Source organism: Marinospirillum sp., from assembly GCF_035271045.1.
Classification (GTDB): domain Bacteria; phylum Pseudomonadota; class Gammaproteobacteria; order Pseudomonadales; family Halomonadaceae; genus Marinospirillum.
Map to the genome: position 1 here is coordinate 1 of NZ_DATESC010000017.1, position 57,671 is coordinate 57,671.

At 41.8% G+C, this 57,671-nt stretch carries 48 protein-coding genes, 2 tRNA genes and 1 pseudogene (1 of these 51 running past the window's edge); 15 read left to right on the forward strand and 36 right to left on the reverse strand.

From position 1 onward, the window contains the following. A partial coding sequence (locus VJY63_RS06870; protein ID WP_324049338.1) for a transposase domain-containing protein occupies window positions 1-97 on the forward strand: 97 nt, incomplete at its 5' end. A gap of 30 nt (window positions 98-127) precedes the next feature. Here VJY63_RS06870 and VJY63_RS06875 read toward each other — a convergent pair. The 15 genes and pseudogenes from VJY63_RS06875 to VJY63_RS06945 form a co-directional block, all read right to left on the reverse strand. After that, window positions 128-379 carry a hypothetical protein gene (locus VJY63_RS06875; protein WP_324049340.1) on the reverse strand — a complete coding sequence of 84 codons (252 nt, stop codon included), beginning with the start codon at window positions 377-379 and terminating at the stop codon, window positions 128-130. A gap of 75 nt (window positions 380-454) precedes the next feature. After that, window positions 455-1,276 (reverse strand): histidinol-phosphatase, encoded by an 822-nt coding sequence (locus VJY63_RS06880; protein WP_324049342.1) that lies wholly within the window; start codon window positions 1,274-1,276, stop codon window positions 455-457. Further along, window positions 1,269-2,300 (reverse strand): radical SAM protein, encoded by a 1,032-nt coding sequence (locus VJY63_RS06885; protein WP_324049344.1) that lies wholly within the window; start codon window positions 2,298-2,300, stop codon window positions 1,269-1,271. Before VJY63_RS06885 ends, VJY63_RS06880 begins: the two co-directional genes overlap by 8 nt. A 319-nt stretch (window positions 2,301-2,619) precedes the next feature. Then, a complete protein-coding gene (locus tag VJY63_RS06890) occupies window positions 2,620-3,285 on the reverse strand; it encodes a hypothetical protein (protein WP_324049346.1) in 666 nt (221 codons plus the stop codon). Beyond that, complete coding sequence (locus tag VJY63_RS06895; protein WP_324049348.1) at window positions 3,285-6,263, reverse strand: ATP-binding protein; 2,979 nt, start codon at window positions 6,261-6,263, stop codon at window positions 3,285-3,287. Before VJY63_RS06895 ends, VJY63_RS06890 begins: the two co-directional genes overlap by 1 nt. 36 nt (window positions 6,264-6,299) lie before the next feature. Beyond that, window positions 6,300-10,037, reverse strand: coding sequence for a DUF2357 domain-containing protein (locus tag VJY63_RS06900; protein WP_324049349.1), 3,738 nt, complete (start codon window positions 10,035-10,037; stop codon window positions 6,300-6,302). Window positions 10,038-10,112: 75 nt separating this feature from the next. Beyond that, window positions 10,113-12,674: a chromosome partitioning protein ParA gene (locus VJY63_RS06905; protein WP_324049351.1), complete on the reverse strand. Its 2,562-nt coding sequence runs from the start codon at window positions 12,672-12,674 to the stop codon at window positions 10,113-10,115. Next, entirely contained in the window at window positions 12,667-14,679 is a 2,013-nt protein-coding gene (locus tag VJY63_RS06910) for a hypothetical protein (protein ID WP_324049353.1), read from the reverse strand. Before VJY63_RS06910 ends, VJY63_RS06905 begins: the two co-directional genes overlap by 8 nt. A 26-nt stretch (window positions 14,680-14,705) precedes the next feature. Continuing rightward, the gene (locus VJY63_RS06915; protein ID WP_324049355.1) at window positions 14,706-18,254 is read right to left on the reverse strand and encodes a DEAD/DEAH box helicase; all 3,549 of its coding nucleotides are present in this window, start codon (window positions 18,252-18,254) and stop codon (window positions 14,706-14,708) included. After that, window positions 18,244-19,557, reverse strand: coding sequence for a protein kinase domain-containing protein (locus VJY63_RS06920; RefSeq protein WP_324049357.1), 1,314 nt, complete (start codon window positions 19,555-19,557; stop codon window positions 18,244-18,246). The genes VJY63_RS06915 and VJY63_RS06920 overlap by 11 nt, the downstream gene beginning before the upstream one ends. A 208-nt stretch (window positions 19,558-19,765) precedes the next feature. Continuing rightward, complete coding sequence (locus VJY63_RS06925) at window positions 19,766-20,500, reverse strand: PP2C family serine/threonine-protein phosphatase (RefSeq protein WP_324049359.1); 735 nt, start codon at window positions 20,498-20,500, stop codon at window positions 19,766-19,768. Beyond that, window positions 20,487-21,017 (reverse strand): hypothetical protein, encoded by a 531-nt coding sequence (locus VJY63_RS06930; protein ID WP_324049361.1) that lies wholly within the window; start codon window positions 21,015-21,017, stop codon window positions 20,487-20,489. The genes VJY63_RS06925 and VJY63_RS06930 overlap by 14 nt, the downstream gene beginning before the upstream one ends. Then, the gene (locus VJY63_RS06935; RefSeq protein ID WP_324049363.1) at window positions 21,004-21,705 is read right to left on the reverse strand and encodes a vWA domain-containing protein; all 702 of its coding nucleotides are present in this window, start codon (window positions 21,703-21,705) and stop codon (window positions 21,004-21,006) included. Before VJY63_RS06935 ends, VJY63_RS06930 begins: the two co-directional genes overlap by 14 nt. A gap of 130 nt (window positions 21,706-21,835) precedes the next feature. Next, window positions 21,836-22,036: a hypothetical protein gene (locus VJY63_RS06940; RefSeq protein WP_324049365.1), complete on the reverse strand. Its 201-nt coding sequence runs from the start codon at window positions 22,034-22,036 to the stop codon at window positions 21,836-21,838. Between the two features lie 109 nt (window positions 22,037-22,145). Then, window positions 22,146-23,307, reverse strand: a pseudogene (locus tag VJY63_RS06945) (IS3 family transposase). An 89-nt stretch (window positions 23,308-23,396) separates the two neighbouring features. Between VJY63_RS06945 and VJY63_RS06950 the strand changes: the two are divergent. The 5 genes from VJY63_RS06950 (at window position 23,397) to VJY63_RS06970 (ending at window position 30,045) form a co-directional block, all read left to right on the forward strand. Then, a complete protein-coding gene (locus VJY63_RS06950) occupies window positions 23,397-24,245 on the forward strand; it encodes a DUF1998 domain-containing protein (RefSeq protein WP_324049367.1) in 849 nt (282 codons plus the stop codon). A gap of 24 nt (window positions 24,246-24,269) precedes the next feature. After that, entirely contained in the window at window positions 24,270-25,448 is a 1,179-nt protein-coding gene (locus VJY63_RS06955) for a hypothetical protein (RefSeq protein WP_324049369.1), read from the forward strand. 3 nt (window positions 25,449-25,451) lie between these two features. Continuing rightward, window positions 25,452-27,647, forward strand: a complete 2,196-nt coding sequence (locus VJY63_RS06960; protein ID WP_324049371.1) for a UvrD-helicase domain-containing protein — start codon at window positions 25,452-25,454, stop codon at window positions 27,645-27,647. Between the two features lie 817 nt (window positions 27,648-28,464). Next, a complete protein-coding gene (locus VJY63_RS06965; RefSeq protein ID WP_324049373.1) occupies window positions 28,465-29,349 on the forward strand; it encodes a hypothetical protein in 885 nt (294 codons plus the stop codon). Window positions 29,350-29,550: 201 nt separating this feature from the next. Then, a complete protein-coding gene (locus VJY63_RS06970; RefSeq protein ID WP_324049375.1) occupies window positions 29,551-30,045 on the forward strand; it encodes a hypothetical protein in 495 nt (164 codons plus the stop codon). A gap of 482 nt (window positions 30,046-30,527) precedes the next feature. Here the strand turns inward: VJY63_RS06970 and VJY63_RS06975 are convergent. The 10 genes from VJY63_RS06975 to purM form a co-directional block, all read right to left on the reverse strand. Next, window positions 30,528-30,604, reverse strand: a tRNA-Pro gene (locus tag VJY63_RS06975). Between the two features lie 127 nt (window positions 30,605-30,731). Continuing rightward, the gene (locus VJY63_RS06980) at window positions 30,732-31,037 is read right to left on the reverse strand and encodes an integration host factor subunit alpha (protein ID WP_324049377.1); all 306 of its coding nucleotides are present in this window, start codon (window positions 31,035-31,037) and stop codon (window positions 30,732-30,734) included. A gap of 125 nt (window positions 31,038-31,162) precedes the next feature. Then, a complete protein-coding gene (pheT, locus tag VJY63_RS06985; RefSeq protein WP_324049379.1) occupies window positions 31,163-33,556 on the reverse strand; it encodes a phenylalanine--tRNA ligase subunit beta in 2,394 nt (797 codons plus the stop codon). A gap of 34 nt (window positions 33,557-33,590) precedes the next feature. Continuing rightward, complete coding sequence (gene pheS / locus VJY63_RS06990) at window positions 33,591-34,604, reverse strand: phenylalanine--tRNA ligase subunit alpha (RefSeq protein ID WP_324049382.1); 1,014 nt, start codon at window positions 34,602-34,604, stop codon at window positions 33,591-33,593. Between the two features lie 102 nt (window positions 34,605-34,706). Then, window positions 34,707-35,063, reverse strand: coding sequence for a 50S ribosomal protein L20 (rplT, locus tag VJY63_RS06995; RefSeq protein WP_324049383.1), 357 nt, complete (start codon window positions 35,061-35,063; stop codon window positions 34,707-34,709). A 30-nt stretch (window positions 35,064-35,093) separates the two neighbouring features. Next, complete coding sequence (gene rpmI, locus VJY63_RS07000; protein ID WP_324049385.1) at window positions 35,094-35,294, reverse strand: 50S ribosomal protein L35; 201 nt, start codon at window positions 35,292-35,294, stop codon at window positions 35,094-35,096. A gap of 127 nt (window positions 35,295-35,421) precedes the next feature. Beyond that, on the reverse strand, window positions 35,422-35,946 hold the full coding sequence (infC, locus tag VJY63_RS07005) for a translation initiation factor IF-3 (RefSeq protein ID WP_324049501.1): 525 nt from the start codon (window positions 35,944-35,946) through the stop codon (window positions 35,422-35,424). Window positions 35,947-36,017: 71 nt separating this feature from the next. Then, window positions 36,018-37,913, reverse strand: a complete 1,896-nt coding sequence (gene thrS / locus VJY63_RS07010; RefSeq protein WP_324049387.1) for a threonine--tRNA ligase — start codon at window positions 37,911-37,913, stop codon at window positions 36,018-36,020. A 247-nt stretch (window positions 37,914-38,160) separates the two neighbouring features. Further along, window positions 38,161-38,868 carry a phosphoribosylglycinamide formyltransferase gene (gene purN / locus VJY63_RS07015; protein ID WP_324049389.1) on the reverse strand — a complete coding sequence of 236 codons (708 nt, stop codon included), beginning with the start codon at window positions 38,866-38,868 and terminating at the stop codon, window positions 38,161-38,163. Next, on the reverse strand, window positions 38,865-39,923 hold the full coding sequence (purM, locus tag VJY63_RS07020) for a phosphoribosylformylglycinamidine cyclo-ligase (protein ID WP_324049391.1): 1,059 nt from the start codon (window positions 39,921-39,923) through the stop codon (window positions 38,865-38,867). The genes purN and purM overlap by 4 nt, the downstream gene beginning before the upstream one ends. Window positions 39,924-40,079: 156 nt before the next feature. On the opposite strand from purM, the gene VJY63_RS07025 reads away from it, so the two are divergent. Both VJY63_RS07025 and VJY63_RS07030 read left to right on the forward strand, forming a co-directional pair. Beyond that, complete coding sequence (locus VJY63_RS07025) at window positions 40,080-41,270, forward strand: DUF2066 domain-containing protein (RefSeq protein WP_324049393.1); 1,191 nt, start codon at window positions 40,080-40,082, stop codon at window positions 41,268-41,270. 164 nt (window positions 41,271-41,434) lie between these two features. Further along, a complete protein-coding gene (locus tag VJY63_RS07030; protein ID WP_324049395.1) occupies window positions 41,435-42,361 on the forward strand; it encodes a diguanylate cyclase in 927 nt (308 codons plus the stop codon). A 3-nt stretch (window positions 42,362-42,364) separates the two neighbouring features. On the opposite strand, the gene VJY63_RS07035 is transcribed toward VJY63_RS07030, so the two are convergent. Continuing rightward, the gene (locus tag VJY63_RS07035; RefSeq protein ID WP_324049397.1) at window positions 42,365-42,778 is read right to left on the reverse strand and encodes a DUF2069 domain-containing protein; all 414 of its coding nucleotides are present in this window, start codon (window positions 42,776-42,778) and stop codon (window positions 42,365-42,367) included. Window positions 42,779-42,819: 41 nt separating this feature from the next. Then, window positions 42,820-43,419: an NAD(P)H:quinone oxidoreductase gene (gene wrbA / locus VJY63_RS07040; protein ID WP_324049398.1), complete on the reverse strand. Its 600-nt coding sequence runs from the start codon at window positions 43,417-43,419 to the stop codon at window positions 42,820-42,822. 121 nt (window positions 43,420-43,540) lie between these two features. Between wrbA and VJY63_RS07045 the strand changes: the two genes are divergently transcribed. The 3 genes from VJY63_RS07045 (at window position 43,541) to VJY63_RS07055 (ending at window position 45,167) form a co-directional block, all read left to right on the forward strand. Next, a complete protein-coding gene (locus VJY63_RS07045) occupies window positions 43,541-44,818 on the forward strand; it encodes a YihY family inner membrane protein (RefSeq protein ID WP_324049400.1) in 1,278 nt (425 codons plus the stop codon). Further along, window positions 44,815-45,012 carry a DUF3185 family protein gene (locus tag VJY63_RS07050; protein WP_324049402.1) on the forward strand — a complete coding sequence of 66 codons (198 nt, stop codon included), beginning with the start codon at window positions 44,815-44,817 and terminating at the stop codon, window positions 45,010-45,012. The genes VJY63_RS07045 and VJY63_RS07050 overlap by 4 nt, the downstream gene beginning before the upstream one ends. 79 nt (window positions 45,013-45,091) lie before the next feature. Then, window positions 45,092-45,167, forward strand: a tRNA-Ala gene (locus VJY63_RS07055). A 74-nt stretch (window positions 45,168-45,241) separates the two neighbouring features. Here the strand turns inward: VJY63_RS07055 and apbC are convergent. Further along, complete coding sequence (gene apbC, locus VJY63_RS07060) at window positions 45,242-46,048, reverse strand: iron-sulfur cluster carrier protein ApbC (protein ID WP_324049403.1); 807 nt, start codon at window positions 46,046-46,048, stop codon at window positions 45,242-45,244. A gap of 84 nt (window positions 46,049-46,132) precedes the next feature. Between apbC and VJY63_RS07065 the strand changes: the two genes are divergently transcribed. Then, entirely contained in the window at window positions 46,133-47,242 is a 1,110-nt protein-coding gene (locus VJY63_RS07065; RefSeq protein WP_324049405.1) for an E22 family MetX-like putative esterase, read from the forward strand. A gap of 12 nt (window positions 47,243-47,254) precedes the next feature. Beyond that, entirely contained in the window at window positions 47,255-48,031 is a 777-nt protein-coding gene (locus VJY63_RS07070) for an ATP-binding protein (RefSeq protein ID WP_324049407.1), read from the forward strand. A gap of 71 nt (window positions 48,032-48,102) precedes the next feature. Here the strand turns inward: VJY63_RS07070 and VJY63_RS07075 are convergent, their stop codons facing one another. From VJY63_RS07075 to VJY63_RS07085, 3 genes are all read right to left on the reverse strand, one after another. Further along, window positions 48,103-49,410, reverse strand: coding sequence for a TRAP transporter large permease (locus VJY63_RS07075; protein ID WP_324049408.1), 1,308 nt, complete (start codon window positions 49,408-49,410; stop codon window positions 48,103-48,105). Then, window positions 49,407-49,892, reverse strand: a complete 486-nt coding sequence (locus tag VJY63_RS07080; protein ID WP_324049410.1) for a TRAP transporter small permease — start codon at window positions 49,890-49,892, stop codon at window positions 49,407-49,409. Before VJY63_RS07080 ends, VJY63_RS07075 begins: the two co-directional genes overlap by 4 nt. 100 nt (window positions 49,893-49,992) lie before the next feature. Next, window positions 49,993-50,997 (reverse strand): DctP family TRAP transporter solute-binding subunit, encoded by a 1,005-nt coding sequence (locus VJY63_RS07085; RefSeq protein WP_324049412.1) that lies wholly within the window; start codon window positions 50,995-50,997, stop codon window positions 49,993-49,995. 154 nt (window positions 50,998-51,151) lie between these two features. Here VJY63_RS07085 and VJY63_RS07090 point away from each other — a divergent pair, with 154 nt between their 5' ends. Next, window positions 51,152-52,141, forward strand: coding sequence for a GGDEF domain-containing phosphodiesterase (locus VJY63_RS07090; protein WP_324049502.1), 990 nt, complete (start codon window positions 51,152-51,154; stop codon window positions 52,139-52,141). A 68-nt stretch (window positions 52,142-52,209) separates the two neighbouring features. On the opposite strand, the gene yghU is transcribed toward VJY63_RS07090, so the two are convergent. Beyond that, the gene (yghU, locus tag VJY63_RS07095; RefSeq protein ID WP_324049413.1) at window positions 52,210-53,058 is read right to left on the reverse strand and encodes a glutathione-dependent disulfide-bond oxidoreductase; all 849 of its coding nucleotides are present in this window, start codon (window positions 53,056-53,058) and stop codon (window positions 52,210-52,212) included. Window positions 53,059-53,072: 14 nt separating this feature from the next. Beyond that, entirely contained in the window at window positions 53,073-54,269 is a 1,197-nt protein-coding gene (locus VJY63_RS07100) for a DUF3095 family protein (protein WP_324049415.1), read from the reverse strand. Window positions 54,270-54,420: 151 nt separating this feature from the next. Here VJY63_RS07100 and VJY63_RS07105 point away from each other — a divergent pair, with 151 nt between their 5' ends. Continuing rightward, the gene (locus tag VJY63_RS07105) at window positions 54,421-54,987 is read left to right on the forward strand and encodes a glutathione peroxidase (RefSeq protein WP_324049417.1); all 567 of its coding nucleotides are present in this window, start codon (window positions 54,421-54,423) and stop codon (window positions 54,985-54,987) included. On the opposite strand, the gene VJY63_RS07110 is transcribed toward VJY63_RS07105, so the two are convergent. The 3 genes in view from VJY63_RS07110 to ggt are tightly spaced (at most 21 nt apart) and all read right to left on the reverse strand, a layout consistent with a single transcriptional unit that may run on beyond the window. Next, window positions 54,970-55,551, reverse strand: coding sequence for a YigZ family protein (locus VJY63_RS07110; protein ID WP_324049419.1), 582 nt, complete (start codon window positions 55,549-55,551; stop codon window positions 54,970-54,972). The genes VJY63_RS07105 and VJY63_RS07110 overlap by 18 nt on opposite strands. 21 nt (window positions 55,552-55,572) lie before the next feature. After that, complete coding sequence (locus VJY63_RS07115) at window positions 55,573-56,181, reverse strand: Maf family protein (protein ID WP_324049421.1); 609 nt, start codon at window positions 56,179-56,181, stop codon at window positions 55,573-55,575. Beyond that, window positions 56,174-57,671: the 3' portion of a gamma-glutamyltransferase gene (gene ggt, locus VJY63_RS07120; RefSeq protein WP_324049423.1), read on the reverse strand. The gene runs 317 nt beyond the window's last position; 1,498 of the gene's 1,815 nt are visible here — the last part of the coding sequence; its start codon lies beyond the right edge, outside the window; the stop codon is at window positions 56,174-56,176. The genes VJY63_RS07115 and ggt overlap by 8 nt, the downstream gene beginning before the upstream one ends.

Consider the following 57,671-nt stretch of genomic DNA (forward strand, 5'->3'; position numbering starts at 1 on the left):
ACAAGCCTACATCAAGCACATTCTTGACCGCATAGCTGTCGCTGACACATTAGAAAAACTCGAAGCCCTGCTGCCATGGAATGTAGAGCTGGATTAAGCTAAGTAGCCGTTCTGCAAGGGTGCTGATTTAGGGGCGCTTACCGTTCTCACCCTCTGTCAAGTGATATATAGCATGACCACCAAAAATAGAAACATATTCGTTTATAGTTATTTCATGACTCTCTAATAGTTTAGCGGCATAAGAGCGTAAATCTTTTTTAGTATCCAATGGCCTCGGACTATCAATTGCTTTATTAAAAAAATAAAGTTGATCTATAATTGGATAAAATTCAATTTCAAACCAGCTATTAAACTCAGGAATAATGCAGTTTTTCTTCATCTTAATATCTTTCCTAGATTCAGTCATGTAATAAAATTATATATAAAACTATAAAACTATAAAACAGCTTGGGTGTTAATTAAAAAAATCTACAGACACACCTATACGTTGTCGTTTTTCAAAATAGCTAATTTCCCTCAAACCTGATTTTTTTAACGTATGCACAACCTCCTGAATCCCTGCTCCAACATCTACGGGGTCATGCGCATCAGAACCAATAGTGAAATTAATATCATGCGCAAGAAGCTTTGGTATAAGTATTTTTGACGGGTAACTCCAACAATTGTATTTTTTTTCATTATTTTTTAAATTAAGCATGCTCTTACGTAGCCCTGAAGTATTCAGTTCATAAGAGATATTATACGTATTAAACAATGGCAAGATCGGAGTTATATATTCTAAAAATATATATTCTGGCACAGCACGCAGTAATGAATCAACATGGCCTACAGCATCAAAAATACCACACTCAATAAGTTCTATTAAAATATTGAAATAAGAGTCTAGAGCATAAATATTTCCAAGCTGTTCTAGGTCCCATACTTTTACGCTATTTTCATTTGGCATCGAAATATAATGTATTGATCCAATCACAAAATCTAAATCATATCTAGAAATTAGATTTTTATTAAAACCATATGAGCCCGGAACATAATCTAGCTCAAGCCCTGCTAGTATTTTAATTTCACCGACATAGTTATTTTTAGCTTGCTCAATATCTAGAAAATATTGATCCATTTCATTATCTAAAAGACGATTGTTGTTATCTATATAAAAAGGGCCATGATCTGTTATAGTTATAATTTTTATTCCTTTAGCAATTGCAGATTGCACAACCTCATCTACACTCCCAACTGCATGCTTTGAATAAAATGTATGTAAGTGCGAATCAATCATAAAAAACCAAATTTTCTAATAAGCCATCGTGATGTGCCATTTCTTTTATTAGCCAATAAGGATTATTAACTTTTTTAATTAATTGTGGAACACGCAGATCACCTGATATTTTGTTTATTAACTCTGTAAAAGGTTTCGTGTAAAGCAATTTAAAAAGCGGTGTTTCTTTCACATAGAGCTCAAGATTTTTCCAGCAAATAGAATCAAAATGAATATTACCTAAACGCTCACACTCAAGGCCATATAAAAAAACATCACCATTAGGTTTTATTGTTAAATCTAAACCATTGCTTTCTGGATGTTTATTTAAACTTCCTAAAGTAAACCTTTTACCAACTTTAATTTCAATAGCTGCTATATAATCCTGAAGATCTAAAAATTCACCTGCAGTTTCTACTGCTGGGTAAACTAAATTTTTATAATCAATACCAAAAGCACTACCATTGACTACTAAAGAATCCTCTAGAATGCTTTCGTACTTAAGATCTCCATCTAAATTCCACTTTTTCAATTCGTCTATTAAGTATTTCCGAGTAAACTCACGGTCAGAATCAATCGAGCGAAATGAAAAAGACAACTTAGCAGGTTGCCGATCAAAAAAATAATTAACAGTAAAACCATGTGGTCTATGCTTTATCTTTTCAATATGGTGATGGTCAGTACTAAGTCTTATATTGCAGGTATCACCATTTAATTCAGTCAGCGCATTAGTTTCATTATAAAAATTTTCAAGTTTATCATGTGGATAGAACCCGCTTGTTATAAACTCAAATGCTTTACCACCCTTAGAAAGCTTAAGAATTTCATGAAAAACATGATAATTATTAAGGGGCTCCCCTTCTCCACTCACAGAAATACGCTTTACACCTGGCGAGTTAATAAGAGCAGCTAAGTTTTTCTTAGCTTTTACAGACAACTCCATATTAATTCCAGAACTATGCTTATCAGAGTACATACAGAAATCACATCCAATTCCGCATATCTGCGTGATATCTATATACAAAAGATGTCCATATAGCTTCATATTTTACAACCCAAAAATACTTATATGAATAAGTGAAATTAATTTAAAATATTTAAAAAGGCTAGAATATTACACCTGCTAGCTCTAACAAAAACGCATAAGGTCTTGATTTTAAATATTAGCTTGTAGCTAGTTTCGGATAGAACATGTTTTACATTACAGTAAACTTTGAAATTTTCCGTACAATCTCTGTCAAGTTGGTTGTATTAATACAGGTCTCGTTATTACGTTTACTTCCTCGAGGATTAGGAATGACTTTTATTTGTTAAGAATTATCCAAAATAATCAGCCTAAACAACCATAAGATAATACAGTGTTTTTAATTAAGGAGCTTTTCAATTGTTTCATTGCCTAACACTTCACCTAGCCTACTATCAATCAAATCATAGATTTTACGCTGCAAGTCTGAAGGTAACTCTCCATTTAAGAAGCCATCTATATCTGGCTTGACCTGCTCTTGTTCAAAAACGTCGAGCATAGGTTTTATTTGTTCAGGCCCTATACCTACATCAGTACTTGCGAGCCAAAAAGTTTCAGGAATATCAATTTCGAACTTTTCTTTAATACCAGCAATAGTTACAGCACTGCCAATGCAAGCATATTTCAACTTATCTTCACCAGAAAGCTTATCTAGCTTATCTAGGTCTTCTTTACCTAGCTCAATTTCCTCACGTAAATGATCAATATAAGCTTGATTACTATCAAACTGTTCTGAATGCACACCTTCATCGACCGCTCGCTCGGCACGCATACCTAGCTCATACATATCACACTCACTCTGTTCTGGAGAGAACAACCCAACCCCCTTACCTACAGCTAAAGCAATATCAAATATTTTCTCGACCATAGGTAAGCCCCGATTAATAGCATCGAGCAAAATACCGCCCGTAGATAATACTGCACCGCCCATTGCCGAGAAAGCCGTAGTTAGCATTCCTCCGATTGCACTTAATCCCCCCAGAATAACGCCACCTAAACCAAGCATTAGTACTTTCTCCTATTAATAGTATCAAGATTTTCTTTACGAACAAATTTAGCACTTTTCTCAAAAAATAGAGGATAGCAAGCTTGCAATCTGTCTCGCCACCTATTCATCGGCTCTTCTTGAGTAGGAATATATAAATAATTAAGAAGGTGCTCAATTACCCTTGATGTAGAGCCTAGATGTTCAGTGGATTGTTCTAATAGTGAGGCTAAATCCTCACGATTTGTCTCATTCCGATCACCTATATATTTCGTATAAACACTTAACAACTTGGTATCAGCACTAAATGAAAGTCGATCACACCATTCATCTACAGACGTTGTTGGCCGTTGGGCTTGTAGTGGTAATAGCTGAAGGTTTCCTGGTAACTGATAAAACTTCCAAGCACGCTTGCGCAGCTCTGGCTCAATAACATTAAGTGGAATATCTGCTTGTGTCGCTGAGCTTGCTTCAATCTGAATAAGCACCGAGCTTTGCCAACCCTGACCAAACACTACTGCTTGGCCAATACCCAACTTGGATAAATGCTGCTGTTCAGACTCTAATGAAATAGTATTACCTACTGCGGCTTTGTCATCTTCAGCAAATAATTTATGAATAATCTTAGTATTTGTATTCTTTAATACTTCAGGGGTTAACTTATTTGGTATCTGATCAACAATTATTATTCCCTCACCATACTTACGTACTTCAGCCAACATATCAGCAAACATTTCAATTGCTTGTCTTTTATTACTACTAGTTGATGGATCAGCCCTAGTTAAAAGGTGATGTGCTTCTTCAATAAGTGTTAGATGACGAAAATCAGGATTCTTACGATGTTCATTCTTTAGTGCTTGAATAACATTGGTCATAATAAAAGCAATCAATAGTGATTTCTCAGCACCATTACGAATTTCTTCAAGCTCTATCACGACATGGCGCTTAATTAATTCACTAAAATCTATTGAGCGTAGCGTATTAAATATTTGGCCTTTGGCCCCGACTAAAAGCCCCTGTAGACGCGCCTTTACTGAACCTATGTAATCTTTTTGTAAACGCTCATCAAATCCCTGCTCTTTTACTATATCTTCAGTGGTTTTAAGTAAATCTTGTAATATTGGAAAGGGGTAACATCCTGCTGCAAATGGATCTTTATACAAAGAATGCTTTGAGGTATTTAAATCCCAGCCCATATTTTTATAACAACGATAAAGTGCCGCTTCAAGTACCTGTGGAATTGCTGCCTCCATATCAAATGAAGCAGAAAAGCTCGCCTTAATAATATCTACCCGACTTGAAATAGTCTCTCCTGGCATCATCTCCAATGGATTCAATCTTAGTGGTGCTAGATCATCACGCCCCGGAGTTAATACCAGCAAGTCATCGTATTCATTAAGCAGCATTCGATATTCGGTTTTTACTGGTTCAATGACCAAAAAAGGAAGCATACTTTCGCGTAAAAGGTGATGGCAGGTTGTTGTTTTTCCACTCCCTGTAACACCGGCGACAAATACGTGCTTGTTAAGATCCAAACGATTAAGACTTACCTTTTTATGCTCTAATATGCGGCCATCTTGTACCAAACTACCGAGTGACAAACTATTAATGACAGGTACGCTTGGTGGATTTAATCCAAATGACACCTGTTCTTTGAGCTCTAAGCCAACCACCTCCTGTTGGGGTAAACCAGCAACTAGGCTTAACTCCTTTGGCGTAACATAAGCCCCCATCATCACCTTACCGTCAAGACTAACCCGTGACTTAAGGCTATCGAATATATTTAATGCTTGATCATTACTAGCTTGTCTTGGGATAACAGGAATCTGCAGGTTTTTAATACTACCTACCCACTCTGGTGATGATGTAATATTTAGCATTTGTAATGGATACTGATTACCCATATTACCGCTAAATATTGAACGGCTTACATCGCCTAGCCTCAATAGCGTGTGTTGGCTATTTGCTAGTAGCGCAATATTACATATAAATCCACCACGGCTTCGTCCATAGTCAACTCGTGGCAACAAGACTTCATCTATGTAACTAAGCCACTGCTGCGCCTGACGATTGTGCCGTTCCGCAGAGATATTTAGGGTTTTACCTCGGTTTATTGATGCCCCCGCGTTCGTTCCTTCACTGGTAGAGTCATTAGTACCCGATGACTCGCCTTCTGTCGTTGAGTCTGCGCTAGCTTTAGAACCTGTTTCTGAGCTGTCGGAGCGAGTAGCTGTCTTGGTTGTACTTTTACTCTCGTCATGAGAAGAGCCAGTATTCTTCGAAAAACTGGTACTCGTGCTTTCACCTTTATTACTGCCCCAAGATGCAGAGCTTCCAGTGGTATGTCCTTGTTGAAAAGAGACACGTGCAAGGGGCGCAAGCAATTCGTAACCTCTATGCAGCCATTGCTCTAGGGTCACAGCATCTTGTGACGCGAGGCAGGATGCTGTGATGGCTAAACAAAACTCACCACCAGCCATTGCATCGACCAACCGATCTACGCCTTGGAAAAATGCATTTTCTCCCTGTGCTTGCTCTCCCACTGTGCCTTGTAATACCGCAACATGGCGGTAGCTTTGTAGTTGCTTAATAAGCTTGGCACCAGTATCTGCTGGCTGACTTACATTGCTACCCCTAAAGTTTCCTTCAAAGCTAGGCTTAAGTATGTTTTTTGATATATCTGCAATAGAAATACCCGGTTTAGGATATAAGTGATTACGCGCTATCCCCAAATATAGACCAACACCATTAGAGTCTCCCATTAACAAGTAAACAATACTAGCACCTGGATAGCGGATACTGCTGTAGACATTTTCTAGTGCTTCGCGGCGTGGCGCATCCGATAAATGGGTTAAGCTAGTAATCTGAAACAAGTGGTAATCTCCAGCCTCTAATACACCAGAAGGCAATAGTCGGTCACCTATGCTTATTTGATCAGCAGGACGATCTAAGGCGTTCATTAATTTATCAAGCGATTTAATCTCTACAAGGTTGCTCATATCTCTCACTTAAAATAATGCCTGTTATGACCCAAATTATGTATTAACCAACTCGGTAATGGTTATTTGATCAGCACCATCTTCTCCTGAAAGGTAAAGCTTTAATGCATACAGTAAATCTGGTGTACGATAGTAAGAATCAGGTTTATTAACGGACAACTTAACTCGCGCATTCACCTTAGGATTTTGAAGCTGATAAGCTAACGCCTCACCTTGTTCACCCGTAATTTTCTCAACAGTACTAAGTAGCTGGTTAGTTAAGCTGCTACCGTAAGCAAACAATGAGCTTATTTCTGATTTTGAGCTTTCTCGTGTACGCAATAACGCAAGCATGAGTTCCAAATGCAGAATAAATGAGTTCCATTTGTAATGCTTATCTTGCTTCTTAAGCTGGCCAATAGCTTCAAGTAGATACTCGTTTAGCCTTTGAGTCAGCGTTGTCACTTGTTCTGCAGTTAATTTATGGATAACTGTTTTATCTCGCCACATAGCAACCGATATAATCTCCAAAGTTGCTGCTCGAGTACCACCACTGTCATCAACTGGCTCAAGTATTTGGGTGAGCAACTGTTGTTGCCATGGCTGGCTTACATCACCCAAAGCGTACTTAAACCAGTTACTCTCATCCCGCAGATTTTTATCGGTTGCCATTTCTAGAAGATTATCTGCTGCAGATGCAGGCATCAGTTTGTGGTTGTAGCTTAGAAACTGCACAAGCTCTCTTTGGAGATTTTTATCGATACCTTCAATTGCTAATAACTCTTCTGTTTGCGCGATTGCCTTTTTTCCGTTTACTGCAAAACTTTCTGGTATATCTTCATCTACAAAGCTGCGAGCTTGATCACTAAAAATAAGCATAGGAAAGCGCCATTTCTTAGATAAGCTTTTAAGCTCGTACTCTGTTAGCTCTCCCATAGGCGCTACATTCGATAATGAAAACCTATTTTCCTCTTTAATAAATATGTCACCTGAAAAGTAATTTTCAGTTTTAATATCTATATTTTTAAACTGACTTTTATGTACAAAAACACTATTGTAATCAGGATGCAATTCATAGAATCCAAAATCTTTATTTTCAATCCACTTAATATCTTGGTAAGAAAAACTAAAACGCTTTTCATTTTTACCATACAACATAAAATCATAAATCTCATTCAGCTGCTTTAGATTACTCTCAATCCATTCAATAACATCAGTAGGGCTTTCATTGCCTACATATTCATAAAGTTTCTCGAATATTAAACGTTCAGGAAAAGCAGGAATTGCAACCACTCGATTAGTAGTATCATCCTGTTTTTTACCCCATTGAGCATCAATATAATTAAACGGTTTATTATCAGTATTTACTGGGATAAAACGTAATTTATATGGTTTTTCATCACCATAGGTATAGGTAAGCTTTAAGTTGCAGCTACAATCCGTATTAAGTGGTTTTCTTAACGATAACAACAGTGAAAATTCCTGCCGATGACTCTCAGTTCCCTGATAGACAGTAAAGCGCAATTCTTCTTTACCACTTGGAAGAGTGAATGGAGTGCTGATTGGAATCTCAACTGCAACACCACGCTCAGGTTTAACTGAGGTACGCTTATCAACAAAGTAGAATTCTTGCTCGATGCCTTCTATTGGTAACCGTGTCATTAACTGGGGTAAGTGGTCTTTCCAAAAAACCTTATGAGGCTGCTCATACTGTTTTTGTAGCAGCTGCTGCGAGCCCAACAGTGGATCGCTAGCTAACCACTGTTGGGGTTTAACACCCTTTTGCTGCTTGATTGCTACAGATACAGAAATAAAGTAAGTTTTTTCAATTTTCTTCTGTAATTTTTGTGCTTCTTTAAATAATACATCACTAATGTCGATGTTCGACACCTTTAAACCTGCAGGAACACGATACCAATGATCACCATCCTGCAGTATCATTTTGGCTTTGTTTGATACGATTTCACGGTAGCTATATAGCTCGATAAAACGCACTGCTATATGACTAGGTAATCCTGACTTAACTAACGCATCCTGCAACAGCTGCCGCTCCCCCTTTTGAGAAAGCTTAATTGATGGATGTCTTTCAAGGTACTCTTCCCCTGCATTCTCTCCCCAGCAATAATAAACCGGTGTAGCATAAATGCCGTCGCAATCAGAGCTAAGAACCATAATTAAGTCATTAAGCTTAAATAGGTTGTTAGCTGTTGCAGCATAAGCGGCTGCAATACTTTTTGGTAGTGGCGCTGCATTATTAAAGTTACGACTCATTTCACGACGCAGATCACTGGTCTCAAACTCACTGTGATGATCACTAACCAGGTAGTGCATCTGCTGGTCTGCTCGAAATTGCTTCGCTAATTGGTCTGAAAAAACACCTAGCTGCTGGGTTTTACTGTCGCCATTTACTTTAGTTAACTCTTTAGCACTAAACACTTTTGCATCAGCTAGTAATGCTTGGCTTTGGCTAGAATCTAATCCAGCTTCATCAAGTAATAGCGGTTCTATCCAATACTCATCAGAATCAGTTCCAAGTTTTAACTTGCAACTAGCACCATCAAACATCAGGGATGCAAAGTTATCAGACACCTTAGTCGCTGGTTTTAACAAGTGCCTAGACTTCCTCTCACCAGGAAGAAGTTCGTCAATAATCCGTGCAGCCAAACTAGAAAAATCTGCAGGCATAGCAGGCACAGGTTGTTTATCATGATTATGGCTTGAAATTGAAGAGCTGACTTTTACATTTATTACACCATTATGATGCTGGAAGTTAAGCTCCCAACAATGCGACTGCCCTGACTGAACTCGCCTTTGGATTTTAATTTGCCCTTCGGCAGATAGTGACAAGAACAACTCAGCCTGCGGGCTAATAACTGGCTCATTATTAGCTTTAACTTCATCCCCACCAAGATCTATAGCCAAAACCTCGACTGGAGCTAGCTTTTCAGTTAGCTCAAGTGAGGAAACCACCGATAAGTAATCTAGCTTAAATTGCCAAGCCTGATCTAACAGTACGCAGCCCTCTGTACTAGCTAGCTGCTTTAATAACTCACTAAAAAGACCAAACCCAGTTGCAAAAAAAGTCTGCTGCTGATTTTCACAGTCTTCTTCTAAACGCTGTAATAGCTGCCATGCACGCCATACCTTTCGGTATTGTTTATCTTGCAGTAACACATTATTGGGCGGCATATGTTGCCAGGGTTTAATTGCAACAAACTCTTCTTGCCTTAAAGTTTTCTGTATTGAGTCTATAAGGTTTTCTTGCTCATCAGTTAATTTTAAACCAGCGTCTTGTCGATCTAAAATAAGACCTTGAGTTCGAATTAAGAAAGCCTTCAATAACCGATTTTCAAGCGTATCAAAACTCATTTTACGAGTAGCAGCCAAGATATGCGGATTAGCAGCTAGCTTTTCACGCATATTATTACCCGGTTTGCGGCTCAGCCACTGCACCGAGCGACTATCCAAGCGTTGCGCTAAATAGACTGGTGTCATCTCATGGACTCGCACCACGGTTTGCCGAGGCGAAAACAAAATATGGCCGATAGCGTCCATGCAATGATTGATCAGGTGCGTAAAGCGATCATATAACCATTCATCTGGCCCCGGAACACTCTGGCTCAGCCAGTGGCTCATTCGCTGTGGTAATGCCTCACCATTGAGCGGGTCAAAAGTGAGGTTACTCAGGTAACGGTGCTGCCCTTGCAATAGCTGCAGCGCAATTGCTTCACCCGCTTGATAGCGAGCATACAGTTGACCAAAATCGTTCAACTGCTCATTTTCATTGTCGGTCATCTAAATTCCCTACTTACTCTTTCCAAGTATATCATTCATACCTTTAGGCATCAGTAATGCCAAGGATTGCGAGTTCTATTTAGTAGGCTGTGATACAGAATCTACAACTTCTTTTTTATTGGCGCGTTTTGACTTCTGGTTAGGAGCTGCAACTGAAGCCTGCTCTGTAACGCTTCCTGTACTTGACTCCAACAATGGTTGATTTAAAGCAAGCTTGAATAATTCTTGATAACGATCGTTGCTCTGCTGATTATTTAAGTAATCTGCACTTGCCCAATTAAATTGTCCATGGCCAATTCGCATCGCTTTATCAAAGTCATCAAGAATATCTAGTTCATTATTGGCGAGAAGCTCACGAATGGGGTCTAAACAATGTTCTTTGGCATAACCGCGTGTCTCAATGCCGCGCAGTTTAGGCATGACCTTTTGTACTAGCTGATCTTCAAAAGCAAAATTGAGTGCTTCTTTGTATTCAACAGGGTATTGTTCTGCATCCAAACCAATAACTAATGGGTGGTTAAGCATGTAGTATTCAATGGATTGCCAAACACGGTGACCAAGTGCCTTACCATCTGCCCCCAAATATTTATTTATTTCTTCTATCAGTTTCTTATATGGCTCTACCACAGTGTCTGACAGCTCACTTTCCTTCTTAATCCAATCCCACCACATTTTCATTGGCAACAAGTCTGCTTGTGCAGGCAATGATTTAAGCTTTTCACGACGATGTAAAGAATTTGGGCGAGGGAAGTAGATAGAGGTACCACGGTCAATTACCTTATCAGACAAAGACTTGGTGGTTTCATCTTGGTTCATAGTGCCAGCAAATAGCAGATTTCTTCCTAATGAAAGCTTATAAGGATCTAGCTTTGCACCAAGGTTAATATCAATGTAGGGCAGTTCACTATTTTTAGTCGCGCGACGCTGCTCCAACTTACTCAGAAAATCTGCAAAGTAGAGTTCCACATGAGCAAGGTTCATCTCATCAAGAAGCACCAAGCTCACAGTGTCATCAAGTCCATTGTAGTTATCTTCTGGATTATCACTGCCTGTTATCAGCTTTTCGCGACTTTGTACAAGAAAATTGAGCATCGGCTGTGTTTCATAGCTGTTACTGATCGAATTAAAGTAACCCAGCATGGACTCCTGTGAATCCCAATTTGGCTGTACAGGTACGTTAATGAAATTAATGCCACCAAAACGGCTGTAAAGCTTTGGTAGCTCAGACTTACCGGTACCACTAACGCCAGCCAAAACAGTTAACGGCGACCACTCAGCAATTTTTAACGCCGTATGAAAAGCACATAGAATACGGTGAGAGAAATGCAGGCCATGGTTACCAATTCCTGAACGAATTGCTTCAAGCCATTCAATCTCATTGATACTCTTGCTTTGACGACGTGGCACATATTGCTCAATGTAAGGACGTTTAATCTCTCGAACCCGTTCTTCTCGATTCTGCGGCTCGTTATAAGCGGGGTTTAATCGGTCTAAACTTTCTTGCAGCTTATTATTATCAGCTAAAACAGCCTTATAATTAACCTCAAGGCTATTGAGCTTAGTTTGTAGTCGTTCTTGGTCATACTCCAACTGTTCTTGGGTATCCAGATCACGTTGAAGCTCACGCTTTTCATCTTGTAAAAGTTGCTTATCTTGTTCCAGTCTGGTGACTTCAGCTCTGTGGTTATCGTAGTATTCTTCTAGTTCCTGGCTCGGCCGCTTAAGCTCTTCACGCAACTCACTCAGTTCTTCATTCTTAGCTGTAAGGTCGCGTAGTACTTCCTCTGGTGACTTATCACCCAGTGCCTTTTTAAGCTCATCGTATGCACTGTGTAATGCATCTTGACGTTCAATACGACTTAAAAGATGTTGTTTATCCTGCTCAAACTGTCGCTCTTTTTGTTCAAATTCTTGCAGGCGAGTCTTAGTACGCTCTTGAATATTCTGTTCAAGTGAATCTTGCAGCTGGTTAACCTCTGCTTGCTTTAACCTTACGCTGGTTTGCTCGTCAGTTAGCTCAACTAGCTTCTGTTCAAGCTTATCTTCTCGATTTTTAAGCTCGTCACGGCGTTTTTGTAACTCCTTTTCCAGCACATCAAAATCATTTTTGCGCTGTTGCTCTATTTCATTATTCAACTTAGTGATAGCAGCAGAACGTACTTGCTGTAGCTCTCGCTGTAACTCTGCTCGCCGCTCAGAAAAGTCACCTTCAGCTTCTTCTTGAGTTTTTGCTAACTTTTCACGCTCTACTTGCAGCTTATGCGCCTCTGCAACCAATTCAGCACGCTGCTTTTTAAGCGTTTGACGTTCTTCTACAAGTTGCTGCTCACGCTCTGCAAAAACCTCATCTCGCAAAGCCGGCAAACCCTGCTCTATTTCTAGCTGCCGACGCTCTTGCTCTTGATGGCGAGTTTCCAATTCGAGGCTACGTGCATTAAGTGACTGTTTATCTTTAGCAAGCGCTTCTTCCCGCTGTTTCAAACCTTGCTCTTGGTTATTAAGGCTCTGCTGTAAATCTTTTAACTCTGACTCTTTTTCAGCCAACGCAACTGCCTGTTTTTCAAGGCTCTGCTGTAAATACTGCATCTCAGAACCTTCAGTCTTAATCTTCTCCTGCCCCTGCTGATTGTTATCCACAATATTGCTCCATTAAATGCTTAATAAGTTCAAATACAGTTTTCTCAATTTCATTCAAGTTTTCATGCTGGCCTAGGATTGGCCCAGAGTGGCCTCTTATCTTATTCAGGCTATCCACTGCTTTAACAAACTTCTCAGCGGGTCGAAACTCTTTTTGCTGCTGGTCGGTTATTTGCGCCCAAAAAGCGATAAAGTTTGCCCCAAGAGTCGCATTACTACCGCTTAATGCTTCTCGTACTTTATATATATTGCTATTAGTGATACTTTTTGCGCCAAGGTCTTCTAATTGACGTTTCACAGACTCAACACTCTTTGCCTCACTTGCATCAAGTGCTCGACAGGCTTGATAAAGCGCATGTTGCAAAGCACCAGCAAGCGCATTCGTTCTGTCTCTAGCATCCTCGAAATTGGCAAACACCAAAGCATCAAATAGCCCCTGATACACACGCTCGCTCATGCGACTGCGCATTAGCCCAAAATACCTGTCTAGTTTGTGGCTCGCTTCACTGCGAATATCCTCTTTAAGCCAGTTGGGCACAGTTTTTTCTGCTACTTGATTGTTATTATCTTTTAACCAAGCTGATAAGATTTCACGAATCTTTTCTACAAGTTGATGAATAAACTTAACCTGATCAAAACCAAGTTCATTACGTACAGCATCAGCATCACCATGTTCAATGGGGTTTCGCCAACGGCGTAACTTAGCAATACTTATTAGTAGTTCAGGATATTCTTTAGCTAACTTAGCCATGGGCTGCTGCTCGTCATTGCGTGCTGCTAGTAAATGGCAGAATAATAATGGCGACATAACAGGTTGCTCTGCCTTAAGGTGAATAATACTACCCTTATTTACCTTGAGTAGATTATTTACAAGCTTGCCATCGCTCAGCTCAAACCCTAGTTTTGATGCTATGTTTTTTGCTAAGTCAGCATTACGCTGCTGGTCGGCACCCAACTCAGAAATGCAGCTATCAAGTTTTGAGAAGGCGTAGCATTCAGCCAATATCTGTTCAACTTTGTAATAGCTTTTGCTTACAAAAGAGGAAAGGTTGTTCTCATATTCGGCTTGTTCAATCGCATTTTTTGCTTTTTTTTCTGTTAATGCTTGGTAAAGCCTGCTCAGTGATTTTGATTTTTGCATCACCTGACGCTGATGAGTTCTTCTGCTTTTTTGAAGCAGCCCTTCATACGCTACCTTTACAGATGAATTGTTCTCTCGGTTTCTATGACTATTAAACCCTCGAGTAAACCGCTCTTGAATAGTCGAGCGAAAACCATCACTAACATAAGCCGAATTTGCGCCACCTACCCTAAACGCATAGCAATGCAGATAAACCAACTCACTCTCTGGGTTGACTGAAATAGTGCCTCTGCTAGTTATGAACCCATCATGATTGCCGCGACCAGAAGAGGCTGTTAGCTTTTTATTCTGCTGGCGGGAGCGCTTAATAATTTCAATCACCTCGTGCTCATCTGGTGATTTTTTAGATACACTTTCACTCAACAAGGGGATTGCTTTTACTTCTTCAGCCTTACCAACACTGCCTTGAGTAAATTTAACCAAGCCACTAGATGTTTGTTCAGCATTAACGGAAGGTAGCTCACCACGACTAATAACTGGTAACCAACATTGATTGATTAAATCAAAGTATACTGTCGCACCTATTACCTTCGTTTGGCTGCTATTGATTTTTATGAGTTCTTGCTCCCCCTCATTGGTTAATCTGAGCCTGTCGGTAATTAAGCCTAGCTGCTGTAGTTTAAGACTTATGAATTCTGTAAGGCTTGAATGCTCGTTTTTTTCATTTATCAGCCCCATTTGATGGCTTAACTGTTTAAGATCGCTGCCCCCCTCACCTAGCAAACGCAATAAGGTACGCTCAAATAGATTCAAGTCCTGATCTTCTTTAGCTTGTAACGAGATCGAAAAACGTAAGCAGGGCCATAAGATGTCTTGCATTGCTTTAGGGTGGTGCTGCGCAATAGAATGCGACTGATGCAACACCTTAAATACTTTAGGTTGATGTAGTCTCATGTCAGCAACACCCCCTGCGAATGGTTTTTACACAACTCATAAAATGCTTGCAGTTCAGGTACTGCCTGTTCGGCTATGGGGGATTGAACCAGCTGACTATCTCCAACTAACACCAGCACCTTTTTTTGGCGTGTCACCGATACACACAAGCGACTCTTAGACATTAAATGGCCAAATACTCTCTGCTGTTCCTTAGCTGAAAAGTTACGCTCTTGTAAAAAACTTGATATATCGGGTTGAGAGCGCACCATCGACAAAAATACTACATCGAACTCCATTCCTTGAAACGAATCAACGGTACCAATGCGTAGGCGCTCCTCTAAAGGTTTACCTTCACCGTCAAAAAGCATTTGATATTGCCTAGCAATTACGTAGCGCCCTGCTTCGTCTTGCTCAGTAATGTGATATTCAGCAAGCGCTTTCATAACTTCATCAACTTGCGCCTTATAAAAAGAAATCACACCAAAACTGAGATTCTTGCCTTGCTCGCTGTCTATCCACTGCTGCAACTGCTTCGCTATTTCCTTAGCTTCGGCCTTTCTAAATCGGCTTTTACTGGCATTACGTGCTTCATCACCCAACCGTGCAGGTACGTCTATCCATACAGCTGCTTTTTCCTCAATCCCTTCAAGCTGGTGAGTAAAATGTTCAGCTGATAAAGGCGATTTATAACCCTCTCCATAAGGCTCATAAAACTGATCGCTAGCAAACTGTCCCAATAATGGATGGCTGCGATATTGTGCATCGAGTGTAATGGTTCGGGGCTTTCCATCTTGTTGTTCTAACTGCTTGGCACGATTAAACAAATATTCAAACATACTTTTTTTAATATGCTGATTAAACTCTTCTTTAGCGCCTTGCCAATCAATATCTTCAAACTCACTTTCCATTTTCTCTAATAATGATTCGTCAATCATGTGCGGTAACTGCCTGTGGTCACCCACCAAAATAATCCGATCTTTTGCTTGCACCATAGGGATCATAAGGTCTCGGGGGCTAGCACGAGCCGCTTCATCAACAATCACTGTGCCATACTGCAAATAGCCTTTACCGTCACCGCTCTTTGATTTAAAGCGGCGAATGACTTCACCCTCTGATTGCCCCGTCGTAGCGCCATACACTAGGTTATATTCTGCCAACGCCTCTTGCACTAAATTAGGGTTGCCTTCTAGATCACTCAGGTATTCTATAAGTGCTCTATTCTTGGACTGCTGGCGGCTGTTGCCTTGCAGCAAGTCGAGTGAACGCTGTATTGCTAACTTAACATCTTCTCTTGCTAGTGCTCTCTTAAGCTGAGGGCGTGGCGTGAACTGCTTTAACAGTTGTTGTTTTGCTTCTTTTAATTGCGGCAAAAAGTTTAGATCATTCTCTGGCCGCCAAATCATCGCTTGTTGTAATGCCTTTGAATAGGCTTCTTCGATGGTGATATCTTGCTCATCAAGCCAAGCCTTCAAAGCTGCTGCTCTATTGGAGCCATCATCCAAAAATGCAGATTTTGTTAGGCGTAATGCGCGCAAAAGTCGCATACCATCACCATCCTGCTCACTCAAATACTGGTTACCAAGTTCACTACTTAGAGCTTTTAGTAACCCGATTAACTCATCACTTTCTGGAAGCCCTGTTAATAGCGCTTTCGCTTTGTTCACCAACCGCAAAGCAGCGCTATCGCTTGGTCTTGCAGCGTAGGCTATGGCGTCATTCTCAAGCTGTAAATAAGCGATACTCTCTTTTAACTCGGGTGCTTGCTGGTAAATTTGTTTTACTGTTTTCTGGCGCCATTCATCTAATTTGATATCAGTTGAGTTGCTTTGTTCTTGCTCACCAGAGCGCCTACCAAACTTTATCGCGGGCAGATCGTTAACCGACAAGCGGCTTAATAGGTTTTCTACCGCATCATGCTGATAACCAGAAACCAAAATATCACCCTGTATCGATTTGCTCTTATCCAGCTCCTGATTAAGGCGCTCAATAATAGCGGTGATTACGGTGGTTTTCCCAGTTCCTGGAGGTCCTTGAATGATGCAGATATCAGGAGTATTTAAGGCGATCTTAATTGCTTTTTTTTGAATATCAGTTGGCGGATTTTTAGGGAATATTTTTGTTTCAACAAAGTTTGATAGTGGCTTTATATCGGGGCGTTGTGCACGTCCACTTGGCAATACCCCTCCGTCCTCTATTAGCAACCCTAAGTGAGGCATCGCACTTATGCCTTCAATAATTGCATTGCGGGCAGCCATTCGTCGCTCAACTTGCACTTGATCACCCAAAATTGATTGTACTAAGGTCATTTCGCTTGAAGGTATATCCACTCCCTCAATTACAATTAGATTCTCCTTGATCCCAATAACCTTTAAAAATTGATCAGGCTCACTAGCTGCCTGTGCTAAATTTTCTTTACGGTCAGTGTCTTCACTCTCTGCGCTTGGCTGTTGCTCCCAACTTGAAAGGCCGCTATCAAAGCCTTTTTTAGCTTTATAGTCCTCCAGCATCTGCGTACTAAATGTCTGCCAATCCATTTCTGAATCGTCAAGGTGAGTAATGGGTGTTTCCGGGCTTACCATTAACAAAGTATCTTGTGTTGTTAATAATTTGCGCAAATCTCTATCAATATAAATAGACAATTGATTACCAGCTTCACCACTAATTTCACAGCCCTCAGGCGACACTTGAATACGGCCGATATCTCTAGCACGCTTCAGCAGTTGCTCACCTTCCGACTGGCCATATCGATCCCAAGTTGACAAATATCCCTTTTGATCAGCAATGATTTTACTCAACTGTTGAGTTGCCAATAACGCCATTTGTTGCTGTTGTTCATTAAAACTTAATTGCAGCTTCACTAGACGAAGTGTACGAGTGGGAGCTGTGTGAGAGCGAGTAACTAACTTACGCACTCCTAAATAGTCATACTCCACCGCAGAGTATTGCTGCACGGCAAGTTGTAGATCATCACCTAGTAAAACTAAGCCACTTTTAATCTTTTGCTGTAAGGCTTCATCAACACTAGTTATGCCACCTTCGCTTTGTTCAATCTGCTTCAGCTGATCCAGTGCCCCTTCCCCCAAAACAGCAATAGCATATTGCTCTTCTGACTCACCGGTAAGGTTTAACGTGCAGCGCTGTTCTAGAGCTATCTTAATAGTATCGAAATCTTCGCCAACACCTGCGGCACGCGCCTGTTCTATGGTTCTAGGATCCAATGCGATATCAATAGGGCCTAGCTCAATCTCAGGACCGTTGAACGAAGCCAGCGCCAATTCAAGCTGTATGCGCTCTTGTGGCCAATCCTTTTGCTGATGCACTCGGCTTATCTCAACTAGATTTGCATTGGCACGGTCGAACCCAAGCGCTATATCATTAAATAAAACAGGCTCGCGCAAGGTAATAGCAAACAGCTTGTCTTTAATAATTAGCTGTAATTTCCCCGTACGTGAACTCAAACGCAGCCGACCTAAATCGCCCTGGGTTAAGCTCAGCCCTTTACTCTCAAGTGGCTCTATCCAAAAGGTGTGGCTTATTTCAATATTCAGTTGTTTAAATCGCATTGTTTTTTTGAACCTTAATCTCAATAATCACTGAATAAGGTGCATGCAGATATAATTGCACACCTTCCTCAAGCTCTTGTCTTTCAAGCAACCACTGATTGGTTAAAGGACAAAAACGCCCACTAGCATCTGCGATATCTACTTGTACATCTTCTGCAGCTACATAGATAAACCAATCTTGCTCAATCTGGTTAATCTCAAGCATTGGAGTGTTATGTTTATTGATTTCAAAACTGCCAGATAATCGCATTGGTAGCCGTAAATTTTGGCCGTCAACAAAAGGTGCAACCCAAGTCCAAGCCAGTTCACTTACACCCTCTGCTGTATAAAAATAGCTAGTGGCTACCAAAAGCTGTTGTGGCTGCTGCGTACAATAAGGACAAGTGTGCTTAGGCAAAGAAGACTGGTAAAAAAAGCTCATACCACAAGTACAAGGAATAGAGGCATCTGCGGCACTGGCTAACAACCGTGGTAGTGAATGAAGACTGGGACGCTGCCAAGGTGCGGCGCGCCCTTCGTCAAACATTGTTTGAAAATAACTTAGCAGTGAAGGTGTTAAAATTAAGTCAGAGGGTAGTCCGTTAACTGGACTATTGCTGTCATCTTTAGCGTCGAATATAAACGGCAGTTCACCTTGCTCTGCTTGGACTTCTAGGCTTGGCCCCGCACTTACGGAGTCATCTGCCGCCCAGTCATCTTCATCAAGAAAGCGTTGCCCAGCAAAAGCACCTGTCATAGCTAATATTTTGAATGCTAAGAGTGCTAACGAATAAGCATCACTGGTAACCCGCGAACCACTCTCTCCCTTGACTACTTCTGGCGCACCGTATTGTGGAGTTATGACACCTGCTTTAGCATTTACTGCCTCAAAGCGGAGGTTATCTGCATCGATCATCCAGACTTCACTATACTCAGGACTCACCGAACAAAAGATATTTTCCGGTGAAATATCCATAAATATCACCCCGACGCTATGCAGCTTAAGTAGTTCGCTAGTAGCCTGCGCTAGTAGCTCTAACCTGCGTTTAGTGCCACCAGATTTAGCATACATTGCCAGCGAGTAAGCGGCCTCCAAAGACACGTCTTGGCTAAGCCAGGCTGGTGATTTAAACTCTTCTTGATCTTTTTTGGCTAAACTTTTAAATAGTTGTGGCAACCACTCACCTATCGGCTGCATGTCTTGCATCATCTGCATTATGTAACCCGCTTGTTCTGCAAGTAAGTAAAGTGGCTTAGTGATGTGCATCGCTTCAGTTAATGGCAGCAGGTATAAGCGTTCAAATTGCTCTTGAAAATGTTTCACCCCCTCCTTATCAGTTATTTCCTTACCGTTTTTAAGCGGTATCTTAACTAATAGCTCAGGATCTGAAGTTCGATATACGATTCCTTGCCCGCCTTTTCCTAACTCTTTAGTGAGCTTATGCAATTGGAATAACTGATCTTTAACCCATCTTGGCTGAGAGTTTCTTTGCTGTGTCATATACATCTTCCTAAAATTATTTCTACAGCTACTAGCGATACAAGGCAGCGATGGTTTTATCATCACTATGGCCAGCCACAGGCCATTGGCTAATCCAGCCTCGCACATCTTCCTTAACAGCATCATCTGACAACTGACGATATTGGCTCAATAGCTCAAGATAAAAACTAGCACGGTGTTCTAAAGCCAAATCATCGGCAATTCCATCGGTGACTAAGAAGCAGGCATCTAATTCAGCAGTCGGTTGCAAACAAAACTGCCACTGACTGGCTTGAAATTTATTACCTAAAGAGTGTGTTTGGTTGGCAAACAGGTCGTCGTCTTTATCAGTTAAAAACCTAACCTGTTGCTCACCTACAATTGTCTTGGAAGTAATAATGCAACAATCACCATCACCAAGCTGAGCAATAAAAGTCTGCTCACCTAGCACCATAGCGAACAGCGCCGTACAACGACACTGCTCAACATCTATATCCTGTAGCTCTTCTAGCCAAAGATCATGGAACAACTTAAGCCAATATAGTGGCTCAATTTCCGACTTACCCACACAATGCTGCGCTAACTTCACCACTGCACGGCTTACAGCTTGAGCTCCAAGTTGTGATAAAGGTTTGCTTCCTAGACCATCCGATACAGCAATGAGTAGTGGCTCACTCTCAAGCTCTAGGTGGTAAGCATCCTGATTTGGTAAACCTAGGCGTAGATGAAGCGGACCAATCTCACTATCGCCTAAGCCCCGCCATACCGATGTGTTACCACTCATCATCTGGCTCGTCTTCAACAAGAATCCCAGCTAATTCAACTCGACTTGCTGGACCGACAGCTGCAGTTTTTGGTCGCCAAATTGTATGCAGAACATGGTCTAGTTGTTCAGCACGATAGCTATACTGCGAAAGTGTATTTAGCTGTAACAAATCTGCGTCACCGCCCATGCCAACAATATATAAATTATCCAACTGAGTAAGTTGATATCGCTGCTCTGCATTTAACCTAAAGTAACCATCCGTCAGCACCAAAAGTGTTGCTTCAGGATTAGCTTCAGTCCAACTGCAAAGGGCAGCAACATCACTGCTACCCTCAGTAGTTAGCAGCTGAACATCAGCCTCAGCAGGCCAGTTAACTTCTGCAATATCTTTTTGCCAGCTGAAGTAGTGCGCGCTTTGACTGTGCTGTTTAGTAAATTGACGGATATAACGCAGCAAGTTAACCAACAGCATTGGCTTGCCATATTCCGCCATGCTTCCAGAGCAATCTATAATGCAGTGCAACTTAGATGAACTCATCTTCAGACTCATCTGGCTGCTGGTTTTGTTCTTGCTCGACTAACTGTTCAACTTCTTCTGGCTTAGGTACAACATTTGCATTCTGATTGTTCGTTCGGGTGGTTACAGACATAGTGACAAATTTAAAGAACTCTTGAATTTGCGAAGCATCTTGTGCCGTAAACACCTTATTTTCAGTACCCGAGACAAACTCATTAAGTACATCGTTGGAAGCATCACTACCAATCGCCATTGCCATGCGGTCACATTTTTGTGAGCGACCGTCGTTGACTAAGTCACGCAATGGTTGCTGCCAAGAGTCATTTGGCTCACCATCCGAGACTAAAACGATAGTAGGACGGTAGGCACGCGATGGAGTAACCTCTTTATCTTCAATCATCGCTTTTGCCATGGAGAAAGCGGTACCCATAGGCGTTGCACCACTCACTTGTAAATCTTGCCACTCAATATCTTTGGCAGAAGTGTAGGGAGTATGAAGTGAAACCTCTGCGCCAAAAGTGATGATTGAAACTAAAATTTCAATTTCATTCTTTTCAGCACCGGCAAAGTCAGAAACCATCTCTTTTACAGCTGCGTTTAGCTGATTGATTTTGTCTCCGTACATACTGGTGCTCACATCAAGCAGCAGCACCACAGGCAAAGGTTTAGCTTTAGCTACTGTGAAATTAGCGGGGTTAAATCCAGGCATAATATAATCCTCAGAATCATTAAAAATATAAAAGTAGCGAACGGTAGTTATTCGCTCTTCCTTGTGTGAACTTACGATAGCAGATTTAAAAATAAATATGACGTTAACAAGCTTGCCATCACTTGGCATCTCAATCTTTACTCATCATTTTTAAAATATAAATAAGTCTTAACCAAAAGCCTTTAGGTGGCGGTTTTTTAGCAGCTTGCTGTTGCTCGCTAAGCTGTTGCTTTAACTCTTGCTGCGTAATTTCGTCTTGCTCTTTTTGCTGCTCAAGCATGGCTATTTTTTGCTGTAACGTTTGAGTTTGTTCTTTTTTTTCCAGAACCATTAACTCATTATCCTCAGCTTTTCCTTTTAGGTTTTCTATTTTTTCAGCCAACTGCAGATTTTGAGCTAGTAATTGGTCGCGCTCTTTTAGCAAGCCTGCACTGTACTGGTCAAGCCCAAGTGGACACTTTTAATTGATAATTTTCATACTCAACTGGGGTCATATCACCATTAGACGTATGCAGTCTTTTTAGGTTGTAATACTTCATATAAGCAGCTACATCGGCTGCCATAGATTCGTAAGTTGGGTGTTGAGCTTTGAGTATCCAGTCGTGTTTTAAGCTTCCAAAAAAGCGTTCAACAACGGCATTATCCCAGCAAGCCCCAACATCACCCATCGACTGTTTTATACCTAGCTTAGTTAGCGAGCTTTTTAACTTTTTACTGGTGTACTGGGAGCCACGGTCACTATGGAAAAAAACACCTTTTGGATGCTTTCTAAGCCAATAGGCTTGCTTAACCGACTGCAACACAAGATCAGTTGTCATACGTTTGTTAATAGACCAGCCAACGATTCGGCGAGAATACAAATCCATAACAACGCTTAAATACATCCAACCTTGCCCAGTTCTTAAATAGGTAATATCGCCTGCCCATACTTGATTAGATTGAGCTGGATTAAAGTCCATATTAATCAGGTTAGGTGCCGCTAAATGGCGCTCGTCACGCTTGGTCGTTACTTTGTAAGCCACGCGCTGGCGTACCACCAGGCCTAGCTTACGCATGATAGTTCGCGTTTTATGACGACCGACAACAAACCCCTGTTGGCGCAGCACTTTCATGAGCCCACGGCTGCCAAGACTGTTACGACTTTCTGCAAAAAACTGTTTCGCCTTGCGATAAAGCCTCAGTGTATCTGCGCTAATAAGCTTGGAAGGACGTTGCTCTCAAGCGTAATAGCCTGAGCGACTCAGCCCCAATGCCTTGCAGCATAAACTCACTGGGTAGCCTTCTTGCACCTTGGAATGAACAAACTTAAAACTTATTTCATTTCCCTGGCGAAGAAGGCCGATGCTTTTTTAAGATGTCTTTTTCCATCTTTAAACGCTTGTTTTCAGCACGAAGCTTTATCAGTTCGGTACGTTCGTTGTCGTTCAGCAGGGTGCCTTTAACTTGCTCTTCTAGCTGCTTCTTCCAGTTATAAATTTGATTAGGATTTACTCCAACCGCTTCAGCAGCTTCATTAACGCTGTAACCCTGATCATTGACTAGGGACACCGCTTCTTCTTTGAATTCTTTAGAGTAGGTTTTATATTTACGCTTCTGATTCATCATTCACCTCAAGCTAGACTGGGTCTATTGTCTCTCATTGAAGTGTCCATTGGAATTAGACCAGAACAGTACCTTTTGGTTTTGAGTTTGTGCGCAGCGCCTCTTTCCGTGAGGTGAACTTTGGTGAGCAATTTGGCGAACACAATAACTTCTCGGTGGCAGGCCAAACCAGTGTGCGTAATGGCTTTCAAATTTGCCGACACTGCGGCATGGTTCGGCGTAAAAAGCCCAAGCTAGGTCAGTTTGAGCATGCCTTAGACTGTAAACTGTCGCGCCCAGACAGCGTGGAGACTGAAGCGGACTGGTTTGAAAGTCTGTATTTGTTCCGCGAGCTTAAATCTGAAGCGGTGCGTATCTTGCTGCCCTTGGCCGATGTGGCTGAATCAGAAATGTCGCGCCTCTCACTGATTGCGGCGATTAATCTAGGGTTAAAAGAATACTTCCACGGGGCGGTACAGCACTTGGAAGTGACGGAAATGCTGGAGCCCAGCAGCAGTGGTAATAAACAGTATTTGGTGATTTATGACCGTTTACCTGGTGGTACGGGTTATCTCAAACAGCTGATGGTTAATCCTGCTGCTTTGTTCAGTATGTTGGAGAAAGCGCGGCACAGGCTTAGTACCTGCCAGTGCGTCAGCGATGACAGTAAAGATGGCTGTTATAGCTGTATTTTGGCCTACAGAAACAGTCGTCATCGTCAAAATATTTCCCGTCAAGCCGCTGTTAAAGTACTGACTAAAATTTTGCATAATCAAGATAAGTTGGTGCCGGTGGAAGGATTAAGCGAGGTGTCCACCAACCATATTTTAGAAAGTGTCTTAGAAGAGCGTTTTGTACAGGCGCTGGGTAAGCAGTTTAAGGTGACTAAGCAGCGCATTAACAATAAAGCTGGGTATTGGGTCGATACTGGCGACATGATGTGGGAGTTGGAGCCGTAGGTTGAGTTTGGTGCAACTGATGGTGTGCTGGAAACACGTGCAGACTTTGTTTTGCGTCCACTTAAACAGGCTGAGCGCAGTAAAGATAACGAGCTAATTATTTATACAGATGGCTATGAGCACCATGGCTATAATTTGACGGATGACATGCGTAAACGCTTAAGTTTACAGCGCTCTGGCCGCAAAGTTTGGGTGCTGACTTGGATTGATTTGGACTCAAAAAATTTAGAACAGTCAGTCAGCGCACCTGAGCTATTATTGAGTTGTGTGCAGCCCAATAGCCGTGGCCAAGGTTTGTGGGAAGGTGTAGCGCAGCAGCACAATTGGCGTAGCGTTGCTGAGGTGCGCGGTTTACTGGAGCAAGGCAGTTTTGCTTGGCTCTGTGCATGGCTAACCAAACCGACAGATACCCGCCAAGAGCTGATTGAGTCAGCGTTGTGTATTGCTGTCTTGCAGTTGGCACGAAATTCAGAGCTAGAGCAGTTTGTAGCCCAATCACTGAGTAGTGGAGGCGCATGGCGTGAATCAGTATTAGCCGACCTAAGCAGCCAAGCCACGAGCTGGGGTGCTCAAACGGATAATGAAAACCCTGAGCAGAGTGCTTGGCAGTTGCTAAGCTATCTTGCACATGAAGATCGAAGCAGCTTAACCACCCTTGAACCGCGTATTCATGTCTTGCTGTCACTCAATGACACTATCGCACCCAAGTCTGCCGCAAATAGTTTTGCTGCAGGGCAGGACTCCAGCAAGCAAGCCAACGACTATAAAGATAAATGGCGGGCAATTTGGCAGGCTTTTAATGTGTTGCAATATACTCCTAGCTTTAGCGTTGCTACCCAGACAGGCTTACAGTCTGGATTATTTAGTGAGTTATTGGCGCATACGGCAGATTTGACTACAGATATTGCTACTAATCGCGCTATGGATCATGCATGGCAAGAAGTGCGAGAGCTTAGTTGTTTAACTGTTGAGCAGTTGCAAGCCCTGCAAGGCATCACGCGATCTGCACCAGAAGTGGGTATTGATTTACAAGATGCTGACGGTGTCACCATCGGTACAGCAGAGTTGGCTTGGCAGCATTTAACCGTGGCGGTATTTTTAGAAAGTGCTGAGCAGTTACCTGAGTTGGATGGTTGGCAATGTATTTCATTAGAATCTGACAATTGGCTTGAGCAGTTACAGCTCGCACTTGGAGAGGAATAAGTTATGTCTAAATTACAGCCTAAAGTGGCTTTGGGTGATGGTTTTTTAGAAGCCTTTGCCGCCATTCCACGTGCGCAGCAAAAAGCGGTTATGAGCTTTGTGAGTAAGTTTCGTGCCAATCCCCGCGCGCCAGGTATTAACTATGAAGTGATTCGTAATGCCCGAGACCCCAACTTCCGCTCGGTACGTATTGACCTAAATTATCGCGGTATCGTGCTGAGCCCAGATCAGGGCAATGTCTATGTGTTGCTGTGGGTTGATAAACATGACGATGCCTATGCTTGGGCGGTGCGCCACCGTTGTCAGATTCATCCAACTACCGGCTCTTTACAGCTGTTTGAAGTTGATCATGAAATTGAAGAACCAGAGATTTCTGACGGTTCGGCCACAGTAACCGAACCTGCTGAAACAAAAATAGTACCTAACAGTGAAACGCTGCAAGTAGAGCCTAGTGCTGAACCGCTATTTAATTTAGATGTCACGACCTTATTGAGTCTGGGTATTCCGCAAGAGCGTCTGGCTTTGGTTAGATCCATTGCAAGTGAACAGGCTTTAGAAAAAGTTGAAGCACGCTTGCCGATTGAGGCCTTTGAAGCTTTGTATTTACTGGCAGCGGGTACGTCATTAGCAGATGTTTTACAAGAATATGCAGCCCCTACAAAAGCAGGGCCAGTTGATATAGAAGACTTTGAAGCTGCTTTGGAACACCCAGCCACTCAGCGCCGCTTCCATGTGCCGGAAGATGAACAAGAGCTGGGTCGTATGCTCAATGCGCCATTAGAACGCTGGCGGGTGTTTTTACATCCTTCGCAGCGCAAATTGGTTGAGCGTAAATGGAGTGGTCCAGTGCGTGTGTTAGGTGGCGCCGGCACAGGCAAGACCGTGGTCGCGATGCACCGAGCGCGCTGGTTAGTATCGCAGTCAAATTGGCTCAAAGGGGCGCGATTATTATTCACCACCTTTACCAGTAACTTAGCTCTAGACATTGCCGATAACTTACGCAAAATTTGTACGCCAGAGCAAATGCGACGCATTGAAGTGATTAACCTTGATGCCTGGGTCAGTCAGTTCGTTAAACGCAATGGCTACCAATCAAGTATTATTTATCCCGGTGGCCGAGATAAAAACTATGAGCGCTGTTGGTCGCAAGCTATGGCGTTAGCTTCGGGTGAGTTAGGCTTGCCCGATAGTTTTTATCAGGAAGAATGGCAGCGGGTGATTTTGTCGCAACAAGTGCGTAGCCGCAAAGAGTACTTTTCTGCCAGTCGTATCGGTCGGGGAGTGGCGCTTAATCGTCGGCAACGAGCAGATATTTGGCCGGTATTTGAAGAAATGCGCGAACAGCTGGCTCGCGGTGGATTTGTTACCGCTGAAGATGCGGTGCATTACGCACTAGAGCTGCTGAATCAAGGCGATGATAAACGCAGTTACCATGCTGTAGTGGTTGACGAGGGCCAAGATTTTTCTGCTGAAGCACTCAGCTTGTTGCGGGCGCTGGTACCTGAGCACGACAATGATTTATTTATTGTGGGTGATGCTCACCAGCGGATTTATCAGCGCAAAACTAGCCTTAAGCAATGTGGCATCAATATCATTGGGCGTGGTCGTAAGCTGAAAATCAACTATCGTACTACTGAGTTGATTCGCCGTTACGCTACTGCGTTGCTGGAAGGTGTGGAAGTGGATGACTTAGATGGTGGTTTAGATGGCACGCAAGATTATCGCTCGCTGGTCTTAGGCCAAGCGCCTGTTGTGCAAAATCATGTTGATATGGCCAGTGAAGGGCAGTGGCTAGTACAGCAAATTGAGCAACTGCAAAGCGTAGGTGTACCTTTATCAGAAATTTGCATTGTGGCGCGTACTAACCGACTCTGCAGTGATTATGAGGCAGTGCTACAAAGTCATGGTTTGCTCACTCATACGCTATCCAGACAAAAGACTGATGACCGCTCCCAAGAGGGCGTGCGTTTTGCCACCATGCACCGGGTTAAAGGTTTAGAGTTTCGCTGTGTAATGATGGTGGGTATTAATGATGGTGTCGTGCCATTGGGTGTGGCGATGAAGTCTTCGCAAGACGTGGTGGAGCAGCGTTTAACCGACTTAAATGAACGTGCTTTATTTCATGTAGCAGCAACGCGTGCGGTGCGTTACCTATATATATCAAGCCACGGAATACCGAGTGAGTATCTGAAGGTTTAGTGGTATTGTAAATAATGAATCTAGCTTGAAAGAAACTTTAAAAGTAGCTGAGCAGGAGTAGGCATAATACCAACGTACTTTTGGTATTATGCATTTCAATGGGTAGGGCTTAACCCAGAATTATATCAAGGCAGTTTAATTATTTAATAAAGCTGCCGAGCAAAGAGATACCAGCATACAGTTTAAAATTAGTTTAATTCTTTTAAAAAAGAGGGTGTTAGGCAAGATTTTAACCAAGCAGAAACTGGTATCGTAAAGCCTCAAGAAAAATATTTTTTAGATATAATTTTGAATGCTACACCACTCTAGTTCATTGTAAAGGAGTGAGTTATCACAGTAAAAATTCAATGAATAAATCTAACTAAAAGGCTCGATCAACTTGGTTAGATTAACTATGCCGTGACTGAGTAATTTGGAGCCTCCAACTCACCAAATTATGGGTTTTCCAACTTTATTTGGGCACTTCACCATAACTACCCTAAAAATGGTGCTCGCCTAATACAGAATAGGGGAGTACTAATTAATAAACACCAACTCCCCATATATTTCCTATTATTATAAAAACAAATATCCAATTAAATCAGCGGCTTGGGTTTTAAGTTTCAGGCTGTAAAACATCAATCCCTAAAAATCACCTTAAACTAGGTGTTTTACCCATTAAAAATGGTGCTCGCCTAATACAGAATAGGGGAGTACCAATCAATAAACTCCATATTCTGGAATATCTAACAAACCGCACTCAATAGTGAAATCGGACGTACCACTAATACCTCTAAACTAGTTGAAAGTTTCAATACTAGAAAAAAGGGGAATTGTTTTGTCACGTCCAACTCAGTTTTTACGTTTGTATGGCTACCCACGCGGTCAGCGTTCTGCTGCCCATACGGTTGGGTCTATTCTGGCCGAAGGCCTACGCGAAGATTCGCACATTCGACATCTTAACCAGCCTGCTGATATCGAGATTTATACTAATTGTGCATCACCCATTGAGGAACCAGATGAGCTAGGCGAGTGGATCAATCAAAATATGGGGCAATGCCGCTACGGTGGCAGTGAGCGTTATCCAAATGGTCGCCCACTACGCAAAAATGCTGTTGCAATCGGAACCCTGATCGCATCACTGCCGCAAAAAACTTCAGAGACCCCTAGAGCCGTTATTGATGATTTTAGGGATAGATGCATAGATTGGTTCAATAAATGGCTGGAAGAGCGTGAAATGCTGCTTCACACCTGCATTCTACATTTAGACGAGGAGTACCCCCATATTCATGGATGGTTTACTCCTAACCTTGAACTCATTGAAAGAGGTGAATGGCCTTTAGGTCACGTCACATTCCCCAAGCGTGACGTTTTACAAAAATTGCAGGTGGATTTTTTTGAAAAAGTGGGGCGGCACTTTTATGGTCAAAGGGCAAAGCCTGCATCCCAAAGACGTTCACGTCTCGATAGAAGAACCGCTGTTCGACTAAGAGATATGCCTGAAACGATCACCAGCCATCCCATCTATGATATAGGTTTTTTTAACTGTGCTTTTGCGATGGCAAAGCTAGCTGAAAGCAAAGGTATCAACGAGCAAACCCTTGCTATTGATATGGTTAAAGAGCTTATAGGTATGGAGGCTGGATTAACAAACCGCGAAGCTTTTGAAGAACTAATTACTGAGCACAAGCAGATGAACAAACTTTACGATTTCCCCCGTTAAAAAAGGTTCTGAAGCAGGTGTTGAAACACAAAAGGCTCGGTAATTCGCAAGCAAATTGACTATGGCTATGGTTGTAGTTGAAGGGTATGGCGTGATGCTAAGAGGTGTTTCATACGACTTTTATGGAAAAATTGTAAGTAATTTGGAATTGGTTATAAATAGAGTGCGTAGTATTAAAACTAATCATTAAGGATTTTTTTTATGACTAAATTAAAGCAAGAGAATAAAATAAAATCACTAGAAGAGTTTGTTTTAGAAACTCAGCAGCAATTAGCAGAGATTTCTCTGGGCTTTCAAGCCAATGAATCAGCCTCTTTAATAACATCTATTGTTGAAAAAGTGGCTTTATATGCATTTAAAATTGGCTATGCAGGTTGTGCTGACCATATTCGGGAAAACTCATCAAAAAATCGAGTAAAAATGCATGTTCTAGATAAGCTGCCCAATGTAAATGATACGTTGAACCGTTTAAATGAATTTCTAGATTTTAATGTAAAAAACATTTTTAAAGACGTAATTAATAAGGAGATTTTGAATGAGCAGTCATCAGTAAAATATTTTTTGTTAAAGGCTAGTGAATCTTCATTAAATCAAACACTTACTGAGTTAACGAATATTAACAATAAGTGTTTACCGAATCCAACTCCAGAAATTAATATTGATTTTAGCAAATCTAATTGGAACAAGGTTAAATAACTGTGTGTATCTCCGAGTTTAGGGTAATTCTAACACCCTAAATTCGGTAACTATAAAACTGTAGTGGCTTAGGCGCTAACTCTGAGTGCAACACCTAACTTTAATACGTTGTTCGGGTCAAGCCCAAGCGGACAACTAGTGTGACGGAGGGGGAAGTATCTAATTTGGCTTTCAGAGCGCCTATCTTAGAAAAGCAATGCATAGTATAGATCCTTTAAGTTACCGAAGATGAAATGGTAAATAAACATTGCGATTGTTGGGAAAAACACTAATGAGGAGTGTTCAACCAGCTATTGAATATTGCAGCATAGAGGTAGTCAGTTAGCAGCAGGACACATTTAATTCTAACCAGTCTTTGTATAGTCCAGATGCTAGCAGTAATTCGTGTCTAGTCTGGTGTCTAGTCTAGGAATTATTAAACGCAATCCATAAAAAAAGACCTACACCAAGTGGCTATAGGTCTTTGATTTTACTGCTAATTTTGGTCGGAGTGATAGGATTCGAACCTACGACCCCTTGCACCCCATGCAAGTGCGCTACCAAGCTGCGCCACACTCCGTCATTTATTTGTTGCTGTATTTTTTACTGCTTTCGTTTTATCAGCCTAAGGGGTTGCTGATTCAACGGGGGATATTATAGGTCAATTTTTTATATTTGCAAATTTTTAAATGCATTATCAATAAAATTTAGGTTTTTTCGTTACCTTTATACTCTTCAACCTTAGCTTTAAGCTTTTGGCCTGCTCTAAAAGTAACAACTCGCCGTGCAGAAATAGGGATTTCTTCGCCTGTTTTAGGATTACGGCCAGGCCTTTCACTTTTCTCTCGTAAGTCAAAATTACCAAATCCTGAAAGCTTTACTTGTTCGTTATCGGCTAAACAGTCTTTGATTTCACTAAAAAAAAGATCAACCATTTCTTTCGCATCGCGCTTAGCTAATCCTAGCTCATCAATTAGTTTTTCAGTCATCTCTGCTTTAGTTAATGCACTCATTTTTTACTCCTTGCCAGTGTTGCACAAAACAGTGTTGCACAAGAATCATTCAGCAACTCAGCAAGGCAAATAACGCTTATCCGTGAATTATTTTACCTTGCTGCGGGGTTCAATTATTAAGCAAATTAGCTACGAAGTTCTGCTGCATAACCCTGTGAAAATGCTGTAACAACTTGATTAATTTGCGTATTTATTTCTTCATCCGTTAGAGTGCGTGAAGGATGTTGCCAGGTCAAGCCCAAAGCTAGGCTCTTTTTACCTTCTTCAACGCCTTTACCTTGATACACATCAAAAAGTGTTACTTTTTGCAGCCACTCACCACCTTGAATACGCGCCTCTTGTAGTAGTTGGCCAATGGGAAGCTCTACATCAATGACTAGGGCAAGGTCGCGGCGCATTTCTGGAAAGCGAGAAACGGCTTTAAAGTTAGGTACTTGGCCTTGAGTAATGCTAGCTAGCGTTACTTCAAATACGAACACCTTGCCACGTAAATCTAGTGATTTCATTAGCTGCGGGTGAAGTGCACCTATCCAGCCAGCTGCAACTAGGCTGCCATCATCTTGCAGGTAAAAAATTTCTGCACTCTGTCCTGGGTGTAGAGCAGGGTTGCTTGCAACCCGAAATTGCCAGCGTTCAGATTGATTGCCTAGGTCTATTAGTGCTTCTAAATCGCCTTTAATATCGTAGAAATCGACTTCTTCTGTTTTGCTTGCCCAGCCTTCTTGGAAGCGACTGCCGCTAATAAGTCCGGCTAGCATGGGTTCTTGCTCTAAGCTTTGATCGGCTTGTTTAATAAAGCGCAAGCCCGTTTCAAATAAACGCACACGCGGCTGTTGGCGTTTTTGATTATGGCTAAGTGCCTTGGCTAAACCCGGTAATAAACTGGTACGCATCACCGATAATTCAGTTGAAATAGGATTTGCTAGCGCTAAAGGTTCGTTATTCGGATCAAAAATCAGTGACCATTTAGGGTCAATAAAGCTATAGGTAATCGCTTCTTGATAACCACGCGAAATTAGTAATTCACGGATCTTACGTGGGTTAATTTTACCTTCTGGATGACTTTGAATAATTAAATTAGCCATCGGTGCTTTAACAGGCAAGTTACCATACCCATAAATACGGGCAACTTCTTCAATTAAGTCTTCTTCAATGCTGATATCAAAACGGTAGCTAGGTACTTGAGCAACCCAAGCTGCGCCTGTATCGGTCACTTCTAGGCCAAGGCGGGTTAAAATATCGTTTACTTCAGCGTCATCTAAACGAATGGCAAGCAGTTGTTCTAGGCGAGCTTTACGCAGGGTAACTGGCTGACGAACGGGTAGATTTTCTTCTGAAACAGCTTCAGTTATTGGGCCAGGTTTACCGCCTGTAATTTCTAGCAGCAGTTCAGTAGCGCGTTCCATCGCCCGTTCTTGCAGTTTAAAATCTACGCCGCGTTCAAAACGGTGCGAAGCATCAGTGTGTAGACCATAACCACGCGCTTTACCCGCCAAAGATAACGGATCAAAGTAAGCCACTTCCAGCATTAAATCTTGGGTTATTTCATTACAACCGCTAGCTTCACCGCCCATAATACCAGCAAGGGCTAAAATCTTTTGCTCATCAGCAATCACTAAGTTATCTGATTTAAGCGTTAGCGCTGTGCCATTTAATAGGGTTAAGGCTTCGCTCTCTTTTGCAAAACGAACCGTAATACCGCCGCTGATATTGGCTAGGTCGAAAGCGTGCAGCGGTTGACCAAGTTCTAACATCACATAGTTGGTGATATCAACCACTGGATCTAGGCTGCGAATACCGCCACGTCGGAGCTTTTCTTGCATCCACAAAGGCGTAGTTGCTTGAATATTCACATCACGAATAATACGACCTAGGTAACGTGGGCAAGCAATAGGTGCTTCTAAAGTAATTTTTGGCTGATCGTCGATAGTCGCAGCAATGTGGTTAAACACAGGCTGGGTCACACTCATTTTATTGAGTACGCCTAATTCACGCGCTAGACCAACAATAGAAAGGCAGTCGCTACGATTAGGGGTTAAATCAACATCAAAGATTTGGTCGTCTAATTGTAGGTAGTCACGAATATCTTTGCCAACGGGTGCATTAGCTGGTAATTCCATAATGCCATCGTGGCTTTCAGACAACCCTAGTTCTTGTTCAGAGCTGAGCATTCCAAACGATTCTACATCACGCAGTTTGGCTTTTTTAATTTTAAAATTACCGGGCAAAACTGCACCAATACGTGCAAAGGCAGTTTTTAAACCGGCTCTGGCATTAGGCGCACCACACACCACAGTCACGGTTTCTGTGCCATCGGTTACGCTACACACTTGCAGCTTGTCAGCATTAGGGTGAGGTTCAGCGCTTAGTATTTCACCAATAACCACACCAGTAAAATCGCCAGCAGCGGCTTCACGGCCATCAATTTCTAAGCCAGCAAGGGAAAGTTGTTCATCTAGGCTGTCTGAATCTAAAGCGGGATTTACCCACTCACGCAGCCAATTTTCACTGAATTTCATGGTTTTGGAATCCTGTATTAAAAAGGTCGCTTAATTAGCTAAGTTGACTTAGGAATTTAATATCGTTATCGAAAAACTGACGAAGATCGTCGACGCCATAACGCAGCATAGCAAAGCGTTCAACGCCCATTCCAAAAGCAAAGCCGGTGTATTTTTCAGGATCGATGCCAGACATTTCTAATACACGAGGATGAACCATGCCACAGCCTAGTACTTCTAACCAACGACCATCGCCACGGTCTACGTCAACTTCAATGGAAGGTTCTGTAAAAGGAAAGTAAGACGGACGGAAGCGTACTTTTAAATCTTGCTCAAAAAAAGCGCGTAGAAATTGTTGTAAAATGCCTTTTAAGTCAGCAAAACTAATATTTTCATCAATTAACAAGCCTTCAACCTGATGAAACATTGGCGAGTGGGTCATGTCTGAATCACAGCGGTAAACACGACCAGGACAAATAATACGAATCGGCGGTTGCTTGTTTTCCATTTCACGTACTTGCACAGGTGAAGTGTGCGTTCGCAATAAAGTATCCGCATTAAAATAAAAAGTGTCATGCATGGCGCGTGCTGGGTGATGCGCCGGAATGTTTAATGCTTCAAAATTATGATAGTTATCTTCAACTTCAGGACCTTCAGCCACGGTAAAGCCAATGGAAGAGAAAAAGTCTTCAATCCGATTAATAGTACGCGTGACTGGGTGTAGGCCACCGATTGCTTGTCCACGACCGGGCAAAGTAATGTCGATGGATTCAGCAGCAAGGCGAGCATTTAAAGCAGCGCTATCAAGTGCTTCTTTACGCGCATTAAGTGCTGTTTGAATTTGTTGTTTAGCTTGATTAATCTCATCGCCAGCTTTAGGACGCTCTTCTGCTGGTAGTTTACCTAAGGTTTTAAGCAGACTGGTTAAGTCACTTTTTTTACCTAGGTAGTTTACCCGGAGTTGATCGAGGGTTTGACTGTCTGAGGTCTGGGTAACTTTCACCAGCGCCTGATTCACCCATTCCTGTAAAGGTTGCCCTTCTACAGTTAGGGAGGAGAGGTTGTCCATCTTTACAACTCCAGATTAAAAATAAGGTTAAATAAAATCAATAAAAAAGGGGAAGAGCGCCGCCCTTCCCCTAATCACTGTTTGCTAGATTAAGCTAAAAAACTAGGCCAGAGCGGCTTTAGATTTTTCAACAATCGCAGCAAAAGTAGTCATATCGTGAAATGCAATGTCAGCTAACACTTTACGGTCAATGACGATATCTGCTTTCTTCAAACCAGAAATGAAACGGCTGTAAGACATACCGTTCATACGGGTTGCTGCGTTAATACGCGCAATCCAAAGCGCACGGAACTGACGCTTACGCACCTTACGGTCACGATAAGCATACTGACCTGCTTTGATAACTGCTTGTTTAGCTACGCGGAATACACGGCTACGAGCACCATAGTAACCTTTAGCTAATTTTAAAATCTTTTTGTGACGACGACGCGCCTGAACACCACGCTTTACGCGAGCCATACTTTACTCCTGAATATAAATTAGAAAACCTTAAAGACCTGGCAGCATACGCTTGATAAGCGGCTGATCAGAAGCTGCAATCTGCTTCATGCTACGCAGTTGACGCTTACGCTTAGGGCTTTTCTTAGTCAGAATATGGCTACGGTGTGACTGCTTGTGCTTAAAGCCGTTAGCAGTCGCTTTGAAACGCTTACGCGCTCCACTTTTTGTCTTAATTTTTACTTTAGACATTGCATTTTACTCCACAAGTGCATTTTTATGCGTTGCAAGGGATTGGGCATGATCCGAGCCCTGTTGCCAACCTAGCTGCACTTTAAATTTTAGCTTTTAAAACTTGAGTTTAAAGTGCAGTAGGAGATCATTTCTTCTTAGGTGCTAGCATCATTACCATTTGTCTGCCTTCTAAACGAGGGCGAGATTCAACAACAATGGTATCACCTAAGTCTTCTTCGATTCGTTGAAAAAGGCGTAAACCAATATCTTGGTGTGCCATTTCACGACCACGGAAACGAAGTGTTATTTTCACCTTGTCACCATCTTCAAGGAAACGAACCATATTACGAAATTTAATTTGGTAGTCGCCTTCGTCAGTGCCAGGGCGGAATTTGAGTTCTTTAATTTGGATCTGTTTCTGTTTCTTTTTTTGAACATTCTTAGCTTTTTTAGCTTCAAACTGAAACTTGCCATAGTCCATTATTTTGCAAACAATGGGGTCGGCATCAGAAATCTTCACCAAATCTAACTCAGCTGCAACTGCACGTTCTAGTGCATCTTCCAGCGTTACCACGCCAACTTGTTCGCCGTCTTGATCGATTAGGCGTACTTCTGTGGCTTGAATGTTTTCATTTATTGGCGGTAGATTCTTTTTCGGATCCCGCCTAATTGGATTAGCGCGCTTGATTGCTATATCTCCATCATTTTTTTAGGGTGACACATTGGGCTCTTGTGACACTGTTAGTGTTTTTCGAGCAGCTTGGACTTAAACGTTTCTAAATCCATAGACCCAAGGTCTTCGCCATATCGAGTACGAACTGTTACGGTTCGATTGTCAACTTCTTTATTACCAATAACAAGTAAATAAGGAATCTTAGCGAGTGTATGCTCGCGGATTTTAAAGCCTATTTTCTCATTTCTCAAGTCTGTTTCTACTCGAAAGCCCGAATTAATTAAATTTTCGGTCAATTCGTTGGCGTAATCGGCTTGTTTATCGGTGATATTCATCACCGCAACTTGCACCGGTGCTAACCAAGTAGGCAAATCACCCGCATAATGCTCGATTAAAATACCAATAAAACGTTCAAACGAACCTAAAATAGCGCGGTGTAGCATCACTGGATTTTTACGGCTACCGTCTTCTGCAACGTATTGAGAACCTAGACGATTGGGAAGCACGAAGTCAAGTTGTAGCGTACCACATTGCCAAACACGGCCTAAACAGTCGCGTAAAGAAAATTCGATTTTAGGACCATAAAAAGCGCCTTCGCCAGGTTGTAATTCCCACTTCTGACCAACTTTATTCAACGCACCTTCTAAAGCGTGTTCTGCTTTATCCCATAATTCATCATCGCCAAGGCGACCTTCTGGACGGGTTGAAAGCTTGAGCTCTACATCGTTAAAACCAAATGCTTTGTACACATCTAAGGTTAGCTGAATAAAGCGCGTTGATTCATCTTCCATCTGCTCTTCGGTACAAAAAATGTGTGCATCGTCTTGCGTAAAGCCACGCACACGCATTAAACCGTGTAAAGAACCAGAAGGTTCGTTACGGTGACACGCGCCAAATTCAGCCATACGCAACGGCAAGTCACGGTAACTTTTTAGACCTTGGTTAAATATCTGTAAGTGACAAGGGCAGTTCATGGGCTTAACAGCATAGTCACGGCTTTCAGAGACTGTCGTGAACATATTGGCTTGATAATGTTCCCAGTGACCAGAGCGCTCCCAAAGCACTTTATCAACGACTTGCGGTGTTCTGACTTCTTGATAACCATTTTTACGCTGAATGTCGCGCATATACGTTTCAAGAATTTGGTACAGTGTCCAGCCATTCGGATGCCAAAACACCATACCTGGTGCTTCATCTTGAATGTGAAATAAATCCATGCGCTTAGCTAACTTACGGTGATCGCGCTTTTCAGCTTCTTCTAGGCGATGCAGATAAGCACTTAAATCTTTTTTATCTGCCCAGCAGGTACCATAGATACGCTGTAGCATTTTGTTTTTTGAGTCGCCGCGCCAGTAAGCACCAGAAACTCGCATTAATTTAAAGGCTTTTATTTTGCCTGTGCTAGGAACGTGTGGGCCACGACACAGGTCGGTAAATTCGCCTTGGCGATACAAAGATAACTCTTCAGATACCGGAATATCGAGGATAATTTCTGCTTTGTAAACTTCGCCTTGCTGCTCAAAGAACTTAACGGCTTCATCCCGCGACATTACTAAGCGCTCAACAGGAATATCCTGTTTAACAAGCTCTGCCATACGCTTTTCTATGGATTCTAAATCTTCAGGTGTAAAGGTGCCATCAATGTCAAAATCGTAATAAAAGCCGTCTTCAATGGTTGGGCCAATAGTAACTTGAGACTGAGGCCAAAGCTGTTTAACGGCCATTGCCATTAAGTGGGCACAAGAGTGACGTAATACTTCAACGCCTTCAACATCTTTAGCAGTAATAATGGCTAGAGTGCTATCTTGGGTTATTAGATGACTGGTATCAACCAGCTCGCCATCCACTTTACCAGCCAATGCTGCTTTTGCTAAGCCAGCACCTATAGATTCAGCAACTTGAAATACGCTAACAGCCTGATCGAAATCACGTTGGCTGCCATCGGGAAGGGTAATTAAAGGCATTGTTTATCCTGAGCAGTGGTGTCCCGCACGAAAGGACACTTGGTTCATGTTCATGAAAGCAGAAGTTTTCTGATTATGGCGGCCACCAAACGAAGGTAACACTTTCCCATTAACAGTTGGCTTCTGTATCAAAAAACTAATTAGTTAAAAACCTAGTTAGTCAAAAACTAAGCATTAAAAGAAAAGCCGACTTAAACAGTCGGCGCAAAATAATGCCATCAAACAGTGGTTTTGTCCAATTCAAACACTAGTTACTAGGGTTTTCTTGGTATAAAACACCTTGGATTGGTAGGGGTTTTCCGTCAAGCGTTGGGTAATTACTAATCAGTTGTAATCGCCCTTGTAAAAACCAACGAACTGCAATGGGGTACAAAATATGCTCTTGCACCTGCACTTTACTGGCTAAGCTAGCTTCATCATCGTCTAGTGTGACGGTAACTTTAGACTGTAAAATTAAAGGCCCACCATCTAACTCTTCGGTAACAAAGTGAATGCTTAGGCCATGTTCCTCATCACCAGCTTGCAGTGCGCGACGATGCGTGTGTAGCCCTTTGTATTTAGGCAGCAAAGAAGGGTGAATATTTAATAGTTTGCCATGAAATTTAATCACAAAAGCCGGTGATAAAATTCGCATAAAACCCGCTAAAACAATTAAATCAGGTTGCTGCTCTTCCACTAAGCGTGCCAGTTGTAAATCATAGGTTTCACGGCTTGGGAAGTCTTTTGCAGACAGTGTTAGCGTAGGAATATTCGCTTGGCGTGCTCGCTCTAAGCCAAAAGCTTCGGCTTTATCACTAATAACAGCAACTATTTCGCCACCTAAGCTATTTGCACCACTCAAACCATCCTTGGTTTGAGCCGTATCAATAAGCGCTTGCAGATTGCTACCGTTACCAGAAATAAGCACGACAACCCGACGTGCATCAGGCGCTGCGTCTGTTTCGGGTGAGATCATGCTTTAAGACCTTTAATCACTACCGCCTCTTCACCTGCTAGACGCTGGCTAAGTACACCAAGTTCAAATACGGTTTCACCAGCGGCTTCTAGCTTTTTGGTTAGTACGTCAACCTGTTCAGCAGCAATGGCTAATACCATACCAATACCGCAGTTAAGTGTGCGATACATTTCTTTTTCTGCAACTTGACCAACGTCTTGCAGCCAATCGAATACCACTGGGCGCTGGTAATTAGTAAGGTCTAGCTCTGCTTTGCAGTCGTCTGGTAATACACGGGGAATGTTTTCATACCAGCCACCACCAGTAATGTGCGATAACGCGTGAATACCTTCATCACCACGTACTAAAGGTAATAAAGATTTAACGTAAATACGCGTAGGTGCCATTAAAGCATCACCAAGCTTTTGACCGTCTTTTAATAAAGTGTCTAACGAGTCACCTGATACTTCAAGCAACTTACGAATCAGCGAATAGCCATTAGAGTGCGGGCCAGAAGACGCCAAACCTAGTAACACATCGCCAGCCTTTACTTGACTGCCATCAATAATTTCAGATTTTTCGACAATACCCACACAAAAACCGGCTAGGTCATAATCATCACCTTCGTACATACCGGGCATTTCGGCTGTTTCACCACCAACCAATGCACAACCGGCTTGCTCACAGCCTGCGCCTATGCCGGTTACAACATCGGCAGCAACATCAATATTTAAGTGACCTGTGGCGTAGTAATCCAAGAAAAACAAAGGTTCAGCACCGCAAACAAGCAAGTCATTAACGCACATGGCTACTAAGTCAATACCAATGGTGTCATGCTTGTTTAGATCCATTGCCAAACGTAGTTTAGTACCAACACCGTCAGTACCAGAAACTAATACAGGCTCACGGTAACCAGCGGGGATTTGGCAAAGAGCGCCGAATCCACCCAGTCCACCCATCACTTCCGGGCGACTGGTGCGCTTGGCAACACCTTTAATACGTTCAACTAGGGCATTGCCTGCGTCTATGTCTACACCAGCATCTTTATAAGTAATCGGGGTTTTGCTACGGCTCATGGAGTGTCCTGCGTTGAAAAAATTGAATTGGGCAAGAAGCGTAAAGTTGCGTATTCTAGCACTCCAGCGAACGAGTCTCCATTAAGTAGAGCCGCTCAAGTTAAAATTTTTATGTTTAAATAAATGCCCCCACTTAAAGTAAAGGGAATCCAATAGGTGAAACTCATAAAAACACCCTTTTTGCTCAGTAAGCTTTTTTTAGTGATGCTACTGTTAAGTCAAACGGTTTATGCCGCACGTTTAACGAATCTTTATACATTAAATAGCTTAGTCTCTGACACTTCAGATGAGCAACGTGCAGCCGTTGCGAATGTGCTGTTGCGTGAACTTTTAGTACGTGTTTCGGGCACTGAACGGGTGCTTGAAAAAATGCCACCTACTGATTTTATTACAGCGCCTGAAGTCTTTGCTAAGCATCCTAACTTTAAACTTTGGACAGACCTTACCTCAGCGCAGCGTTTAATTAATCAGTATAGCTATAACGCTAGCTCAGCGTTATTGATGACTGAAACGGGCGAAAAAATTCCAGCGCAACAACTTGAATTAACTTTCGATGAAGGCGGTGTAAAGCAGTTATTGCAACAACTGCAAGCGCCAATCTGGGACATTAATAGGCCTAATGTTTTGTTTTGGGTGGCCTTGGAAGGGCGTGGTGGACGCACTTTAATTACCCCCGCGTCTAATCAGCCTTTATCCAACGTATTAATTAGCCAAAGTAGCAAACGCGGCATTCCTTACCTATTACCTGATTTCACATTAAATCCCGTAGCTGATTCGTTATTTTCTGATATTTGGGGTGGTTTTACTCAACAAATTACAGCTGCCTCTGCCCCTTATCAACCCGATGCAGTTTTAGTTGGTAAAATTAGAGCTTCGGGTAATCAATGGCGTGTTGAATGGCAGTTGATGGTAGGTAGTACTAACATCAAACACACCGTATCTGTTGCAACTTTAAGGGATGCGTTGCAAGAAGGTGTTAACTTTGCAGCTGAAAAATTATCCAGCCGTTACGCCAGCAATGCCAGCCAAAGCACTGGTACTTACAAAATCATGGTAGGTAATGTGGCTAAAGTGCAAGATTATGCCGCGATAATGAATAATTTTAATCGTTTATCGTTAACCAGTAATGTGCGTGTGGTGCAGTCGACTAATCAACAAGTGTTGTTTGAAATGACGTTGCGAGGAGGCTTAAATCAGCTGCGTGCTAACTTAACGCTTGATAGCCGATTAAAAGAAACCTCTTTTTTAGGATTGCAGCAAGCAGCAAGTCACCCTACTACGGCTTTGCGAAAGAATAATGCAACAGTTGAGCAAGCCGATGCTTATTTTTATTGGCAATCTAACTAAGTATTCCCTTTGTTCGTCAGGTATTAAGTTGGTAATATTTACCAGTCGATTACAACTATTTATGATTAAGGCTTTCACTTGCAGGCCGCTTAGAGTTAATCTATAGACGTTAAAAGGTTAGCAATTTAAGCAAACTGTAGCGTAAGCGTTAGAAGGAAAAAGTCTTGACTAGAATTTCTGAGCAGGAAATAACTCTCATTCTTCAGCAGTCCCTAGATCTTATTTTAATCCTTGATCCGGGTGATTTAACGTTGATGTTTGTAAACGATCATGGAGCTAGCTGGTTAGGTTATACAGCAGCAGACCTTATGGATAAACTGCCTATCGAGTTTATGCCAGAAATGTCTGCTGCTGAGCTGGAAGCTATACTTGAAAACTTACGTCTTCTTGACGACGGGGAAGGTTCAGTAGTTGTCACACCTGTACGCCGTAGTATAGGCAACGATCACGACTTTGAATTCCGCCTGAATTTAATTAAAATAAAAGGCCGTGAATTTGTTTTAGCCAGTGGTCGAGACATCGCTGAACGGGTTGCTGTGACCGATGAAGTACATAACTTGCTAGCCGTTGCTCAAACTGAATCACGCCAAGATAAAACAACTAAGCTTTATCAGCGCGATGCATTTTTACAACTGTTTCGCGAATTAGTCGGACAGGTTGGGCCTGATGGATTGCGTTTAGCTTTAGTTATCATCGATCTGAAAAACCTGCATGAGATCAATACTCAATATGGTCAAAGTATTGGTGATCGCGTGCTGCGTAGTATGGGTAGTTTACTATTGCATGCAGTTTCTCGTGATGAGATTTGTGCGCGTTTTAGTGGGCGTAAGCTGTGTATTTTAATGCCCGGTAAAGGGCAACATGATGGCTTAGTGTTGGCTGATAAGTTAAACCGCGCATTAACGAAGGTTAAGTATTCAGAGTTCCCTACTTTGCGTGTGCATTCTAGTATTGGTGTCGCTGAATTACCCGAACCAAATGAGCCTGAATTATTACTAGAAAAAGTAATTAGCCAAATGCGCGAACTCAAATCAAATGATGTCGCGCAAGAGGTTCATCGCTTAGGGCTGTTAACGCTACAACTGCCTTAATAATTATGGTGCTGCGTCGGCAATAATTGCACCGCGTAGCTCCATACCTCGCCAACGGCCATACATCATAGCTGCCGTAAACAGTATTAAAGCCAATAACGCCTGCAATGCACCTAATCCTGCTTTGCCAGGGATTATAAAGGTCGTTGTTCCCTGCATAAAATACACTAAACTTACAAAGCACAACCAAGCATGGCCGCGTGGATCACGCATTATAACAGCAGGTAAAAATATTAATAATGGTACCCAAAGTACAGTTAAAATCACCCATAAACGGCTTTCTTCAGGTAACGGATTAATAATTAATCCTGCCAATAAAAGTGCTAACAAACCAAAATAGCTTAGCAAGGTTAGCCAACGACTTACTTTAAGTTTTAAATTTAATTCTTTACGGGGTAACGGGGCAGCAGGTTTCACAGGTAATCAGTATCCCTAGTAATGTCTTTGTTGGTCAGTTTTTATTTAGCTAGCTTTAACGCTAAACACGCAAGGCGTTTACCCTGTTCTCGGCAAAGCTTTAGTTCGGTTGCACTCAATTCACTATCGCCTTTAGCACCTGATACATGGGTTGCACCATACGGAGTACCACCATCCGTTGTACTACTTAACTCAGGATTAGAATAAGGAATGCCTGCCCAAATCATGCCGTGATGTAATAAAGGAATAGCCATTGTTAGCAAGGTCGTTTCTTGCCCACCGTGTAGGCTTGAAGTGGATGTAAACGTACCGGCAGGTTTATCAATTAATGCACCTGACAACCATAAACTGCTGGTTGAATCCAAAAAATATTTCATCGCGGACGCCATATTACCAAAGCGTGTTGGGCTACCTAACAACAAACCAGAACAGTTACGCAAATCTTCTTCTGTGCAATAAACAGCCCCTTCGGTTGGCACTGTAGGTTGCGTTGCTTCGCAAACACTTGAAATTGCTGGAACGGTGCGTAAACGGGCTTCAATACCACCCAGCTGTTCAATGCCTTCTGCCATCGCACGCGCCATATTAGCCGTGCTGCCGTTACGAGAATAATAAAGCACTAGAACGTAGGGTTGTGACATAAAATTTCCTTTAAATCGTTTAGATAAAAATAGCAAAGGTAGCAGCATTGCTTATTGCTTAGGTTTTAAGTGTTAGAATGCAGCCATTCTAACAGTCTGCGATAAGGATTAAACCTTTGATATGCAAAGTCTCAAGTCTTTAATTAACAAAATCTTGCGTTTAAGAGGTATTTATTATCTTTGGCAGGTTATTCAACGGTTTTTGCAAGATGATGGCCCACGTAATGCAGCAGCGCTCACCTACACCTCCTTATTTGCCGTTGTACCCATGTTAATGATGGTTTACTCCATGTTAGCGGCACTGCCCATTTTTCAAGGCGTGGGTGAAGAATTACAAATCATGTTGTTTGAAAATCTAGTCCCAGCAACAGGTCAAGTCATACAGGATTATATGGGTGGTTTTGCTAAACAAGCACGGCAAATGACCCTTGTTGGTGCAATCGTTTTAATTGCAACAGCTGGCATGATGATTGTTAGCATAGAAAAAGCGTTTAATCGTATTTGGCGTGTTAAAAAACCACGCCGTGGTTTACAAGCATTTTTAATTTACTGGACGGTATTAACGCTAGGGCCTTTATTGTTGGGTGCAGGCATGGTGCTAAGCTCTTATCTAACTACTTTACCGCTATTAGATAAATTAAATGGTTACACGGGTGGCGGTGTTGCTACATTATGGAAATTTCTGCCTTTCATGTTCAGCATCTTAGCGTTTACCTTGCTGTATTGGGCGGTGCCTCACTGTAAGGTTAGGTTTCGTGATGCAGCATTGGGTGGTTTGGCCATGGCATTTTTATTTGAAGCCGCTAAAAAAACATTTACTTGGTTTGCTAGTAGTTTTCCTAGCTACGAGCTTATTTATGGTGCTTTTGCCGCTTTTCCATTGTTTTTGATGTGGATTTATTTATCTTGGATGATGATTTTGCTTTGCGCTGAATGGGTTGCTATCCGTGGCTTACCCATTAAAAAGCAATACGCTGCGGACAGTTTAGAACCCAGTTTACAAATGTTGGTCATTTTAAAAGAGCTATGGGAAGCATTTGAAAACGCCGAAGGTATAGAAGAGAATCATTTACGCACATTAGCTTGCAGTGAAAATGCCGAGCAATGGCAAGCAAATATCAGCTGGATGCAACAGCATAAATGGATAGTTTTTGATAAAGAGTATGAAGTGTGGTTGCCTGGGCGTGATTATAGCCGCATCAGCTTTGCGACTTGGCTACAAGCCTTACCGTGGCGTTTACCTAATACCGACACTTGGCCAGAATCTTTGGCTAGCTTAAAAGATTTACGTGAAACGCTACGAGCATTACAACAGCAAGAAATTGAAAGCTTTACAGCACCGCTGGGGCAATACTTAACGCGCGAAAACCTTGACATAAAAGACGGTAAAACATTATGAGACGCGCTATTAGCTTAGTATTAATCATCATTGGTATTTTGTTACTTTATTGGGGGTATGATCTGCAACAACAATTGGATATGCAGCTAATTCGTCAAGTAACTGGCGAAGCACCAGAACAGGTTTGGCAATATTATTTAACGGGCATTGCCTCTGTTGTAGTGGGTGGTTTAGGTGTATGGAAAACGTTTTAACGCTATCTTGTAGATTAATAGTGCTTTGTAAAACTTGACAAGGCTAGTTTTTTGGCTAGAATACGCGCTATTAAGTTTTGGGGGTATAGCTCAGCTGGGAGAGCGCTTGCATGGCATGCAAGAGGTCAACGGTTCGATCCCGTTTATCTCCACCAAGTTTTATAAGCCAGATGTCTTATTTAGATATCTGGCTTTTTTTATACTTAAAGCATTAGTTTTTTAACTGCAATCAATCACCCATGCTAATGCTTGGGCCTGCTGTTTCAACTAAGCTATCTACTTTATCGCTAATTTTAGCTGCAATCTTGGCAAAAATAGCCGCAGCAGTGCCTGTAGGTTCGCTGATGACTAACGGTTGACCTAAATCCATTTGTTTACGAATATTCAATAAAAGTGGCAACTGACCTAGTAAATCGGTTTGGTATTCTTCAGCAATCCTTTCACCACCACCTTCGCCAAAAATCGGTTCACTATGACCACAGCTAGAGCAGGTGTGCAGGCTCATGTTTTCTACCACACCTAACACCGGCACTTTTACCTGACGAAACATTTCAATACCGCGCTTGGCATCTAAAAGGGCGATATCTTGTGGCGTAGTAACAATAACAGCACCAGTAACTTTTACTTTTTGTGCCATGGTTAATTGAATATCACCCGTGCCTGGCGGCATATCAATAAATAGGTAATCTAAATCTTGCCAACGGGTTTGATTAAGTAGCTGTTGAAACGCACCAGCAGCCATAGGGCCGCGCCAAATCATCGGGGTTTTAGCATCCACTAAAAATGCCATCGACATAATTTGAATGCCGTGGGCAATGATAGGATCAAAACTTTTGCCATCATCCGAGTCAGGTTTACTACCAGCAGGCACAGCAAACATTTGCGCTTGGCTAGGGCCATAGATATCAGCATCTAAAACACCCACGCGCTTACCTGTTGCTGCCATTGCCATAGCAAGGTTTGCTGTTACAGTCGATTTACCAACGCCACCTTTACCTGAAGCAACGGCAATAATATGCTTTACACCATCGGTCATTTTATACTCCTCACAAGGTTTATAAAACACATCTTAGTCTTGTTTATTGGCTAGGGCAAAGGACTTACTAGAAGGATATTTCTTATGCTGGTTGAAAAAAAACACTATAAATTGCAGGGCTTTACCACCACTAATGGGCAATTCATTCCAGAAGTAAATATAGGTTGGGAAAGCTGGGGCAAACTAAATGCCCAGCGTGATAACGCTATTCTGGTTACTCATTATTTTTCAGGCTCTAGCCATGCAGCTGGGCGTTACCAAGAAGATGACCTGCTTGCAGGCTATTGGGATAGCATTATTGGCCCTGGCAAGCCTTTGGATACTGATAAATACTTTATTATTAGTAGCGATACTTTGGTTAACCAAGAACCCTTCAACCCTAGGGTGATTACCACTGGCCCTGCCACGACTAACCCTGAAACGGGCAAACCTTGGGGATTAGATTTTCCCGTGGTGACTATTCGTGACTTTGTAGAAGTGCAGCGGTCTTTATTGCTTTTTTTAGGGATTGAAGAACTTCATGCTGTTATTGGCCCTTCGATGGGTTCGCTGCAAGCCTTAGAGTGGTCTATAGCCTACCCAGAAGCGGTTAAGCGCATGATTTCAGTGATAGGTATGGGTGAGGCTGATGCGTGGAGTTGCTTAGGCTTACAGCAGTGGGCAGAACCGATTCTCAACGACCCTTTATGGCGTGAAGGTAATTATTATAACGCTGCAGCGCCGGTTGCCGGTGTGCAGCAAACGCTAATGCAAATAACCCTTGCTGCTATGTCACCGGCAATTATTAACAAAACCTTTCACAAGCATTACCCTTTGGAAGAAGCACCTTCAAACTTTGTTCAGCAAAACTTTCGTATGGTGGACTATTTTAAAGCCCAAAGCTTGGCACAAACAAAATACGCCGATGCTAACCATCTCTTGTATTTAATTCGTGCTAATCAATTATTTATTGCTGGGCAGGGTAAAACACTAACCGAAGGGCTACAGAAAATTCAGGCCAAGTGTTTGTTCTTACCTGCCACTAATGATTTATTATTAAGGCCAGCCTTAGCGCAAAAAATTCACCAAGCGCTATTAAGTTTAGGTAAAATAAGCCGTTATGCTGAAATTGAGGGTGATTGGGGCCATTTAGATGGCCTTAACTCCATTACCAGCCAGGCCGAAACACTTAGGCAATTTATTAATCAAGATTAGAGTTAAACAACGATGCTTGCTTCAGAAATTGATTGGGAAAAAGCTAAAGGTGCGGTGTGGCGAGTTCATGCTAAGCGCCTAAAGCCAATTATAGATTTTTCAGCCTTCCCCTTAGAAAGGCTGCTAGGTATTGAGCGTCAAAAAGCCGCTTTGGTACAAAATACCGAACAATTTATAGCCGGTGAAGCCTGTAATCATGTGCTGTTATGGGGTAGCCGTGGTACAGGCAAAAGCTCATTAATTCGCGCACTTTTAAACGAATATTATGCATCAGGATTAAGGGTAATAGAAATTCCAAGAGAAAATCTAAGCTGGCTACCTGAAATTTCTGATGAGCTGCGTTTATTACCTTATCGTTTTATTATCTTTTGTGATGATTTAAGCTTTGAAAGCGGCGAAAGTGGCTATAAAGGCTTAAAAAGCATTATGGAAGGCTCGTTAGAAACACCACCAGAAAACATTCGTGTTTACGCTACCAGTAACCGCCGTCACCTAGTGCCGGAGTATCAGAGTGATAACCAACAGGCAAGCGTGGGTTCACGCGGTGAATTGCATTTAAGCGACAGCGTAGAAGAACGTATTTCTTTAGCCGATAGGTTTGGTTTAAGCCTTTCATTTTATTCAGGTAACCTAGACGATTACCTTACTTTAGTTGAAAGTTATTTTGCAGGTTATCAAGGTGATTGGCAGGCGTTAATGCAAGAAGCACGGCAGTTTGCACAAGCTCGTGCTTCTTATAGCGGACGTACCGCCCAACAGTTTTTTAACTTTAAAGGTAAGTTAAACTAAATTTAACCAGCAAGCCTTAACAAACAACCCTACCAACTCATTGTTTCTAGCTAGTTGGTAGGGCATTGTTTTTAGGTGGTTGAATAACCTAAATATTCAGGCAACCAAAGTGCAATTTGCGGGAAAAACATAACCAACAACAAAGCACTGAACATAGTCAGCATAAATAGCATTGCCCAACCAAAGGTTTGCTCTAATCGTATATTAGCAACTTTAGTCGTCACCATTAGGTTAATAGCGACAGGTGGCGTGAACTGGCCTATAGCAATATTCATCGCCAATAAAATACCAAACCAAACAGGGTTCCATTCAAAGTGATTAATTAAAGGCACTAGAATGGGCGTTAAAATTAAGTAGATAGAAATAGCATCCAACAGCATACCTGCCAGCAAAACCAGTAACATAACTAAAAAAAGCAGCGTTAAAGAATTATCTGAAATAGAAAGTATGACATCAGCTAAGCGCGTAAAAGTGCCTAAGGTAGTACCCGCCCAAGCAAAAATACCGGCTAAAGCAATAATAATCAGCACTATGCCTGAAATTTTAACAGCCTCATTAAATAGCTCAAATAAGCTAGAAAAAGTTAACTGCTTATAAATTAAGGTGCCAATAATTAAGCCATAGGTTACTGCTACTACTGCGGCTTCAGTGGGTGTAAATAAACCAGATCGTAAACCACCTAAAATAATAACCGGGGCTAATAATGCGGGAATGGCTTTTATAAAGCTTTTTTTAATCGAAGGACGCTCTGCATCAGCAGATGTATCGGGCGCTTCCCAACCATTCCTTTTCGATAAAAAATAAGCAGGCACCAATAAAGATGCACCGGCTAATAAGCCTGGAAATAAACCCGCTGCAAATAGCGCACGTAAATCTAAGCCAGGCAACATCACTGAGTACAAAATAAGTGCGATAGAAGGTGGAATTAGTATCGCAGTTGATGAAGCAGCAGCAATTAACGAGGCCGAAAATGGCTTTGGATAGCCCGCTTTAGTCATGCTTGGTAACATAACCATAGCAACAGCGGCTGCATCGGCAGGACCAGACCCACTCATACCACCCATAATTAAGCAGACTAAAACAGCCACCAATGTTAAGCCACCATACCTGCGTCCAATTAATGATTGTGCCAAATTAACTAAGCTTGCTGCGACACCTGCCCGTTCAAATATAAGCCCCGTTAAAATAAATAACGGAATAGCAATCAGTGGGTATTTAGCAACGCTGTTATAAGTATTGGTGCCTAAAGTTGCCAGCATATCGGGGGACAATCCTGTTACTATGCCTGCTGCACCACCCAAACCTAACGCAAAAGCCACTGGCATACCTAAGAATAAACAGGCACCAAAAATGACTAACATCCATAAATCAGGACTCATTGCTGTTCCTCTATTGGATTATCACCCTGCTGTAAACGGCTAAACAAATTTTGTGTACTGCGAAAAATAATGGCACTCGCCAGTAGCGGCAGCCAAATTAAGTAAATCCAAGTGGGATAACCCAATCCTGGTGACGTCGATTCCCACATAAATTCTTCATACGTTAGTAAGCCGCCATACCAAACAATTAAGCTAAGCACGATAATACTGCCCAACCATTGCATAACATAAGCGATACGGCGACCGATTAAACCTAAGTATTTTTCTAATAAAGTAACGCGAATATGCTCGTTAGTTTTTGCAGCAACAGCAGCACCAGCGAAAGCAAGTATGACCATTAAAAAGACTGAAAACTCTTCAGTAAAGGCAAAAGAAGCATTCGTTGTATAACGTACTAAAACGTTAGCTAAACTAATAATACAAATAGTGGCTAAGGCAATAATTCCTAGCCAAGATTCAAGTGAGATACGAGGTTTTGACATGATTTATTTATAGCCAATAATGTAAAACTCAAGATTAAGTATGAACATTTAAAACTTAACCTTGAGTTAGGTTTTTTGATTGTTGAATAGCCGTTATTAACTAACGATTGTTAATGGCTGTTTGTGCGGCATCTACTAATTTCTTACCAATTTTTGGTGTCCATTTTTCATAAACACTTTTAGTGGCAGCAACAAAAGCTTGGTGCTGCTCAGGCGTAAGTTCAGTGACTTCTACGCCACGGTCACGAATGGATTGCAGGGTTGCATCTAACTCAGCACGTGATTTAGCAATTTCCCACTGACCCGCATCATAAGCGGCTTGCTTTAATAGCTTTTGATCTGCAGCAGATAAACTCGACCAAACACGCTTACTGGCACCAAAAATTAGCGGGTCATTCATATAATGCCAAAGCGTTAAGTATTTTTGATTAGCCCGGTCAGCACGCGCAACATCAAATACGGCTAAGGGGTTTTCTTGGCCATCAACAGCACCCGTTGTTAATGCGGGCAGCGCATCGGTCCAGCTCATTTGTGTTGGATTAGCACCCAATGCATTAAAAGTATCTAAAAATAGCGGTGAACCAACTACACGAACCTTTAACCCTTTGAAATCAGCGGGTTGGTTTAAAACGCCTCGCGAGTTAGATAACTCACGAAAACCATTTTCACCCCAAGCCAAAGGCACAACACCGCGTTTTTCAATGGCATCAAAAACCATTTGACCCGCTTTACCTTGTGTAATTGCATCAACAGCAGCGTTATCAGGCATCAAAAAAGGTAGCGAGAAAAGATTAGCTTCTGGTACTTGGGTCGACCAATTAATTGTAGAGCCAACCGCCATATCAATTAAACCACTACGCATAGCAGAAAACTCACGGGTTTGGTCACCCGATACCAATTGTGCGTTAGGGTAAACTTTTAACGTAATACGACCGTTTGAACGCTCTTCTACCAACTCAGCCCATTTAGCGGCTGCTTGCCCCCAAGGAAAGGCATCCGATAAAACAGTAGAAACCGAAAGTTCACGGGTTTCTTGTGCAAAAACAGGCGCAGCACCCAAGCTTAAACAAGCGGCACTCAGTACCAGCCATTTCTTGATGTTCATTACTCACTCCAACGTTGTTTTTTTAGGCGAACGATATTAGCAGAATTCAAGGCTAGGATTGTGTTTAAATTGAATTTTTGCCTAGGCCTCTAGCCTTGCACACCTAACCTAATGGATTGCACTTGATTGCTAAATACAGGAATCAATACACGACATTACTCAACTTGCTGATCTTATAAAAAAGACACTACAAAAACCTGTTATTATTGATAATAAACAAGTGGCATTAAGCCCATCCATTGGCATAGCACTTTTCCCTACTGACGGCTTTGAAGCAGATGTGCTACTAACCAATGCACAAACGGCTTTAAATGAAGCAAAAAATACTGGCCGAGATACTTTTTGTTTTTTTGATCATAAAATGAGTGATGAGGCACGTAAGCTACTCAATTTAGAGCAAGCTTTGCGCTCAGCCATTGGCGATGGTGGTTTAAGTCTGCATTATCAACCTAAAGTTTACTTAGCCAATCAAGAAATCTGTGGTTTAGAAGCTTTAATACGCTGGCAACACCCTAAACTAGGCTCATTATCGCCTGCCATTTTTATTCCTTTAGCCGAAGAATCTGGGTTAATTATAGAAATAGGTGCTTGGGTTGCAGAAGAAGCGTGCCGAGCGCTAGCCCGTTGGCGTGATGCTGGTTTAAGCTTACCTAGAGTCGCTATTAACGTTGCAGTGCAACAACTAGAACAAGAAGAATTCCCAGACTGGTTAGAAGCTTTAGTGCTACGTTATAACCTAAGCCTTGATAATATTGAACTAGAAGTTACTGAAACCGGCTTAATACATAATGAACGGGGTATGCTGCAAACTTTAAATGCATTGGATAAGAAAGGATTTCGCATTGCTTTAGATGATTTTGGTACAGGTTATTCAAGCCTTTCTTACCTACGAAAACTGCCCCTTTCTACTTTAAAAATAGACCGTTCTTTTGTAATGGATATGAGCTATGACAACATTAGTCATAGCATAGTACAAACCATTATTCAGCTAGCACAAAATTTAAACTTAGATTTAGTTGCTGAAGGCATTGAAGAAGAAGAGCAAGGCCAAAAATTGCTGGCAATGGGTTGCCAACACGCACAAGGCTTTTTATATTACAAACCACTGCCCGAATCAGAGTTAATAAAATTACTACGGCCTTAATCTAAAGAAAAAATATTATCTATTTCTAAAGTGCCACTAAAATAAATTAGTGGCACTTTTATTTTAAACTAGATTATTTTATCAATATCACTAGCAGAATGGCGTTCTGCTAATTGATTTTTTTCTTCGCCCCACACACGGTTAACGCTACGACCCCTTTGTACAGCCGTTCTATTACGAATAAGCTTTGCCCAACGCTGTACATTTTTATAGCTTTTAGTGTCTAAAAATTCAGCGGCTTCGTAAATATCGTTATTAACCAAAGCACCATACCAAGGCCAAATTGCCATATCAGCAATGGTATAGTCTTCACCGGCTATGTAGGTATTGTCGGCTAATTGGCGGTCTAAAACATCTAACTGGCGTTTAACTTCCATAGCAAAGCGGTTAATCGGGTATTCATATTTTTCTGGTGCGTAGGCATAAAAATGCCCAAAACCACCCCCTAAAGTTGGGCCAGCCCCCATTTGCCAGAATAACCAGTTTAGGCATTCTGTGCGTTTAGCTAAATCTTTAGGAATAAAAGCATCAAATTTTTCTGCTAAATATAAGAGAATAGAACCCGATTCAAAAACTCGCAGCGGTGGATTAACACTGTTATCAATAAGTGCAGGAATTTTTGAGTTAGGGTTAATTTCTACAAAACCGCTAGAAAACTGATTGCCTTCGCCAATACGAATTAAATGCGCGTTATATTCAGCACCAGTAATGCCTTTAGCTAACAACTCTTCTAGCATAATGGTTACTTTCACACCGTTAGGTGTGCCTAACGAATAAAGCTGTAAAGAATGCTCACCTACAGGCAATATTTTTTCGTGCGTTGCACCGGCAACAGGTCGGTTGATATTGGCAAATTGCCCACCATTACTTGCATCCCAAACCCACACTTTAGGCGGCGTATAACTTAAATCACTCATGGTATTCTTCTCCATTATTGCTTTAGTTTTAATTTTAGCTTTAACGATTTAGCTGCAAGGGCATAACCGCCATCGCAACCATCAACAAAATGAATGTGTTTTACACCCACTTGGCTAATTAAACAGGTTAACTGCGCTGCTGTGCTAATGTGTAAACCATAAAGCAATTGACCGGCTTGTTCTTGATTTTTTAACCAGCTCTCAAATTCAGCCAGTGGGATTTTTTTGGCTGCAAACACCGAGCGAAAAGTATCATCTAATTTACGATAATCACTATTTAATAAGGTTGCTTCTTTATAGCTACCCCAATTAATTTTGCCTAAGCGAACATTTAGTTTCATTAAAATAGCGCCCAGCAGATTTTGTAAACGCAACGCCCATACTTTAAAGAACAAAGCGTTAATTTTTAATGAAAAAGATTGGTGTTTAGAAGAGAAAATTTTAGCTTTAGCTTCTCCCATTAAATAACTTTCACCATACATAAGCTGCAAGCCATCTAAACTAAGCGGCTGTTGTTGTTCATCGTTACCAAAATACTGCTGCATTTTTTCAACTAGCTGTTGATATAAAGCCAATTGTGCTTCTGTGCCTGGATTTAATGCTTGCACCAAAAGACTAACCGTCACTTCTTGTGGACTAGCAATTGTATTCCAACGGCATTGAAATCCAGTTAAATCAGCTTTCGCTTCACCATCGGCTTGATGAATATGCCATTGAGTATTTTTTTTAATTTGTTTTTCTGCTTCATTTAAACCACCACCAATAAAAATGGCTTGATATAAACTTTTACTTTTTACATAACGTGCGATCAAAATGGATGCTTTTGGTTTAATCGCTTGGTAAGGCAGCAAAGCCGCTCTTAGTTCTAAATTAAAACTTTCTGCTGCAAATTTGATACAACCTCGCAAAGCCGTTTTTGCTGCTTCGACGCATTGAGGTGGAATGCAAAAAGTTGCACCATCACCACCAAATACATAAGGAATAACAGTAGGATTTACTGCATTTAAAATAGCCGCCACCGTACAACCACCTAAACTATTGATGTCTCGGTAACGGCCTTTTTCAATGGCTGTAGTAGAGTCTTTAATGTCAGTGACAATCACCCACCAGTCATTGGGTAATTCTTGGTAGCTAGTCGATTTAAAAACCTCTTTAAAATCATAAACTTGATTAAGGTTGACATAAAAATTGTGACTATTATTTTTTAACATTTAAATTAGATAATCATTTCAGTTAATTGAGTAACAAACCTTAACATAAATTTCTGGACGTTTAGACATTTCTACAGGACAATCAAGCTATTATTAGCTAACTTTTTAAACCCTGTTTATTTAAAAAACCACTCAATTCGTGCCTAACCTTATGAAACGTATCTTAATCTGCTTAACGTTATTACTGCTTAACCCTATCAGCCCTGTTAGCACTAGGACTTGGGCTGAACCTTCTGTTTGCCCAGCCTTGTTAGACTCTAATCAGCGTGAATTGAACGCTACACAATCGTTTGATTTGTGCCAATTTGCTGGGCAGCCTTTATTAATTGTTAATACCGCAAGCCATTGTGGTTTTACAGCGCAATTTAAGGGTTTAGAAGCTTTACAGCAGCAGTACGCAGCGCGTGGTTTGATAATACTAGGGTTTCCTTCAAATGATTTTAAGCAAGAAGAAAAAGAAGAAAGTAAAACGGCTGAAGTGTGCTTTATTAATTATGGTGTCACCTTTTTAATGTTTTCAACCAGCTCCGTTGCTAAAGGTAAATTAAACCCTGTTTTTAAAGCGTTAGAAGCAATGGGTGCGCCTTTACCCCGTTGGAATTTTCATAAGTATTTAATTAATGTTGACGGTGAACTGGTTGGAACATTTGGCAGTAAAACTGAACCTGAGTCTGCTGAAATGAAACAAATAATCGAAAAGCTACTCCAACAACCTTAATTGTCCTCTTACCTGCTCTGAAAAACCTTCCAAAAAGCGATTCAGAGCTTGATCTTCCCCTTCTATTGCTGCAATCACTTCATGCGTATAATTGATGGCTAGACTAATTTTTTGTTGCTCAGCTAAGCGCCTTAATAAAGATTCATGTTCAAAAGCCACTGCTAACTTTAATTGTACAGGTAGAGTTAAATCGACATAAACCGCCTGTTGTAATGGCTCGCTAATGGCTTGGCTATAAGCACGGACTAAACCACCGGCACCGAGTTTAACGCCACCAAAATAACGTACTACCGTTGCTAGTACGTTATCTAAGTCTTTGTGTTGCAAAACATTTAGCATAGGGCTTGCAGCTGTGCCTGAAGGTTCACCGTCATCAGATTGCTTTACTTGGCCATTTGCTAATAAGGAATAGCAAACGTGGGTTGCTTCTGGGTGTTGTTGCCGTAGCGCTTGTACTATTTGCAAGCCTTCTTCGCTGCTTAAAATAGGCTCTACTCGACCCATAAAGCGCGATTTTTTTATTTCGAGCAAAAAATTAACAGGCATTGCCAGTGTTTTTGACATAATGGTTTATTTTATCATTTATTAGATAACGGTATATTTAAGTTGGCGAAGCTGTAAATAGATTTGCTCTAAAGGCAAACCCACTACATTAGAATAACTGCCGTTAATGCCTGTGACAAAAGCAGCACCTAAACCTTGAATGCCGTAACCACCGGCTTTATCGCTGGGTTCACCCGTTGCAACATAAGCCAAAATTTCATCATTACTTAATAGCCTAAAGCTAACGTCAGTCGTAACCACGGCTTGTTGAGCAACTTCACCTTGAATTAGCTGCACTGCTGTAGTGACTTGATGCGTGCGCCCAGAAAGCTTTTTTAATAGCTCAACAGCATGAGTATTTGATTCTGGCTTCCCTAAAGGGCAACCATCTAACACCACTTCGGTGTCGGCGGCTAAAACTGGGTAGCTGCTTAAATGCTTAGGAAGGCTAGCTAGTACCGCTGCGGCTTTAGCTCTAGCAAGGCGTAACACGCGGTCTGCTCCCACTTCAGTAGCAATAAGGCTTTCATCAATATCGGCGGGTAAAATATGTAATTGAAGTGCCGGCATTAGCTGTAGTAATAACTCACGTCTGCGGGGTGATGCTGAAGCCAATACTAAACCTGTTGGAATTTTAAGTAATTTATTCACCAGCAACCCAACCTTCACGGCGTGGATCGGCTCCACCTAAAATGCCTTTAGGTGTTACCAGTAACATTTGAATACCACTGGTTAAATCCCTTTCTTGCAATTCATAAGCCCGTTTTCCTAAGCCTGCTTGCATGATTTTTGAAAAACCGTTTGTTTCTAACAAGCTTACTTGGGAATTAAAATTAGCAATATTGGGCAGCTCTATGGCTTCTTGCGGTGCCAACTGCCAGCCTAAACTGGCAAGTAAAGTTTTGGCTGTAAAATGAATAATGGCTGCACCGCCTGGCGAACCTAAACTTGCCACCAGTTCATCGGCATGGGCGCTAAAAACCAAAGTAGGGCTCATGCTAGAACGTGGGCGCTTGCCCGCTTCAACACGATTAGCTACCCATTTACCCGTTTCATCTTGTGGCTGAAAAGCAAAGTCGGTTAGTTGATTATTTAAAAAGAAACCACCCGCTAAACCTGTGCCACCATCCACTAGAATACGTGACCCAAAGGCTTGCTCTATGGAACTGGTCATAGCAACACCATTGCCTTGGGCATCAATCACACTTAAATGACTAGTACCGTATTCAGGTTGTTCGGGTTGTAATACATAACTGCTTTCAAAATTTTCTGGCTTACCGGCTTGGGCAATACCTTGAAAATCAAAACCTATTTCACTAGCACGTTGCTGTAAATAAGCTGGGTTAATTAGGCTTAGCCAGTTATTAGCCGGTGCTTCTACAAATTCAGGATCAGCTACATACAAGGCTCGGTCAGCAAAAGCTAGGCTAGAAGCGGCTAAGTATTGGTGTAAACCTTCAGCGGTATAAAACGTTTCTTGGCTATGACTGGCTGAATTGTCTACCTGCTCTAATATACCCAATATTTGCATGATGGCGAGCTGACCCGAAGACGGTGGCGGAAAACCACACACGCGGTAATTTTGCCAAACACCGCATAAAGCTTCACGCGCTAAAGGCTGATAATTAGTTAAGTCAGCGGCATTCATTTTACCGGATAAACGGCTGGTTTCGTTTACCGCAGCCACTATGTTTTTAGCGATAGTTCCTTGATAAAAAGCATCGCTACCCTTGTCAGCAACTTGTTTTAAGATAGCTGCCATAGCCGGATTTTTTAATTGATAACCCACCGGCAAAGCACTGCCATCGGCTTGGTAATAATAAGCACGGGCGGCGGGGTTATTTCTTAAAGCTGGGTCTTTTTCTAATAACAAATGCAGCCTTTGGCTAATGTCAAAGCCTTCTTTGGCAAGTTGAATCGCAGGTTTAAATAAATCTTGCCAAGGTAATTTACCTTGCGTCTTATGCGCGGCTTCAAGCATTTTCAATAAACCAGGAACACCAACACTTTTACCGCTAGTCACCGCCGTCATAAAAGGAAGTGGCTTACCTTGTTCATCTAAAAACAAATTGGGTGTTGTAGCAGCAGGCGCAGTTTCTCGGCCATCCCAAGCAATGAGTTCACCATCTTTCCAGCTTAAT

What these genes read in the sequence shown, in the direction of transcription:
- VJY63_RS06875 (WP_324049340.1), bottom strand. Translation starts at nt 379, where the DNA reads ATGAAGAAAAACTGCATTATTCCTGAGTTTAATAGCTGGTTTGAAATT.
- VJY63_RS06880 (WP_324049342.1), bottom strand. Translation starts at nt 1,276, where the DNA reads ATGATTGATTCGCACTTACATACATTTTATTCAAAGCATGCAGTTGGG.
- VJY63_RS06885 (WP_324049344.1), bottom strand. Translation starts at nt 2,300, where the DNA reads ATGAAGCTATATGGACATCTTTTGTATATAGATATCACGCAGATATGC.
- VJY63_RS06890 (WP_324049346.1), bottom strand. Translation starts at nt 3,285, where the DNA reads ATGCTTGGTTTAGGTGGCGTTATTCTGGGGGGATTAAGTGCAATCGGA.
- VJY63_RS06895 (WP_324049348.1), bottom strand. Translation starts at nt 6,263, where the DNA reads ATGAGCAACCTTGTAGAGATTAAATCGCTTGATAAATTAATGAACGCC.
- VJY63_RS06900 (WP_324049349.1), bottom strand. Translation starts at nt 10,037, where the DNA reads ATGACCGACAATGAAAATGAGCAGTTGAACGATTTTGGTCAACTGTAT.
- VJY63_RS06915 (WP_324049355.1), bottom strand. Translation starts at nt 18,254, where the DNA reads ATGCGATTTAAACAACTGAATATTGAAATAAGCCACACCTTTTGGATA.
- VJY63_RS06925 (WP_324049359.1), bottom strand. Translation starts at nt 20,500, where the DNA reads ATGATGAGTGGTAACACATCGGTATGGCGGGGCTTAGGCGATAGTGAG.
- VJY63_RS06930 (WP_324049361.1), bottom strand. Translation starts at nt 21,017, where the DNA reads ATGAGTTCATCTAAGTTGCACTGCATTATAGATTGCTCTGGAAGCATG.
- VJY63_RS06935 (WP_324049363.1), bottom strand. Translation starts at nt 21,705, where the DNA reads ATGCCTGGATTTAACCCCGCTAATTTCACAGTAGCTAAAGCTAAACCT.
- VJY63_RS06940 (WP_324049365.1), bottom strand. Translation starts at nt 22,036, where the DNA reads ATGGTTCTGGAAAAAAAAGAACAAACTCAAACGTTACAGCAAAAAATA.
- VJY63_RS06960 (WP_324049371.1), top strand. Translation starts at nt 25,452, where the DNA reads ATGTCTAAATTACAGCCTAAAGTGGCTTTGGGTGATGGTTTTTTAGAA.
- VJY63_RS06970 (WP_324049375.1), top strand. Translation starts at nt 29,551, where the DNA reads ATGACTAAATTAAAGCAAGAGAATAAAATAAAATCACTAGAAGAGTTT.
- VJY63_RS06980 (WP_324049377.1), bottom strand. Translation starts at nt 31,037, where the DNA reads ATGAGTGCATTAACTAAAGCAGAGATGACTGAAAAACTAATTGATGAG.
- pheT (WP_324049379.1), bottom strand. Translation starts at nt 33,556, where the DNA reads ATGAAATTCAGTGAAAATTGGCTGCGTGAGTGGGTAAATCCCGCTTTA.
- pheS (WP_324049382.1), bottom strand. Translation starts at nt 34,604, where the DNA reads ATGGACAACCTCTCCTCCCTAACTGTAGAAGGGCAACCTTTACAGGAA.
- rplT (WP_324049383.1), bottom strand. Translation starts at nt 35,063, where the DNA reads ATGGCTCGCGTAAAGCGTGGTGTTCAGGCGCGTCGTCGTCACAAAAAG.
- rpmI (WP_324049385.1), bottom strand. Translation starts at nt 35,294, where the DNA reads ATGTCTAAAGTAAAAATTAAGACAAAAAGTGGAGCGCGTAAGCGTTTC.
- thrS (WP_324049387.1), bottom strand. Translation starts at nt 37,913, where the DNA reads ATGCCTTTAATTACCCTTCCCGATGGCAGCCAACGTGATTTCGATCAG.
- purN (WP_324049389.1), bottom strand. Translation starts at nt 38,868, where the DNA reads ATGATCTCACCCGAAACAGACGCAGCGCCTGATGCACGTCGGGTTGTC.
- purM (WP_324049391.1), bottom strand. Translation starts at nt 39,923, where the DNA reads ATGAGCCGTAGCAAAACCCCGATTACTTATAAAGATGCTGGTGTAGAC.
- wrbA (WP_324049398.1), bottom strand. Translation starts at nt 43,419, where the DNA reads ATGTCACAACCCTACGTTCTAGTGCTTTATTATTCTCGTAACGGCAGC.
- VJY63_RS07045 (WP_324049400.1), top strand. Translation starts at nt 43,541, where the DNA reads ATGCAAAGTCTCAAGTCTTTAATTAACAAAATCTTGCGTTTAAGAGGT.
- VJY63_RS07050 (WP_324049402.1), top strand. Translation starts at nt 44,815, where the DNA reads ATGAGACGCGCTATTAGCTTAGTATTAATCATCATTGGTATTTTGTTA.
- apbC (WP_324049403.1), bottom strand. Translation starts at nt 46,048, where the DNA reads ATGACCGATGGTGTAAAGCATATTATTGCCGTTGCTTCAGGTAAAGGT.
- VJY63_RS07065 (WP_324049405.1), top strand. Translation starts at nt 46,133, where the DNA reads ATGCTGGTTGAAAAAAAACACTATAAATTGCAGGGCTTTACCACCACT.
- VJY63_RS07070 (WP_324049407.1), top strand. Translation starts at nt 47,255, where the DNA reads ATGCTTGCTTCAGAAATTGATTGGGAAAAAGCTAAAGGTGCGGTGTGG.
- VJY63_RS07075 (WP_324049408.1), bottom strand. Translation starts at nt 49,410, where the DNA reads ATGAGTCCTGATTTATGGATGTTAGTCATTTTTGGTGCCTGTTTATTC.
- VJY63_RS07080 (WP_324049410.1), bottom strand. Translation starts at nt 49,892, where the DNA reads ATGTCAAAACCTCGTATCTCACTTGAATCTTGGCTAGGAATTATTGCC.
- VJY63_RS07085 (WP_324049412.1), bottom strand. Translation starts at nt 50,997, where the DNA reads ATGAACATCAAGAAATGGCTGGTACTGAGTGCCGCTTGTTTAAGCTTG.
- yghU (WP_324049413.1), bottom strand. Translation starts at nt 53,058, where the DNA reads ATGAGTGATTTAAGTTATACGCCGCCTAAAGTGTGGGTTTGGGATGCA.
- VJY63_RS07100 (WP_324049415.1), bottom strand. Translation starts at nt 54,269, where the DNA reads ATGTTAAAAAATAATAGTCACAATTTTTATGTCAACCTTAATCAAGTT.
- VJY63_RS07105 (WP_324049417.1), top strand. Translation starts at nt 54,421, where the DNA reads ATGAAACGTATCTTAATCTGCTTAACGTTATTACTGCTTAACCCTATC.
- VJY63_RS07110 (WP_324049419.1), bottom strand. Translation starts at nt 55,551, where the DNA reads ATGTCAAAAACACTGGCAATGCCTGTTAATTTTTTGCTCGAAATAAAA.